General features: G+C 70.9%; 46 protein-coding genes and 1 tRNA gene (1 of these 47 running past the window's edge). 31 read left to right on the forward strand and 16 right to left on the reverse strand.

Going from position 1 to position 57,671, the window contains the following annotated elements:
- A partial coding sequence (locus AC0NH5_RS20670) for an integrase core domain-containing protein (RefSeq protein WP_474406220.1) occupies positions 1–593 on the forward strand: 593 nt, incomplete at its 5' end.
- A 200-nt stretch (positions 594–793) separates the two neighbouring features.
- Here the strand turns inward: AC0NH5_RS20670 and AC0NH5_RS20675 are convergent.
- Positions 794–2,617 (reverse strand): AMP-dependent synthetase/ligase, encoded by a 1,824-nt coding sequence (locus AC0NH5_RS20675; protein WP_474406222.1) that lies wholly within the window; start codon positions 2,615–2,617, stop codon positions 794–796.
- A gap of 179 nt (positions 2,618–2,796) precedes the next feature.
- Between AC0NH5_RS20675 and pdxR the strand changes: the two genes are divergently transcribed.
- Entirely contained in the window at positions 2,797–4,203 is a 1,407-nt protein-coding gene (pdxR, locus tag AC0NH5_RS20680; protein WP_474406224.1) for a MocR-like pyridoxine biosynthesis transcription factor PdxR, read from the forward strand.
- On the opposite strand, the gene AC0NH5_RS20685 is transcribed toward pdxR, so the two are convergent.
- Together AC0NH5_RS20685 and AC0NH5_RS20690 are read right to left on the reverse strand one after the other, a co-directional pair.
- Positions 4,117–5,385 carry an APC family permease gene (locus AC0NH5_RS20685; protein WP_474406226.1) on the reverse strand — a complete coding sequence of 423 codons (1,269 nt, stop codon included), beginning with the start codon at positions 5,383–5,385 and terminating at the stop codon, positions 4,117–4,119. The two genes, pdxR and AC0NH5_RS20685, sit on opposite strands and share 87 nt — an antisense overlap.
- 65 nt (positions 5,386–5,450) lie before the next feature.
- Positions 5,451–6,077, reverse strand: coding sequence for a TIGR03085 family metal-binding protein (locus AC0NH5_RS20690; RefSeq protein ID WP_474406229.1), 627 nt, complete (start codon positions 6,075–6,077; stop codon positions 5,451–5,453).
- A gap of 181 nt (positions 6,078–6,258) precedes the next feature.
- Between AC0NH5_RS20690 and AC0NH5_RS20695 the strand changes: the two genes are divergently transcribed.
- Together AC0NH5_RS20695 and AC0NH5_RS20700 are read left to right on the forward strand one after the other, a co-directional pair.
- Complete coding sequence (locus AC0NH5_RS20695) at positions 6,259–8,043, forward strand: ABC transporter ATP-binding protein (protein ID WP_474406620.1); 1,785 nt, start codon at positions 6,259–6,261, stop codon at positions 8,041–8,043.
- Entirely contained in the window at positions 8,040–9,797 is a 1,758-nt protein-coding gene (locus AC0NH5_RS20700) for an ABC transporter ATP-binding protein (protein WP_474406232.1), read from the forward strand. The genes AC0NH5_RS20695 and AC0NH5_RS20700 overlap by 4 nt, the downstream gene beginning before the upstream one ends.
- A 110-nt stretch (positions 9,798–9,907) precedes the next feature.
- Here the strand turns inward: AC0NH5_RS20700 and rpsD are convergent, their stop codons facing one another.
- Positions 9,908–10,516 (reverse strand): 30S ribosomal protein S4, encoded by a 609-nt coding sequence (gene rpsD, locus AC0NH5_RS20705; protein ID WP_474406235.1) that lies wholly within the window; start codon positions 10,514–10,516, stop codon positions 9,908–9,910.
- A gap of 70 nt (positions 10,517–10,586) precedes the next feature.
- On the opposite strand from rpsD, the gene AC0NH5_RS20710 reads away from it, so the two are divergent.
- Entirely contained in the window at positions 10,587–11,330 is a 744-nt protein-coding gene (locus tag AC0NH5_RS20710) for a DUF2470 domain-containing protein (RefSeq protein ID WP_474406237.1), read from the forward strand.
- Between the two features lie 148 nt (positions 11,331–11,478).
- On the opposite strand, the gene AC0NH5_RS20715 is transcribed toward AC0NH5_RS20710, so the two are convergent.
- Positions 11,479–13,011, reverse strand: coding sequence for a hypothetical protein (locus AC0NH5_RS20715; protein ID WP_474406239.1), 1,533 nt, complete (start codon positions 13,009–13,011; stop codon positions 11,479–11,481).
- Between the two features lie 188 nt (positions 13,012–13,199).
- Between AC0NH5_RS20715 and hisI the strand changes: the two genes are divergently transcribed.
- The 3 genes from hisI to AC0NH5_RS20730 are packed head-to-tail and all read left to right on the forward strand — an operon-like array spanning position 13,200 to position 15,786.
- Positions 13,200–13,574, forward strand: a complete 375-nt coding sequence (gene hisI / locus AC0NH5_RS20720) for a phosphoribosyl-AMP cyclohydrolase (protein ID WP_474406241.1) — start codon at positions 13,200–13,202, stop codon at positions 13,572–13,574.
- Positions 13,571–15,079, forward strand: a complete 1,509-nt coding sequence (locus tag AC0NH5_RS20725) for an anthranilate synthase component I (protein ID WP_474406244.1) — start codon at positions 13,571–13,573, stop codon at positions 15,077–15,079. The genes hisI and AC0NH5_RS20725 overlap by 4 nt, the downstream gene beginning before the upstream one ends.
- Positions 15,076–15,786, forward strand: a complete 711-nt coding sequence (locus tag AC0NH5_RS20730) for a Trp biosynthesis-associated membrane protein (protein ID WP_474406247.1) — start codon at positions 15,076–15,078, stop codon at positions 15,784–15,786. Before AC0NH5_RS20725 ends, AC0NH5_RS20730 begins: the two co-directional genes overlap by 4 nt.
- Before the next feature lie 173 nt (positions 15,787–15,959).
- Here the strand turns inward: AC0NH5_RS20730 and AC0NH5_RS20735 are convergent, their stop codons facing one another.
- The gene (locus AC0NH5_RS20735) at positions 15,960–16,238 is read right to left on the reverse strand and encodes a hypothetical protein (RefSeq protein ID WP_474406250.1); all 279 of its coding nucleotides are present in this window, start codon (positions 16,236–16,238) and stop codon (positions 15,960–15,962) included.
- A gap of 320 nt (positions 16,239–16,558) precedes the next feature.
- On the opposite strand from AC0NH5_RS20735, the gene trpC reads away from it, so the two are divergent.
- The 5 genes from trpC (at position 16,559) to AC0NH5_RS20760 (ending at position 21,913) form a co-directional block, all read left to right on the forward strand.
- On the forward strand, positions 16,559–17,416 hold the full coding sequence (gene trpC, locus AC0NH5_RS20740; RefSeq protein WP_474406252.1) for an indole-3-glycerol phosphate synthase TrpC: 858 nt from the start codon (positions 16,559–16,561) through the stop codon (positions 17,414–17,416).
- A complete protein-coding gene (gene trpB / locus AC0NH5_RS20745; protein ID WP_474406254.1) occupies positions 17,413–18,654 on the forward strand; it encodes a tryptophan synthase subunit beta in 1,242 nt (413 codons plus the stop codon). The genes trpC and trpB overlap by 4 nt, the downstream gene beginning before the upstream one ends.
- The gene (gene trpA / locus AC0NH5_RS20750) at positions 18,651–19,490 is read left to right on the forward strand and encodes a tryptophan synthase subunit alpha (RefSeq protein WP_474406256.1); all 840 of its coding nucleotides are present in this window, start codon (positions 18,651–18,653) and stop codon (positions 19,488–19,490) included. The genes trpB and trpA overlap by 4 nt, the downstream gene beginning before the upstream one ends.
- Positions 19,491–19,609: 119 nt before the next feature.
- On the forward strand, positions 19,610–20,707 hold the full coding sequence (gene lgt, locus AC0NH5_RS20755; RefSeq protein ID WP_474406258.1) for a prolipoprotein diacylglyceryl transferase: 1,098 nt from the start codon (positions 19,610–19,612) through the stop codon (positions 20,705–20,707).
- A 15-nt stretch (positions 20,708–20,722) separates the two neighbouring features.
- On the forward strand, positions 20,723–21,913 hold the full coding sequence (locus AC0NH5_RS20760) for an FAD-dependent oxidoreductase (protein WP_474406261.1): 1,191 nt from the start codon (positions 20,723–20,725) through the stop codon (positions 21,911–21,913).
- 412 nt (positions 21,914–22,325) lie between these two features.
- Here the strand turns inward: AC0NH5_RS20760 and AC0NH5_RS20765 are convergent, their stop codons facing one another.
- Complete coding sequence (locus AC0NH5_RS20765) at positions 22,326–23,210, reverse strand: GNAT family N-acetyltransferase (RefSeq protein ID WP_474406263.1); 885 nt, start codon at positions 23,208–23,210, stop codon at positions 22,326–22,328.
- 178 nt (positions 23,211–23,388) lie between these two features.
- On the opposite strand from AC0NH5_RS20765, the gene gltB reads away from it, so the two are divergent.
- The 4 genes from gltB to AC0NH5_RS20785 all read left to right on the forward strand — a co-directional run bounded on the left by gltB (position 23,389) and on the right by AC0NH5_RS20785 (position 31,996).
- Positions 23,389–27,954, forward strand: coding sequence for a glutamate synthase large subunit (gltB, locus tag AC0NH5_RS20770; protein WP_474406266.1), 4,566 nt, complete (start codon positions 23,389–23,391; stop codon positions 27,952–27,954).
- Complete coding sequence (locus AC0NH5_RS20775) at positions 27,947–29,416, forward strand: glutamate synthase subunit beta (protein WP_474406268.1); 1,470 nt, start codon at positions 27,947–27,949, stop codon at positions 29,414–29,416. Before gltB ends, AC0NH5_RS20775 begins: the two co-directional genes overlap by 8 nt.
- A gap of 268 nt (positions 29,417–29,684) precedes the next feature.
- Positions 29,685–31,121 carry a pyruvate kinase gene (gene pyk / locus AC0NH5_RS20780; protein ID WP_474406269.1) on the forward strand — a complete coding sequence of 479 codons (1,437 nt, stop codon included), beginning with the start codon at positions 29,685–29,687 and terminating at the stop codon, positions 31,119–31,121.
- Complete coding sequence (locus AC0NH5_RS20785) at positions 31,118–31,996, forward strand: acyl-CoA thioesterase (RefSeq protein WP_474406271.1); 879 nt, start codon at positions 31,118–31,120, stop codon at positions 31,994–31,996. Before pyk ends, AC0NH5_RS20785 begins: the two co-directional genes overlap by 4 nt.
- 121 nt (positions 31,997–32,117) lie before the next feature.
- On the opposite strand, the gene AC0NH5_RS20790 is transcribed toward AC0NH5_RS20785, so the two are convergent.
- Both AC0NH5_RS20790 and AC0NH5_RS20795 read right to left on the reverse strand, forming a co-directional pair.
- The gene (locus AC0NH5_RS20790) at positions 32,118–33,119 is read right to left on the reverse strand and encodes a hypothetical protein (protein WP_474406273.1); all 1,002 of its coding nucleotides are present in this window, start codon (positions 33,117–33,119) and stop codon (positions 32,118–32,120) included.
- A gap of 306 nt (positions 33,120–33,425) precedes the next feature.
- Positions 33,426–33,499: transfer RNA gene (locus AC0NH5_RS20795), tRNA-Leu, on the reverse strand.
- Positions 33,500–33,658: 159 nt separating this feature from the next.
- Between AC0NH5_RS20795 and AC0NH5_RS20800 the strand changes: the two genes are divergently transcribed.
- The 8 genes from AC0NH5_RS20800 (at position 33,659) to polA (ending at position 43,440) form a co-directional block, all read left to right on the forward strand.
- A complete protein-coding gene (locus AC0NH5_RS20800; protein WP_474406274.1) occupies positions 33,659–34,273 on the forward strand; it encodes an ANTAR domain-containing response regulator in 615 nt (204 codons plus the stop codon).
- Positions 34,270–35,445: a hypothetical protein gene (locus AC0NH5_RS20805; RefSeq protein ID WP_474406277.1), complete on the forward strand. Its 1,176-nt coding sequence runs from the start codon at positions 34,270–34,272 to the stop codon at positions 35,443–35,445. The genes AC0NH5_RS20800 and AC0NH5_RS20805 overlap by 4 nt, the downstream gene beginning before the upstream one ends.
- Before the next feature lie 242 nt (positions 35,446–35,687).
- The gene (locus AC0NH5_RS20810) at positions 35,688–36,842 is read left to right on the forward strand and encodes a branched-chain amino acid ABC transporter substrate-binding protein (protein WP_474406279.1); all 1,155 of its coding nucleotides are present in this window, start codon (positions 35,688–35,690) and stop codon (positions 36,840–36,842) included.
- Positions 36,843–36,905: 63 nt separating this feature from the next.
- Complete coding sequence (locus AC0NH5_RS20815; RefSeq protein WP_474406281.1) at positions 36,906–37,889, forward strand: branched-chain amino acid ABC transporter permease; 984 nt, start codon at positions 36,906–36,908, stop codon at positions 37,887–37,889.
- Positions 37,886–39,025 (forward strand): branched-chain amino acid ABC transporter permease, encoded by a 1,140-nt coding sequence (locus AC0NH5_RS20820; RefSeq protein WP_474406283.1) that lies wholly within the window; start codon positions 37,886–37,888, stop codon positions 39,023–39,025. The genes AC0NH5_RS20815 and AC0NH5_RS20820 overlap by 4 nt, the downstream gene beginning before the upstream one ends.
- Positions 39,018–39,956, forward strand: coding sequence for an ABC transporter ATP-binding protein (locus AC0NH5_RS20825; protein ID WP_474406285.1), 939 nt, complete (start codon positions 39,018–39,020; stop codon positions 39,954–39,956). The genes AC0NH5_RS20820 and AC0NH5_RS20825 overlap by 8 nt, the downstream gene beginning before the upstream one ends.
- Entirely contained in the window at positions 39,946–40,656 is a 711-nt protein-coding gene (locus tag AC0NH5_RS20830; protein WP_474406287.1) for an ABC transporter ATP-binding protein, read from the forward strand. Before AC0NH5_RS20825 ends, AC0NH5_RS20830 begins: the two co-directional genes overlap by 11 nt.
- 93 nt (positions 40,657–40,749) lie before the next feature.
- A complete protein-coding gene (gene polA / locus AC0NH5_RS20835) occupies positions 40,750–43,440 on the forward strand; it encodes a DNA polymerase I (protein WP_474406289.1) in 2,691 nt (896 codons plus the stop codon).
- Positions 43,441–43,548: 108 nt separating this feature from the next.
- Here the strand turns inward: polA and AC0NH5_RS20840 are convergent, their stop codons facing one another.
- The 3 genes from AC0NH5_RS20840 to AC0NH5_RS20850 are packed head-to-tail and all read right to left on the reverse strand — an operon-like array spanning position 43,549 to position 44,963.
- Positions 43,549–43,878, reverse strand: coding sequence for a DUF3140 domain-containing protein (locus AC0NH5_RS20840; protein WP_474406290.1), 330 nt, complete (start codon positions 43,876–43,878; stop codon positions 43,549–43,551).
- Positions 43,871–44,077 carry a hypervirulence associated TUDOR domain-containing protein gene (locus AC0NH5_RS20845; RefSeq protein WP_474406292.1) on the reverse strand — a complete coding sequence of 69 codons (207 nt, stop codon included), beginning with the start codon at positions 44,075–44,077 and terminating at the stop codon, positions 43,871–43,873. The genes AC0NH5_RS20840 and AC0NH5_RS20845 overlap by 8 nt, the downstream gene beginning before the upstream one ends.
- A gap of 34 nt (positions 44,078–44,111) precedes the next feature.
- On the reverse strand, positions 44,112–44,963 hold the full coding sequence (locus tag AC0NH5_RS20850; protein WP_474406295.1) for a class I SAM-dependent methyltransferase: 852 nt from the start codon (positions 44,961–44,963) through the stop codon (positions 44,112–44,114).
- 231 nt (positions 44,964–45,194) lie between these two features.
- On the opposite strand from AC0NH5_RS20850, the gene rpsA reads away from it, so the two are divergent.
- The 3 genes from rpsA (at position 45,195) to uvrB (ending at position 50,502) form a co-directional block, all read left to right on the forward strand.
- Positions 45,195–46,802, forward strand: coding sequence for a 30S ribosomal protein S1 (rpsA, locus tag AC0NH5_RS20855; protein WP_474406298.1), 1,608 nt, complete (start codon positions 45,195–45,197; stop codon positions 46,800–46,802).
- A gap of 130 nt (positions 46,803–46,932) precedes the next feature.
- Complete coding sequence (gene coaE / locus AC0NH5_RS20860; RefSeq protein ID WP_474406299.1) at positions 46,933–48,123, forward strand: dephospho-CoA kinase; 1,191 nt, start codon at positions 46,933–46,935, stop codon at positions 48,121–48,123.
- A gap of 261 nt (positions 48,124–48,384) precedes the next feature.
- Complete coding sequence (uvrB, locus tag AC0NH5_RS20865) at positions 48,385–50,502, forward strand: excinuclease ABC subunit UvrB (RefSeq protein ID WP_474406301.1); 2,118 nt, start codon at positions 48,385–48,387, stop codon at positions 50,500–50,502.
- Between the two features lie 164 nt (positions 50,503–50,666).
- Here uvrB and AC0NH5_RS20870 read toward each other — a convergent pair whose 3' ends face one another.
- On the reverse strand, positions 50,667–50,987 hold the full coding sequence (locus AC0NH5_RS20870) for an antibiotic biosynthesis monooxygenase family protein (protein WP_474406302.1): 321 nt from the start codon (positions 50,985–50,987) through the stop codon (positions 50,667–50,669).
- A gap of 527 nt (positions 50,988–51,514) precedes the next feature.
- On the opposite strand from AC0NH5_RS20870, the gene AC0NH5_RS20875 reads away from it, so the two are divergent.
- Positions 51,515–52,510, forward strand: coding sequence for a TerC family protein (locus AC0NH5_RS20875; RefSeq protein ID WP_474406304.1), 996 nt, complete (start codon positions 51,515–51,517; stop codon positions 52,508–52,510).
- Positions 52,511–52,998: 488 nt separating this feature from the next.
- On the opposite strand, the gene typA is transcribed toward AC0NH5_RS20875, so the two are convergent.
- Positions 52,999–54,864, reverse strand: coding sequence for a translational GTPase TypA (gene typA, locus AC0NH5_RS20880; protein ID WP_474406306.1), 1,866 nt, complete (start codon positions 54,862–54,864; stop codon positions 52,999–53,001).
- Between the two features lie 122 nt (positions 54,865–54,986).
- Here typA and AC0NH5_RS20885 point away from each other — a divergent pair, with 122 nt between their 5' ends.
- Together AC0NH5_RS20885 and AC0NH5_RS20890 are read left to right on the forward strand one after the other, a co-directional pair.
- Complete coding sequence (locus AC0NH5_RS20885) at positions 54,987–55,778, forward strand: transglycosylase SLT domain-containing protein (protein ID WP_474406307.1); 792 nt, start codon at positions 54,987–54,989, stop codon at positions 55,776–55,778.
- A 213-nt stretch (positions 55,779–55,991) separates the two neighbouring features.
- Entirely contained in the window at positions 55,992–56,414 is a 423-nt protein-coding gene (locus tag AC0NH5_RS20890; protein ID WP_474406309.1) for an uL11 family ribosomal protein, read from the forward strand.
- 29 nt (positions 56,415–56,443) lie between these two features.
- Here AC0NH5_RS20890 and AC0NH5_RS20895 read toward each other — a convergent pair whose 3' ends face one another.
- Both AC0NH5_RS20895 and rsgA read right to left on the reverse strand, forming a co-directional pair.
- The gene (locus tag AC0NH5_RS20895) at positions 56,444–57,079 is read right to left on the reverse strand and encodes a ClpP family protease (protein ID WP_474406312.1); all 636 of its coding nucleotides are present in this window, start codon (positions 57,077–57,079) and stop codon (positions 56,444–56,446) included.
- 84 nt (positions 57,080–57,163) lie between these two features.
- Positions 57,164–57,671, reverse strand: the 3' portion of a protein-coding gene (gene rsgA, locus AC0NH5_RS20900) for a ribosome small subunit-dependent GTPase A (protein WP_474406315.1). 518 nt of this gene lie beyond the right edge of the window; the window shows 508 of its 1,026 coding nt (coding positions 519–1,026); its start codon lies off the right edge, out of view — the gene reads right to left on this strand; the stop codon is at positions 57,164–57,166.

Genomic DNA, 57,671 nt, shown 5'->3' on the forward strand with positions numbered 1-57,671 from the left:
AGCGCGCGTTCGACGAGTACGGCGTCCCGGCGATCGTGTTGTCCGACAACGGCACCGCGTTCACCAGCCGGCTGACCCGGTCCGGCTCCATCTCCACCTTCACCCGCTGCCTGATCGAGCACGGAGTCAGACCGATCAACTCCAGCCCGTATCACCCGCAAACCTGCGGCAAGGTCGAACGCCACCACCAAACCCTGAAGAAATGGCTGTCCACCCGGCCCGTCCCCCACACCATCACCGAACTGCAAACCCTGCTGGACACCTACCGCGACCACTACCACCACCGGCGCCACAGCGCCCTGCCCGGCCGCGGCACCCCCGAACAGGCCTGGGCGGCCGCCACCAGCCTCGGCGGGCCCGGCAGCTTGCCCCGGCAAACCGACGCCACCCTGCACCGCTGCACCGTGGCCGCTAACGGCACCATCGCCGTCGCCGGACACACCACCAGCATCGGCACGACCTACCGCGGCACCACCGTCACCGCCATCCGCGACGGCAACCACGTCACCGTCTACAACCCCGACGGCCACCCGATCGGCCACCTGCACCTGGAACCCGCAAACAGATACATCACCCTCACCCGAACACCATGACCAACAACTGGTGACACATCTACCGGGACTTCCCCTTGACACATGTCTCGGGACAGGACAGCGCGTATCGAGCCCGAACTTCACACACGGTCTTGAGATTGCGTGTGAAGTTGGGGTGCGTATCGAGCCCGAACTTCACACACTGCGTTGGAAAGCCGGTGCCTCCCGCAGCGGGAAGGCACCGGCTTGGCCGATATGGATCAGAGCTGGGCGAGCGAACCCGCGTACATCCTGTCGATCTGCTCGGCGAAGTTGGTCTCCACGCTGCGCCGCTTGATCTTCATGGAGGGAGTGACCTCGCCGTTCTCGATGCTGAGGTCACGGGGCAGGATGGCGAACTTCTTGACCGTCTCCCACCGGTTCAGCTTGGCGTTGAGCTCGGCGATGTAGCCCTCCACCAGAGCGTGCGTCTCCTTCGCGGCGACGATCTCGTCGTAGCTCTTGCCGGCGAGCGGGCCGGCGGCGGCCCACGTCTTGATGGCGTCCTCGTCGAGGGCGATCAGCATGGTGACGAAGTTGCGGTTCTGGCCGATGACGATCGCCTGCGACGTGTACGGGCAGACGGCCTTGAACGCGCCCTCGATCGCCGACGGGGCGATGAACTTGCCGCCGGACGTCTTGACCAGGTCCTTCTTCCGGTCGGTGATCTTGAGGTAGCCGTCGGCGTCGAGCTCGCCGATGTCGCCGGTGCGCAGCCAGCCGTCCTCGGTGAGCGCCTCGGCGGTGGCGTCGGGGAGGTTGTGGTAGCCCCGCATGATCGGCGCGCCGCGCAGCAGCACCTCGCCGTCGGTGTCGATGCGGACCTCGAGGTCGCCGACGGCCTGGCCGACCGTGCCGATCTTGAGCTTGCCGCGCCGGTTCACGAAGTTCGCCGCGCAGGCCTCGGTCATGCCGTAACCCTCGAGGATCGGCAGGTTCGCCGCCGCGAAGAACTCGGAGATGTCCCGGCTGAGCGCGGCCGAGCCGCTGACCAGCACCCGCAGATTGCCGCCGAGGCGGGCCTGCAGCTTCGAGAAGACCAGCTTCTCGGCGATCGAGTACTGCACCTTCAGGCCGGCGGGGAGCGGCTTGCCGGCCTGCTCCAGCGCCACCTTCTTCTTGCCGGTGGCGACCGCCCAGTTGAAGATCTTCGGCTTCAGGCCGGTGCCGGAGATGCCGTTGGTGACGGCCTTGTTGTAGACCTTCTCGAAGATCCGCGGCGGGGCGCACATCAGCGTCGGCCTGATCGCCGAGAGCAGGTCGATCAGCTTGTCCACCCGGCCGTCGACGTAGGTCGGCACGCCCACGTGCAGGATGCCGCAGAGCAGCGTCTTGCCGAACGCGTGCGACATCGGCAGCCAGAGGTAGTGCAGGTCGTCGGGGGAGAACAGGCCGAGGTGCTCCTGAGCGACACCCTCCCAGGTCCAGCCCCGGTGGAGCAGCACCACGCCCTTCGGACGGCCGGTGGTGCCGGAGGTGTAGATCAGGGTGGCGACGTGGTCGGGGGTGAGCTGGGCGATCACGTCGTCGATCAGGCCGGGGTCGCGGCCGAGCGCCTCGGCGCCGAGCTGCTCCAGGTCGGCCAGGGTGATCTGCGGCGGGGTGGCGCCGGCGTCGGCCGGGCCGTCGATCAGCACCACCTTGGTCAGCGAGGTCTCCGCACCGACGATCTTCAGTGCCTGCTGCGCGTTCTCCGCGATCAGCACCTTGGAGCCGGAGTCGGACACGATGAACGCGGTGTCCTCGGGCTCGGTGGTGGGATAGACCGTGGTGGCCGCGCCGCCGGCGACGTTGATGCCGAGGTCGGCGAGGATCCACTCGAGCCGCGTGTTGGACAGGATCGCGACCCGGTCCTCGATGCCGACACCCAGCTCGCGCAGGCCGGCGCCGATCGCCTTGGCGCGGTCGCCCACCTGTCGCCAGGTCAGCCACGCGGGGCCGGTGTCGGTGGAGTTCGGCGCGGCGAGCGCCCGGGCGTCCGGGGTTTTCGCCACGCGCTGGAAGAGCATGTCCGGGATTGACCGGTAGGGAACCTCGAGAGCCATATCGGGTGCCGCCTTCGACCGAAACGGTGTGTTAGTAACGTGAGTGTTACCGGAGGGTAATGCGCGTCCGGCGTCAGGGCTAGAGTGCTGATCTATAGAACCGGGCACCCCAATCCTAGTCAGCGGCGATCTGCGGGCGAGACAGCCGCCCGGCTGAGAACAGACTGAGAATCAGCCACGTGGATCTGGTCATCGAGATCGAGCCGGGATCCGGCGGGACGACCGCCGCGGTCTACCGGGCGCTGCGCGCGGCCATCGTGGACGGCCGCGTCCCGGCCGGGCACCGGCTGCCGGCGAGCCGGGTGCTCGCCGCCGACCTGGGTGTCTCGCGGGGCAGCGTCGCCGGGGCGTACGAGCGGCTGGTGGCGGAGGGCCATCTGACCGCCCGGGTCGGCGCCGGGACGTTCGTGACGGCGGCGCGGGCACGTCGCCGGGCGCCGCTGCCGGAGCCCGACGCGCTGCGCCCGCGCGCCGGCTGGACGCTCACCCCGCTGCCGACCAGCGGCGAGGAGCCGGTCCCGCGGTACGACTTCCGCACCGGCATCCCGGACGCCGGCCTGTTCCCGTTCGACACCTGGCGACGGCTGGTCGGGGCGGAGCTGCGGCTGCGGGCGAACGGCCCCGGGACGTACGCGGAACCCTCCGGCCATCCCGCCCTGCGTGCCGCGATCGCCCGCTACCTCGGGTACTCCCGGTCGGTGCGCACCACCGCCGCGGACGTCGTCGTCACCAACGGCACCCAGCACGCGCTCGACCTGATCGCCCGGGTGCTGCTGCGCCCGGGTGACGTGGTCGCGGTGGAGGAGCCGGGTTATCCGCCGGCCCGCCGGCTCTTCACCTCGCTCGGCGTCCGCGTGGTGGGCGTGCCGGTGGACGAGCAGGGGCTGGTCGTAGCGGCGCTGCCGGCGCAGTCCCGGCTGGTGTACGTCACGCCGTCGCACCAGTTCCCGCTGGGCCGGGTGATGAGTCTGGCCCGGCGCCAGGAACTGCTCGACTGGGCCCGCAGCCGGCGGGCGGCGATCGTCGAGGACGACTACGACAGCGAGTTCCGCTTCTCGGCGCGGCCGCTCGAACCGCTCTGCACGCTGGACCGGTGCGGGCGGGTGCTCTATGTCGGGACGTTCTCGAAGAGCATGCTCCCGGCCGTGCGCACCGGTTTCGTGCTGGTACCGCCCGGCCTGCGCGCCGCGGTGGTGGCGGCGCGGCAGGTGAGCGACGGATACGGGCAGACGGCGGTGCAGGCGGCGCTCGCCCGGTTCATCGACGAGGGGCAGCTGGCCCGTCATGTGCGCCGGGCCGGGCGCTCCTATGCCGACCGCCACGCCCGGATAGCGCGATGTCTCGGGCAGGTGCCCGCGTGTGAGGTCCTGCCTTCGGCGGCGGGCCTGCACGTCACCGCCCTGCTGCGGTCCGGCGACCCGGCCCGGGTGGTCGCGGCGGCGCGCCGGAGAGGGCTGGCCGTGGAGAACCTGGCCGATTACGCCGCCGAGGGCCCACCGTCACGGGCAGGGCTGGTGTTCGGGTTCGGCGCTGTCGACCCCGGCCTGATCGAGGAGGGGCTGGCGCTGCTGCCACCCCTGATATAGGACCGCACCGGCGGCGACGACCAGGCTGAACAGCGCGGGCGCCCCGTTCAACCAGAGCAGCGCCACCACCGGCACGAACGCCACCGCGGCGACCACCCGGGCGCCGGTTCCGGGCAGCAGGCGCAGCGCCGCCGCCGTGCCCAGCACGTAGACCAGGGTGAAGCAGCCGGTCACCAGCAGTGTGGCGGTGTGCAGGTCGAGCGGCAGCAGCGCCGCACCGATGCCGGCCACGAAGATGAAGGTCAGTGACCTGCGCTGGGTGCCGAACACCCGGGCCGGCAGCGCGCGCTCGGCGGCCAGCGCGGCGCCCAGCCGGCTCGACCCGGCGAAGTACGCGTTCACCGCGCCCAGCGTGAGGATCACCGCGACGACCGCAGTGAACAGGCGCACCGGGCCGCCGACGCCGATCGCCAGCAGATCGGAGAGCGGGGCCCGGCTGGCGGCCAGGGCGGGGCCGAGCGCCAGCACGCTCACCGCGGCGACGGCCAGGTAGAGGACACCGACCACGGCCACCGCGAGCATGGTGGCGCGGGGGACGTCGCGGCGCGGGTCGCGGTATTCGGCCGACAGCGAGGAGAGCGCCTCCCAGCCGGCGAATCCCCAGACCAGGATGGCCGCGGCGGCGCCGATCCCGTCCCAGCCGTGCGGCGCGAACGGGGTGAGGTTGTCCCAGCGGGCGTGCGGCAGGGCGGCGACCACGGTGGCCACCAGCAGCACGGCCAGCGTGGCGGTGAGAACCAGCTGCACCCGTCCGGAGACGCGCAGGCCGAACCAGTTCATCACGTACGCCGTGCCGACGATGGCCAGGAAGGTGCCGAACTCGGTGGCCCGCCCGCCACCGACGACATCGGCCACGTAGCCGCCGGTGAACCCGGCGGCGACCGGCGCGCCGAGCGGCACCGCGAAGTAGAAGCACCAGCCGACGACGGCCGCCACCCGGGGGCCGAACGCCATCCGGGCGTAGCTGGAGACGCCGCCGGCGCCCGGGTAACGCGCGCCGAGGGCCGCGAAGGTCCAGGCCAGCGGGGCGGACAGGACGATCAGGGCCAGCCAGGCGACCAGGGCGGCGGGCCCGGCGGCCTCGGCGGCGAGCGCGGGCAGGGAGATCAGTCCGGTGCCCAGGACGGCGCCGACGGAGAGGGCGGCGCCCTGGGCGACGGAGAGGCCGGTGCGAGCGTTCATGGTGCGAACGTAATCGCGGATCGGCACCGGATTCGATCCAATTCCGGGCCGTTCGGTTGGGCCAATCAGACCCCGAGGCGGGCCTTGCGAAGGCGCTCCGCGACCGCCGGGTCACCCTCGATCTCGACCCGGGCCGCGCGCTGCCGCCCGAAGAAGAACATCGCCAGCTCGCCCGGGTCGCCGGCGAGCCGCACCTGCGGGGTGTCGCCGGACCGCACCGGCTCGAAGCCGGTCGCGGCCAGCTCGGCGGAGATCTTGAGACGGCGCAGCGAGGCCCGGGAGAGCAGCTTGACGGTACGCCAGAGGGCTGCCTGCTCGCCCTGCTCCAGGGTGCGGGGCTGCCAGTCCGGCGCGGCCCGGCGCACGTCCTCGTGGTGGATGAAGAACTCCATGGTGTTCGCCAGCGGATCCACCAGGGGGTTGCTGACCGGGCTCCAGACCGGGGGCCGGCGGAGCTGGCCGACGAGCTCGGGGAACGGCAGAGCGGCCCGGGACAGGCGGATCTTCTCGCCGTACCCAGCCAGCGGGGGAATCATCATCCCGGCGGCCGAGTCCGGGCGGCGCTCGCGGACCACGATGTGCGCGGCCAGATCCCGCGTCGTCCACCCGGCGCAGAGCGTGGGAGCGTCCGGACCGGTGCTGAGCAGCAGGTCGGCGAGGAGCTCACGCTCGACGCGGGCGTAGTTGGTCATCTGTCGATGGTAGGCGATACGGTCGCCCGCAGCCTGTCGGCGACGGCGCGCGCACCGCTGCTGTAATCGTGGCCACAATGTAAACAGCCGCCCGGTTGGGCAGGATGGGAAGGTAAGGCCGAACACGTCGGCCAACACTTACCAGTCGGGTAGGACATTGAGCGGCAAGGCCGGCAACGACGTGCTGGGACGGGGACTGCGGGTACTCGGCCACGCGATCCGGACGGAGCCACGGCTCTTCGTCATCAGCGCGATCGGCAGCAGCTTCTTCGGATTACTGATCATCGCCAACTCGTACGTCGTGGGATACGTGATCGGCGACATCGTGGTGCCGGCGTTCGCGGCGGGCCGGGCGAACACCGGCAGCCTCGCGCTGGCCGTCGCCGCGCTGATGGGGATCAGCGGCCTGCGGGTGGGCAGCATCTTCGCCCGGCGCCTCGGCGCCGGCTACATGCAGTTCCACCTGCAGGCGCGGTACCGCCGGGCGGTCACCCGGCGCTATCTCGCGCTGCCGCCGGCCTGGCACCAGCGGCACGCCACCGGCACCCTGCTCTCCAACGCCAGCTCCGACGTCGAGGCCGCGTTCGCGCCGATCGCGCCGATGCCGTTCGCGGTGGGCACGATCGTGATGATCCTCGGGGCGGTGGTCTCGCTCTTCCTCACCGACTGGGTGCTGGCGCTGGTCGGGGTCGCGCTCTTCCCGGCCCTGTTCGCGCTGAACCTCGCCTACTCCCGCCGGATGTCGCCCCGGCAGATCCACGCCCAGCGGATGCGTGCCAAGGTCAGCGCGGTGGCGCACGAGAGCTTCGACGGCGCCCTGGTGGTCAAGACGATGGGCCGGGAGGCGGACGAGGCGCGCCGGTTCGGTGTGTTCGTGACCGAACTGCGCGACGCGCTGGTCGCGGTGGGCCGGCTGCGCGGCGTCTTCGACCCGCTGATGGACAGCCTGCCCAGCGTCGGCACCCTGGCCGTGCTGCTGCTCGGCACCTGGCGGCTCGAGCAGGGCGCGATCAGCGTGACCGAGCTGGTCAGCGTCGCGTTCCTGTTCACCGTGCTCGCGTTCCCGGTGCGCGCGATCGGGTGGGTGATCGGCGAGCTGCCGCGCAGCGTGGCCGGATGGGAGCGGGTTCAGGCGGTGCTTACCGCGGAGGGCGATCTGCCGTACGGCCGGAGCGCTCTGCCCGGCGACGGTCCCGCCGAGCTGCGCTTCGAGCAGGTGAACTACCGCTACGCCGAAGGCCCGTCCAACCACCCCGCCACCGCCCAAGAAAGGACTGAAGGCCGGCCTCCGGTCCTCCACGACGTGACCTTCACCGTCCCGGCCGGCAAGACCGTCGCCCTGGTCGGCGCCACCGGCTCCGGCAAGTCGACGATCGCCGCCCTGGCCGTGCGCCTGGTCGACCCGGAGTCCGGCAGCGTCGCGCTGGACGGTGTGAAGCTGCCCGACCTGGCCGGCGCCGCCCTGGCGAACGCCACCGCCCTGGTGCCGCAGGTCCCGTTCGTCTTCGACGACACCGTCCGCGGCAACATCGCCCTGGACCGCCCGGAGATCGTCGACGACCGGGTGTGGGACGCGTTGCGGCTGGCCCAGGCCGACCGCTTCGTCGACGGGCTGCCGGCGAAACTGGACACCGAGGTCGGCGAGCGGGGCACCTCCCTCTCCGGCGGCCAGCGGCAGCGGCTCACGCTGGCCCGCGCGATGGCCGGCCGGCCCCGCCTGCTGGTGCTCGACGACGCCACCAGCGCCGTGGATCCCCGGGTCGAGGCGGCGATCCTGGGCGCCCTGCGCGAGGCGGGCACCTCGATCCTGGTGGTGGCCTATCGGCGGGCCACCATCGCGCTCGCCGACGTGGTGGTCTATCTGCACCAGGGGCGGGTGGTGGCGACCGGCACGCACGCGTCGCTGCTGGCGACGCAGCCGGGCTATCTGGACCTGGTGACGGCCTATGAGAAGGACGAACGATGAGCGAGGGAACCGTCGCCACCGTCCGGCGGGGGCTCGCCCTCTCCCCGGAGCTGCGCACCGGGCTGGCCGGCACGATCGCGCTGGCCGTGCTGCAGATGGCCGGCCGGGTCTCCGTGCCGATCGCCATCCAGCAGGGCATCGACCGCGGCATCCGTGGCCCGGGCGGCCCGGACCCGGGGATCGTACTGGTGATCGTGTCGCTCACCCTGGTGGCGCTCGCCGTCTCCACGCTGTGCGGCTATCTGATGACCCGGCGGCTGTTCACGGTCAGCGAGACCGCGCTCGGCGGGCTGCGCGCGCGGACCTTCCGGCACATCCACGATCTGTCGATGCTGCACCAGCAGTCCGAGCGCCGCGGCTCGATGGTGTCCCGGGTCACCGGGGACGTCGACCAGATCTCCCAGTTCCTGCAGACCGGTGGCGTGCAGCTGCTGCTCGCCAGCGGGCAGCTGGTCGTCTCGACCGTGGTCATGTTCGTCTACTCGTGGCAGCTCACGCTCGTGGTGCTGCTCGCTTTCGGCCCGGCGGTGGCGGTGATCCGGCTGTTCCAGAAGCGGCTGGCCGCCGTCTACGGTGCGGTCCGCGAGCGTACCGGCGTGATGCTCGGTGCGATCGCGGAGAGCGTGGTCGGCGCCACCGTGATCCGCTCGTACGGTGTGGCGTCGCGCACCGAGGCCCGGCTGGACACCGCGGTCCACGATCTGCGGTCCGCGCAGAAGCGGGCCATGCGCACGAGCGTGACCAGCTTCTCCAGCGGTGAGATCGGGGCCGGCCTGGCGCTGGCCGGCGTGGTGGTGCTCGGCACCGTGCTCGGGGTGGACGGCGAGATCACGGTGGGCCGGCTGACCGCGTTCCTGTTCCTGGTGACGCTCTTCATCCAGCCGGTGCAGATCGCCACCGACATGCTCAACGAGGCGCAGAACGCGGTGGCCGGCTGGCGGCGCATCCTGGACGTGCTGGACGTGGAGCCGGACGTGGCCGACCCCGGCGACCGGGGCGTGGAGCTGCCGGCCGGCCCGCTGGCGGTGCGCTTCGCCGACGTGTCGTTCCGCTATCCGGGCGGCCCCGTCGTCCTCGCCGACGTGGACCTGGAGATTCCGGCCCGGACCAAGGTGGCCGTGGTGGGGGAGACCGGCAGCGGCAAGACCACCTTCGCCAAGCTGCTGACCCGGCTGATGGACCCGGTGGCGGGCGCGGTGCTGCTGGGCGGCGTGCCGCTGACCGGCGTGCGCTTCTCGTCGCTGCGGTCGCGGGTGGTGATGGTGCCCCAGGACGGGTTCCTGTTCGACGCCACGGTGGCCGAGAACATCAGGTTCGCGGCGCCGGACATCACCGACGCGGCCCTGACCGTGGCGTTCACGGAGCTGGGGCTGGCGGACTGGCTGGCCGGGCTGCCGCAGGGGCTGCAGACGCCGGTGGGGGAGCGCGGTGAGTCGCTCAGCGTGGGGGAGCGGCAGCTCGTCGCGCTGGTCAGGGCCTATGTGGCCGATCCGGATCTGCTGGTGCTGGACGAGGCCACCAGCGCGGTCGACCCGGCCACCGAGGTGCGGTTGCAGCATGCGCTGGACCTGGTGACCCGGGGCCGGACGACGGTGGCGATCGCGCACCGGCTGTCGACGGCCGAGGCCTCCGACGAGGTGATCGTGGTGGACGCGGGCCGCGTCGTGCAACGCGGCCCGCATGCCCGCCTCCTCGCCGAGGAGGGCTCCATCTACGCCAAGCTCTACGCCAGCTGGTTGGAACAGACACGCTGACCGGTCCGCCGGGGACCGGTGAGATGAGCGCGTCGCCCGCAGCGGCCGCGGGTCGCCGACCGCGGCCGCTGCGAGGAACCCGCCATCTCAGCGATTCGTGAGCTCGTTCATCACCGCGCGTAGTACTCGACGACCAGCTGCTCGTCGCAGAGCACCGGGACCTCGGAGCGCTGCGGCGCCCGGATCACGGTGGTCCGCAGGTCTTCCAGCACAGTCGACAGGTACGGCGCGGTCGGGCCGTCGAGGTGCGCGCCGGTCGCCGCGATCTGGAAGGGCGGCTTCTGGCGGCTGGTCTCCCGGACCTCGATGACCTGACCCGGCTTCAGCTTGTAGCCCGGGCGGTCCACCTTCTTGCCGTCCACCGTGAAGTGACCGTGCACGACCAGCTGGCGGGCCTGGTAGATGGTCCGGGTGAAGCCGGCCCGGAACACCGTCGCGTCGAGGCGGCTCTCCAGCAGCGTGACCATGGTCTCGCCGGTCTTGCCCTCGGCCTTGTGCGCGGCGTCGTACGCGGCCCGCATCTGGACCTCGCTGATGTTGTACTGGTGGCGCAGCCGCTGCTTCTCCAGCAGCCGGACCTGGTAGTCCGAGCTCTTGCGCCGTCCCCGGCCGTGCACACCCGGCGGGAACGGGCGCCGCTCGAAGTACTTCACGCACTTACGCGTCAGCGGAATGCCGAGGGCCCGCGAGAGCTTCGCCTTGGGTCGAGAGTTGTTCAACTGGGATCTCCTGTTACGGTAAGCCTTGCCTAACTTAGGTAAGCCTAACCGGTGCCCGGAGGTGCTCGTCATGCAACCCAGTCCCGCCGAGATCGCGCGCACGCTCGCCGCTGGTCACCTGCCCGCCGTCGCCCACATCGCCTGCCGTCCCGGACCGGTTCCGATCAGGCATGTGACGGACGCGCAGGGTCGCGTGCTGCTTCTCGTGCCGGCCGAGGGACCGCTCGCCGCCGCGCTCCGCCCGCAGGAGGGCAACGACGACACCGCGCTCGTCCTCGACATCCGCGACGTGCCGCCGACGTCCTCGTCGCCGTCGCTGGGCCGGGTCTGGGTCTCCGGCTGGGCGGCCCGGCTGAGCGGCGACGACGCGCGTGCCGCGGCGCTGGATTACGCGGAGAGCGACGCCTGCGGCGACCTGCTCGACGTCGGCGTCGGCCAGGCGCTCTACCGGATGGACGTCGCCGAGGTGCGGCACGAGCGCAAAGAGCACCTGGTCGAGATCGATCCGGACGACTTCGCCGAGGCCGCCCCGGACCCGCTGCGGGCCGTCGAGTTCGACCTCATCGCCGACCTGGCCGACCATCACGCGGCGGAGATGGGCGCCTATGTGCGGCGGCAGCTGGGGCCGGCCGCGCGTCCCGGCGACGAGCCGGCGGTGGTCCGGATCGACCGGTACGGCTTCCTGGTCCGGATGGGCGGCCGCAGCGCGCGTCTGGCCTTCCCGCGGCCGGTCGCCGACCGGCACGACCTGGCGCACCTGCTGCACCCGATCCTCTGCCACCGCTGCACGGCACCCGAGGAGACCGCGGCCTAGGTCTTCTGGACGGGCGGGATCCCGGCGACCGACATTCTGCCGCCGTCCGGCCGCGGGATCCCGTCCTTGTGCTCTGCCGGCCGGTGCCGCGGCCGGCAGAGCACAACCACACCACAGGTGGGCCCGGGACGCATCCCGGGCCCGTCGCTCACAGGGACAGGATCCGGTCCAGGAACTCCCGGTATCCCCGCATCGCCATCCGCATGCTCTCGGTGTCCGGCGTGTCCGTGCCGCGCAGCGGGTCCAGCTCGTCCCGCTCCGCCAGCAGCACCTCGGTCAGCTCGTTCACCGCGTCGGTGAGCAGATCGTGCGCCCGGGTCAGCGCGGTGACCGGGTCGTCGACGAACTCCGCCTTCACCTCGTGCCACGCCGCCCGGAAATGCCGGGCCGCATCCTCGTCCCAGACGGTCCGGGTGCCCGGCGTCTCCTCGGCGCCGCCCAGCGGGTCAGCACCGGCCGGGGCCTGCTGCTCCTCCTCGCGGGCGGCGGCGCGTCGGCCGGCACGCCGGACCGGCTCCACGTCCTCCAGGCTGGCCGAGCGGCGCGGCGCCGGCTTCGGCTCCTCGCTCTCCTCCCGGGCCCGGCGACCGGCGCCACCGACGGCGAGCCCGGTCACCCCGGCCTCCACCGGCGCGGGCGGGAAGAGCTGGAAGTCGGGCGGCGGCGGGGTGACCGACGCGGACGGCGAGGTGGGTGACACCGAGGCGACGCCGAACGCCTCCCCGGAGCGGCCCAGGCTGTAACCGGTCGGCGGGAACCCGGCGAACCCGCCGTTGTCCGGCGCCTCGACATTCAGGTCCGGGGGCGTCCGGGTGGCCGGGATCTGCACGCTCGGCGGCGGCGCGGGCGCCTCCGGACCGGCGGCGGCCGGCGCCGGCGGCCCGGACGCCGGGGCGACCGTCCCAGCCGGGTGGTCGGGGGTGAAGTCCGCGGTCCCGTACGCGTTCGGGGAGAACCCCGGCGACACCGGAGCACCGGAGACCGGGCCGTTCGTGGTCGGCACCATCGTGGTGGGCGCCTGCGCCCAGCCGGTGGCCGGTCGTGGCTGCTCCGGCGGGGCCGGGACCGGCGCCTCGTCGCCCCCGTCGCGGCCGGGCGGGGCCGGGACGGACATGCCGTCCGGACCCGGCGCCTCGCCGGCCTGCGCGTAACCGGGCGAGCCTGCCCGTCCGTTCATGTCCTCACGTCCGTTCTCGTCGCTGGGGCCCGCCGTCGCGGCGGCGTCCTGGTCGTCGGCCGCCGGTGGAGTCTCCTCCGCCGGATCCTCCGCCGGTGTCGCACCGGCCGGCTGCTCGCCGGCCGGGTCGTCGGCGACGTCCGCCGCCTCGGTCCCGGTCACCTCGGCCCCCGGCGGCTCGGTCGCGCCCCCGGTGTCCTCGGACCCGTTGGTGGAACGACCGCCGAACAGGAAGCGTCCGGTGCCGCCCAGCCGCGAGCCGAGCCCGAAGCCGCCGAACGGCTCCTGGGACTTTACGTCCTGATCGGGACCCGTCTCCTCGTCCGGAGGGACCGAGTGATCAGTATCGCCGTGCCGTGTTTCGACAGAGGTGCGGCTCAGGCCGAACGGATCGGAGGACGGGGCCGGGACCAGATCGGGGCCGTCTTCCTCCGGGCGCACCTGCCAGAACCGGGCGAGCCCGGGGGCGGGCCGGTTGTTGTCGGGGCTGGACGTCGGCTCCATCTCGGCTTTCACTCCCGTCGCGAGTCGCGCCCGCCGGGGCTTCGCGCACCTGCGCGGGCGCACCGAGCAGCGGGCGATGAGCGTGCAGCGGGCGATAGGCACTCCGCTACTAACCGCGCTCCGGCGACCGTACCGCTCCGCGGTGTCCCGCACATCCCCGGTTACCGGATCGTGGGGCTTCGGAGCGGATGGGGGAGAATCTCAGCGTGCCCGAAACAGAGACCACCCTGGACCCGGCGATCGCCGCTCGTCTCAAGCGCACCGCCGACGGCCTCGTCGCCGCGATCGTGCAGGAGCACGGCACCGGCGACGTCCTGATGCTCGCCTGGATGGACGACGAGGCGCTGCGCCGCACGCTGACCACCGGCCTGGCCACCTACTGGTCGCGCAGCCGCGGGGAGTACTGGGTGAAGGGCGCCACGTCCGGGCACTACCAGCACGTGAAGAAGGTGTCGCTGGACTGTGACGGCGACGCCCTGCTGGTCACCGTGGAGCAGACCGGCGCGGCGTGCCACACCGGGACGCACACGTGCTTCACCGACGACCTTGTGGAGGCTCAGTGACCAGCGGTGCGACGTTCCCCGACGAGGCCGGCTTCGTCGCCACCCGGAAGCGCGTCGTCCCGGTCACGCGCAAGCTCCTCGCCGACGGCGAGACCCCGGTCGGTGTCTACACCAAGCTGGCCGGCGGCCCCGGCACCTTTCTGCTCGAGTCCGCCGAGCAGGGCCTCGCCTGGTCGCGGTACTCGTTCATCGGCGTCCGCAGCGCCGCCACGCTGGTCGAGCGGGACGGCCAGGCGGCCTGGCTCGGCACACCCCCGGACGGCGTGCCGGTCGACGGCGATCCGGTCGTCGCACTGCGCGAGACGGTGGCCGCGCTGACCGGCGGCGCCGCGCCGGATGACGGCCTGCCGCCGCTGACCGGCGGCATGGTCGGCTACCTCAGCTACGACCTGGTCCGCCGCTTCGAGCGGCTGCCCGCGACCGCGGCCGACGACGTGCCGCTGCCCGAGTTGGGCATGATGCTGGCCACCGACCTGGTGGTGCTGGACCACCATGAGGGTTCGGCGCTGCTGGTGGCCAACGCGGTGCTCGCCGAGGACGCCGACGACACGGCCCGCCGCGCGGCGTACCACCAGGCGATCGGCCGGCTGGACGCGATGACCACCGCGCTGTCCCGGCCCACCCCGCCGATGGTCTCGACGGTGGACCGCCGGCCGGCCGGCGAGCCGGTCAGCCGGACCGCCCCCGGCGAGTACCAGAAGGCCGTCGAGACCGCCAAGGAGGCGATCCGGGCCGGCGAGTGCTTCCAGATCGTGGTGGCCCAGCGCTTCGAGCGGCCGACCGACGCCAACGCGCTGGACGTCTATCGGGTGCTGCGCGCCACCAACCCCTCGCCGTACATGTACCTGCTCCGCTTCGACGACTTCGACATCGTCGGCTCCTCGCCGGAGGCGCATCTCAAGGTGAGCGCCGGCCGCACCGCGATGCTGCACCCGATCGCCGGCACCCGCTGGCGGGGCGCCACCCCGGACCAGGACAACGCTCTCGCCGCCGAGCTGCTCGCCGACCCGAAGGAGCGCTCCGAGCACGTCATGCTCGTCGACCTGGGCCGCAACGACCTGGGCCGGGTCTGCGAGCCGGGCTCGGTGGAGGTGCCGGAGTTCGCCCGGATCGAGCGGTACAGCCACGTCATGCACATCGTGTCGACGGTGGTCGGCCGCCTGCGCGAGGACCGCACCGCGTTCGACGCCCTGGCCGCCACCTTCCCGGCCGGCACCCTGTCCGGGGCCCCCAAGGTGCGGGCCATGGAGATCATCGAAGAGCTGGAGCCGACCCGCCGCGGCCTCTACGGCGGCACGGTGGGCTATTTCGGCTTCGCCGGTGACATGGACATGGCGATCGCCATCCGCACCGCGCTGATCAAGGAGGGGGTCGCCTACGTCGGCGCGGGCGCCGGCATCGTGGCCGACTCCGACCCGGTCGCCGAGGAGCAGGAGACCCGCAACAAGGCCGCGGCCGTCCTGGGCGCGATAGCCGCCGCCGAAACCCTGCGCGCCGCCCGATGAATCGGCGCGGTCAGCTTCCCGCAGTCGCCGGGTGCCTGGCCGGCGCCGCCCTCACCCTGTTCGCGGTCACCCGCGTCTGGGCGGTCGAGGCGGAACAGCGGGTGGGTCTGCCGGAGCTGCGCACCGAGCAGACCGGCGCCGCCGCGCAGCCCTGGCTGATCGGCGTCGCGCTGGTCGCCCTGGCCGGGGCCGGCGCGCTCCTGGCGACCCGCGGGGTGGCGCGGCGCGCACTGGGCGTCCTGCTCGCGGTCGCCGGCGCGGGCATCGTCGTGGGCGCGGTGGTGGCGCGGACCGGCACCGACGCCGGTGGGGCGGGCGCCGGGGCGTTCGTCTGGCCCGCGGCCTGCGTGCTGGGCGGCGCGGCGGTCACGCTGGGCGGCCTGCTTGCCGCGCGGCACGGTCATCAGTGGGCGGCCATGTCGTCGCGGTACGACCGGAGCACAGGCCCACGCTCGGCGAACCCGGTGGCTGCCGGGTCCGGGCCGTCGCGGGGCGCCGGGCCGTCACCGGCCACTGAGCCGTCGTCGAGCGCTGATCCTCCGCCGGCCGCTGAGCCACCGGGCACCGGGCCGTCGTCGCCTCCTGAGCCGGCACCGCGCGCCGGGTTCCCGCCGGCCGCCGGGCCGGAGCGCGCCGACGAGGAGCGGCCGGCCGACACCCGGGCGTTCTGGGACGCGCTGGACCGCGGCGAGGACCCCACACGCTGACCGGCCGTCATCCGTTCAGGGTCGGCCGACCAGTCGACCGCCGGTTTGGTGCCCTTTTCCGGGCTGATCCGGCTTCGCGCTGTTTCGCATCCCTCGCCGAACGAACCGGCAGTCGACCGGGCTCAGCGTCGAATGCGGCCCAGCGTCGAATGCGGCTCAGCGTCGAATGCGGCTCAGCGGTGCGTCACGAGCGGCTTGGAGCGGCGCCGCGCCGGCGCCGACCGGGTCGCGACCAGCGCCGCCACCGCCCGGCTGGTCTCCGCGCGCGCCTGCGCCCGGGCCCGGTCCGCCTGGATCGCGTCCCACGCGTTGTCCCGGGCGGTCCGCACATTGGCCGGCCCCACCACCGCCCGCTGCACCTCGATCGCGACGTCGGCCGCGAGCGAGACGAGGGTCCGGGACAGGGCGACGAAACTCATCGGCTGGTTACGGGCGGGGGAGACAGTGGCCATCGTTCGACTCCGCAATCATCGTCCGGCTGGCGGCGTCACGGGACGCCGGGACAAGTCTGCCCGAGTCACATCATGAGCGAGTCCTATTTCCGCACGGTGACGGCGGCGTCAACGCGCCGTGGTATCCACCGAACGGACGAGGGGCCCCTGCTTGAGCCGCTGTGAGAGAGCCCGCGCTGTGACAGAAGCGACACCGGCGTGGGACGGCCTGGCATTATGCCCCAGCCCATTCCGTGAGGCACGCCATACCCCCGGGACGTCGTCACCCCCTGTGACCTCTTAGCATCGGGCCGAAGACACCCGGAGAGGGGAGTCATTACGTGACATCCGATCAGGCGGAAGCGGGCAGTGGCGGACCCGCGGCTCCGCAGAACGTTCTCGAAGAGATCCTCGCCGGGGTACGTGAGGACGTAGCAGCTCGTCAGGCGGCCACGCCGCTGGAGAAGGTGCGCGAACTCGCGGCGGCGGCCCCGCCCGCGATCGACGCGTACGCGGCGCTGCGCAAACCCGGTGTGGCGGTGATCGCCGAGGTGAAGCGGGCGTCCCCGTCGAAGGGCGCGCTGGCCGACATACCCGACCCGGCCGAGCTCGCCGGTGAGTACGCGGCCGGCGGCGCCCGCTGCATCAGCGTGCTCACCGAGGGCCGCTGGTTCGGCGGCTCGCTGGACGACCTCACCGCGGTCCGCAACTCCGTGACCATCCCGGTGCTGCGCAAGGACTTCGTCGTCTCCAGTTATCAGGTGCACGAGGCGCGCGCGCACGGCGCCGACCTGGTCCTGCTCATCGTGGCCGCGCTCGAGCAGAACGCGCTGGTGGGCCTCCTGGAGCGGATCGAGTCGCTGGGCATGACCGCCCTCGTCGAGGTGCACAACGAGGAGGAGGCGGACCGGGCACTGGAGGCGAACGCGAAGGTCATCGGGGTCAACGCCCGCGACCTGCGCACCCTCGAGGTGGACCGGTCGGTCTTCGAGCGCATCGCGCCCGGCCTGCCGAACAACGTCGTGAAGATCGCCGAGTCCGGCGTGCGCGGCCCGCACGACCTGATCCGGTACGCGTCGGCCGGCGCCGACGCGGTGCTGGTCGGTGAGGGCCTGGTGACCCAGAAGTCGCCGCGCGACGCGGTCGCCGAGCTGGTCAACGCCGGCAATCATCCGGCTACCCCGAGGCCGGTCCGGTGACCGCCGCGTCGCTGCCCGACCTGGCCGGTCACTTCGGCCGGTACGGCGGCCGGTTCGTCCCGGAAGCGCTGATCAAGGCGCTGGACGAGCTGGACGCGGCGTACCGGTCGGCGAAGCAGGACCCGGAGTTCCAGGCCCGCTTCCAGGATCTGCTGCTGAACTACGCGGGCGTACCGTCGATGCTCTACCGCGCGAGCCGGCTGTCCGAGGCGCTCGGCGCGGAGATCTGGCTCAAGCGGGAGGACCTGAACCACACCGGCGCCCACAAGGTGCGCAACGTGCTGGGCCAGGCGCTGCTCGCCAAACGGATGGGCAAGCCCCGGGTGATCGCGGAGACCGGCGCCGGCCAGCACGGCGTCGCGAGCGCCACCGCGGCGGCGCTGCTCGATCTGGAGTGCACCGTCTACATGGGTGCGACGGACACCGAGCGGCAGGCGCTCAACGTGGCCCGGATGCGGATGCTCGGCGCCACCGTCGTGCCGGTCACCAACGGCTCGCAGACCCTCAAGGACGCCCTGAACGAGGCGTTGCGCGACTGGGTCACCACCGTCGACACCACCCACTACCTGCTGGGCACGGCGGCCGGTCCGCACCCGTTCCCGGAACTGGTCCGGGACTTCGTCGGCGGCATCGGCGTCGAGGCCCGGGCGCAGTGCCTGGAGAAGCTCGGCCGGCTGCCGGACGCGGTCGCCGCCTGTGTCGGTGGCGGTTCGAACGCGATCGGCATCTTCCACGCCTTCGTCCCCGACGAGGGTGTCCGCCTCTACGGCTTCGAGGCGGGTGGCGACGGGGTGGAGACCGGCCGGCACGCGGCCTCGATCACCGGTGGCTCGGTGGGCGTGCTGCACGGCAACCGCACCTATCTGCTGCAGAACGAGGACGGCCAGACCATCGAGTCGCACTCGATCTCGGCGGGGCTGGACTACCCGGGCGTCGGCCCGGAGCACGCCTGGCTGCACGACACCGGCCGGGCGACGTACGAGCCGGTGACCGACGCCGAGGCGATGGCGGCGTTCCAGCTGCTCTGCCGTACCGAGGGGATCATCCCGGCGATCGAGAGCTCGCACGCCCTGGCCGGCGTGGCTAAGATCGCGCCCCGGCTGCGCGCGGAGCTCGGTCGCACGCCGACCATCGTGGTGAACCTGTCCGGGCGCGGTGACAAGGACGTGCACACGGCCGGCGCCTACTTCGGGATCCTCGACCAGGTCGAGACCGTAGTCCCCGGGGAGAACACGTGACCGGCCCGAGCCTTCCCACCACGGCGGAAACCACGACCAGCCGGATCGGTACGACCTTCGCGGCCGCGAAGTCGGAGAACCGCTCGGTGCTGGTCGGCTGCATGCCGGCCGGTTTCCCGACGGTCGACGACAGCATCGAGCAGATGATCGAGATGCACCGGTCCGGGTGTGACGTCATCGAGGTCGAGCTGCCGTACTCCGACCCGGTCATGGACGGCCCGGTGATCCAGCGGGCGAGTGACATCGCGCTCGCCAACGGGGTGCGCACCCGCGACACCCTGAAGATCATCGACGCGGTCTCGTCGGCGGGCGCCACGGTCGTGCTGATGACCTACTGGAACCCGATCGAGAAGTACGGCGTCGACGCGTTCGCCCGGGACCTGGCCGCGGCCGGGGCCACCGGCCTGATCACGCCCGACCTGATCCCGGACGAGGCGCAGGAGTGGATCGCCGCCGCGGACGCCCACAAGATCGACCGGACGTTCCTGGTGGCGCCCTCGTCGACCGACGAGCGGATGGCGATGACGCTGGCGAACTGCCGGGGCTTCGTCTACGCGACCGCGCTGATGGGCGTCACCGGCGCCCGCACCTCGGTCTCCTCGCAGGCGCCCGAGCTGGTCGAGCGGATCCGCGCGGTCGACCCGCGGATCCCGATCGGCGTGGGCCTGGGCGTCGGCAACGGCAAACAGGCCGCCGAGGTCGCCGCGTTCGCCGACGGCGTGATCGTCGGCAGCGCGCTGATCCGCTGCGTGCTGGACGCCCCGGACCGGGCCACCGGCCTGGACCGGCTGCGCGCCCTGAGCGCCGAACTGGCCGAGGGCGTCCGCTTTCGGTAGCGAATCAGCACCGGGCGGGCGGCGTCCGCTCCCGGTACCAGATCCGGACCGGCCGGGCGGCGAAATTGAGACCCGCCCGGCCAGCACGGAGCGGCTTCGCGACGGTAGCGTGTGCACCCGTGAACATCGCCGCCATCCCCAGTCCCACCACGTCGGTGTGGCACCTCGGCCCGCTGCCGATCCGGGCGTACGCACTCTGCATCATCCTCGGCATGGTCGCCGCCGCGCTCATCATGGAGCACCGGCTGCGGCGGCGCGGGGTGGCGCCGTGGGCCTCGCTGGACATCGTGGTGTGGGCGGTGCCGTTCGGCATCATCGGCGCGCGGATCTACCACCTGATCACCTCGCCGCAGGACTACTTCGGCGCCGACGGTGATCCGATCCGCGCGCTGTACATCTGGGAGGGCGGCCTCGGCATCTGGGGCGCGGTCGGCGGCGGCGCGGTCGGCGCCTGGATCGCGGCCCGGCAGATCGGCCTGCCGCTGAGCGTGGTCGCCGACGCGCTGGCCCCGGGCCTGCCGGTGGCGCAGGCCATCGGCCGCTTCGGCAACTGGTTCAACAACGAGCTGTACGGAAAGGTCACCACGCTGCCGTGGGGCCTCGAGGTGCACGAGATGGACTCGGCCAACCCCGGCCACGCGACCGTGATCGACGGCGAGCCGGTGACCAAGCCGGAGCTCTACCACCCCACCTTCGCCTACGAGGCGATCTGGAACCTCGGCGTCGCCGGCCTGGTCTGGGCGCTGGACCGCAAGTTCAAGTTCGGCCGGGGCCGCGCCTTCGCGCTGTACGTGATGGCCTACACGGCGGGTCGTGCCTGGATCGAGATGCTCCGCGTCGACGAGGCCAACACCTTCTTCGGCGTCCGGATCAACGTCTTCGTCTCGTTCGTCATCTTCGCCCTCGCCACCGCCTACTTCCTCCTGGTCCGCGGCCCCCGGGAGTACGTCGTGCCGATCGACGCCCCGGACACCGCCCCCGAGCCGGCCGCCGAGAAGAGCGACGTGTCCTCGGTCGACGTCGACGGCGCGAAGGACAGCGCAGCCAAGATCCCTTCGGCCTATCAGGTGGTCGACGAGGCGCGCTTCCGGGAATACCAGCGGACCGGCGTCCTGCCACCCGTCTCCACCGGACCGGACGCGGTGCCGGCCTCCGTGGGTGGCGGCGACGACAGCGACGAGGCGGGGAAGACCACCCGTCCCGCCGATGACAACTGATCCGCGGGCCCCGTCATGCGTACGGCGGTGGTGGTGGGCGCGGGGATGGCCGGGCTGGCTGCCGCCGGCGCCCTGTCGCGGACCGGATGGCGCGTCACCCTGCTGGAACGCGCTGAGCGGATCGCGGCGCCGCCCACCGCCGTGGTCCTCTGGCCGAACGGCCTGCGCGCGCTCACCGCGCTCGACCCCGACGGCGGCTGGTCCGGGATCGCGGCGCCGCTGCCGGACGGGGGCGTCCGCCGCCCCGACGGCCAGTGGCTGGTCACACCCCGGTCCCGGGCCGGGACCGGACCGGCTCCGGCCGCCGCTCACCTCGAGGACGTCTACGACGCGCTGGTCGCCGGTCTCGGCGACCAGGTCGAGATCCGCACCGGGTTCGAGGTCGTCGCGGTCCGCTCCGGGCGCCGGCTGCGCCCCGCGGTCAGCGACGGCCGCACCAGCATCGAGGCCGACCTGGTCGTCGCCGCCGACGGCATCGACAGCCGGGTCCGCGCCGCGGTCGCCCCGGAGTCCGTCGCCGTCGGCTCCGGCTTCGCCGCCTGGCAGGCCGTGATCCCGGCCTTCCGCGTCCCGCGGCTCGACGACGACCGCTGCCCCGGCGGCGAGATCCTCGGCGCCGGCTACCGCTTCGTCGCCATCCCGCTCGGCGAGCGCGCCGCCGGCCGCGGCGGCGTCTACTGGGTGGCCACCGCCGCCGGCGCCGCCCGCCCGGAACCCCCGGCCACCCAGCTCGCCCTGCTGCGCCGCTGGTTCGCCGGGTGGCCGCAGCCGGTCGGCGAGTTGCTCGGCGCCACCCGCCCCGAGGACCTCGTCCCGCAGGGCGTCCGCGAGCTGCGCCCGCTGCCCCGCGCCTACGGCTTCGGCTCCGGCCCGGGCGGTGTGGTCCTGCTCGGGGACGCCGCCCACGCGATGCCACACCACCTCGGTCAGGGAGCCTGCCTCGCCTTCGAGGACGCCGCCACACTGCGCTCGCTGATGGCCGACGCCGCGCCGGGGCCGGCCCTGTGCGAGGCGGTCGAGGCTTACAGCCGCCTGCGCCGGCCGCGCACCACCACCGTCGTCCGGCAGAACCGGCGGATGTCCGCGGTGGTCCAGGCCCGGGGCCGGCTCGCCCTGCGGGCCCGCGACGCGGCCCTCAACCACATGCGTCCCCGTCTGCTGGGCCGCACCCTCGACCCGGTAGCCGACTGGACCCCACCCGACTGACCCACCCGCCCCGGCCCGCTCCGAGCCCGACCAGGCCCGCCCGACCCGGCCCCGCCGGCGGCGCGCCTTTGCCCGGCCCGGCTGACGGCGCGGCCTTGTCCGGCCCGGCCGTTGTCTGGCCCGGCTGCCGACCCGACCGGCCCGCCTCGAGGGCTCCCACCCCGCCTCCGGCCGGCTCTCAGTACTGCCGTGTGCAGCTTCAGGCAGCTCTCCGGGCCGGCAGACGACCGTCGGGCGGGCAAGATCGAATTGTGGGACGGGTTCGGTGCCGGCCGCACGGGAGAATCACCCGTTCGGCAAGGGAGCTTCAGCCTGTAGAGGGCCCGGGGCTTTCAGAGCGGTAAGTGACGTGATTGAGAACGCTGCTTACCGCGTACCAAATCTTGGGAACTGTGACCGAAACCCGCCGCACTCAGATCGACGCCGCGGCGGGCTCCGCGACGCACGCCGTGCCCGCCCGCCGGAAGCCGACCTTGGTGTAGAGCCGCGCCACGTCGTCGTCGCCCGCGGACAGGAAGATCAGGTTGGTGCCGGTCGCCAGCAGCCGGCCGGCCAGAGTGGCGGTGAGCTGGGACGCGTAGCCGCGGCCGCGCGCCGACGGCAGCGTGGCGACCCCGACGATCTCGGCCACGTCGCCGACCCGCTGGCTGGTCGCCGTGGCCAGGATGCCCTCGGTGGTCGACTCCACGACCGCGGTCAGGTAGTCACCGCTGTCGAACATGTCGCCCGCCTGCCGCACGGCGTCCTCGGTCGGTGCCGGCGCGGCGTCCCGCTCGACCGGCCCGGCCACGTCGATGACCAGCGTCTTGTCGGTGGAGTCGAGGGCCGTCTCCAGCGCTGACCGGTAGGCCGGCGCCCCGAATCCGAGCCGGGCCACGGCCCGGGACGAGCCCAGGTCGGCGGCGAAGGACGGTGCCGCCGGGTCCAGGTAGCGGATGTTGGCGCCGCGGACCGGAAGATCGGGCACGAGAGCCGCGGGATCCAGGGTCAGCAGCGGTGCGAGCAGCACGTCCAGCCCGGCCGACCGGGCGACCGCGAGCAGGTCGGGTGTGGTCTCGTGCACCCACTCGAAGGTCTCCGGGAGACCCAGCTCGCGTTGCCGCGAGCGAACCTCGGTGATGTCCGCCGCGGAAGGGGTGTGCGAACCCGGTGTCGGGCGGGCATAGTAGGGCCAGCCCTCTCCCTCGCGGATGAAGAGAGTCAACGAGCCGATCTCTTCGACCCGCGACCAGGGCCGAGGCAAAGCGTCGTAGAACCGTTCGAGTCGGTCGAAGAGGCCGGAATCCACTGGCGCCATCGCGCGAGACTACCGGTCCGCACACCGGCTGTGCTATTCAGTTCCTCCGCAGACCGGTGCGAGGTGTGATCAATCCGCATCTGGCGGAGATCAGTGTCTCTTAACGTAGACTCAAGAGACTTTGCAGGGCCGACGTCGTCCCGACCTCGAAACGAAACAAGTGACGACAGGAGGCCCGGTGGCATATCCGCACCCCCAGGGGCTTTACGACCCGACACAAGAGCGTGATGCCTGTGGCGTGGCCTTCGTTGCCGACATTCACGGCCGTCGCTCTCACGACGTGGTCGCCAAGGGCCTGTCGGCGCTGATCCGCCTGGACCACCGGGGCGCCCGGGGCGCCGAGCAGAACACCGGCGACGGCGCCGGGATCATGATTCAGGTTCCGGACGAGTTCTTCCGTGCCGTGGCCGGTTTCGATCTGCCGCCCGCCGGGAGCTACGCGGCCGGTCTGGTGTTCCTGCCGACGGACCCCGACGACGCGGCCCGGGCCATCAAGATCTTCGAGAAGTACGTGCTCGTCGAGGGCGGCGAGGTGCTCGGCTGGCGCGACGTCCCGGTGCGGCCGGGTGACGAGGGCGCCGACCTGGGCGCGACGGCCGACGAGGCCCGCCCGGCGATCCGGCAGGTCTTCCTGTCCGCGCGCCGGCTGGTGGGCTCGCCCGCCGGCCGTGCCGACGAGCAGCTCTCCGGCATCGAGCTGGACCGGGTGGCGTTCTGCATCCGCAAGCAGGCCGAGCGGGAGACCTCGCAGCGCGGCATCCCGGCGTACTTCCCGTCGCTGTCCTCGCGCACCATCACCTACAAGGGCATGCTCACGCCGGAGCAGCTGCCGGCGTTCTTCCCGGACCTGACCGACGAGCGGGTCTCCAGTGCGATCGCCCTGGTGCACTCGCGGTTCTCGACGAACACCTTCCCGTCGTGGCCGCTCGCCCACCCGTACCGGTTGATCGCCCACAACGGTGAGATCAACACGATCCGCGGTAACAAGAACTGGATGGCGGCCCGCGAGGCGCTGCTCTCCTCGCCGAACATCCCGGGCAACATCAAGCGGCTGTTCCCGATCAACTCGCCGGAGGCGTCCGACTCGGCGAGCTTCGACGAGGTCCTCGAGCTCCTGCACCTGGCCGGCCGCAGCCTGCCGCACGCGGTGCTCATGATGATCCCGGAGGCCTGGGAGAACGACCCGGAGATGGAGCCCAAGCGGCGCGCCTTCTACCGGTTCCACGCGAGCCTGATGGAGCCGTGGGACGGCCCGGCCGCGGTGGCGTTCACCGACGGCACGGTCATCGGGGCGGTGCTGGACCGCAACGGCCTGCGCCCCGGCCGCTGGTGGCACACCGCCGACGGCCTGGTCGTGCTCGGCTCCGAGGCCGGCGTCGTCGACGTCGACACGGACCGCGTGGTGGCCAAGGGCCGTCTGCAGCCCGGCAAGATGTTCCTGGTCGACACGGCGGCCGGCCGGATCGTCCACGACGCCGAGATCAAGGCGCAGCTCGCCGACGCCGAGCCGTACGCGGACTGGCTGCACGCCGGCCTGATCGAGCTCGGCGACCTGCCCCCGCGCGAGCACGTGATCTACACGCACGACTCGGTGACCCGGCGCCAGCAGGTGTTCGGCTACAGCGAGGAGGAGCTGAAGATCCTGGTCGCGCCGATGGCGCGGACCGGGGCCGAGCCGCTCGGCTCGATGGGCACCGACACCCCGATCTCGCCGCTCTCGTCGCGCCCGCGCCTGCTGTTCGACTACTTCCACCAGCTGTTCGCGCAGGTGACCAACCCGCCGCTGGACGCGATCCGGGAGGAGCTGGTCACCAGCCTGGCGTCGACCATCGGGCCGGAGGGCAACCTCCTGAAGCCGGGACCGGCGAGCTGCCGGCAGATCGCCCTGCCGCATCCGATCATCGACAACGACGAGCTGGCCAAGATCCTCTCGATCGACGAGGACGGCGACCTGCCCGGTTTCAAGGCGGTCCGGGTCAGCGGCCTCTACCCGCTGCGGGACGGCGCGGCCGGGATCAAGGCACGGCTCACCCAGATCTGCCGGCACGTCTCCGAGGCGATCGAGGACGGCGTCCGGATCCTGGTGCTCTCCGACCGCGACTCCAACGCGGACCTGGCGCCGATCCCGTCGCTGCTGCTCACCGCGGCCGTGCACCAGCACCTGGTCCGCGAGCAGACCCGCACCCAGGTGGCGCTGGTCGTCGAGTCCGGTGACTGCCGCGAGGTGCACCACGCCGCCACGCTGATCGGTTTCGGCGCGGCCGCGGTGAACCCGTACCTGGCCTTCGAGAGCGTCGAGGACCTCATCGCCACCGGCACGCTGCCCGGGCTGGACCCGCGCAAGGCGGTCCGCAACTACGTGAAGGCGCTCGGCAAGGGCGTCCTGAAGATCATGTCCAAGATGGGCATCTCGACCGTCTCGTCGTACTGCGGGGCGCAGGTGTTCGAGGCCGTCGGCCTGGAGCACAAGCTGCTCCAGCGCTACTTCGCGGGCACCTCCGGCCGGATCGGCGGGGTGGGACTGGACGGCATCCACGCCGAGGTCAAGGCGCGGCACGAGAAGGCGTACCCGGCCAACCGGGCGGAGCGCACGCACCGCCGGCTGGAGGTCGGCGGCGAGTACCAGTGGCGCCGCGAGGGTGAGATCCACCTGTTCAACCCGGAGACCGTCTTCCTGCTCCAGCACGCCACCCGCTCCAAGCAGTACGACGTCTTCAAGCGGTACACCAGCAAGGTGGACCAGCTGGCGGCCGACGCCGGTCACCTGCGCGGTCTGTTCCGCTTCGCGGCGGACCGCCCGTCGATCGACGTCAACGAGGTCGAGCCGGCCAGCGAGATCGTCAAGCGGTTCTCCACCGGCGCGATGAGCTACGGCTCGATCTCGGCGGAGTCGCACGAGACGCTGGCGATCGCGATGAACCGGCTCGGCGCCAAGTCGAACACCGGTGAGGGCGGCGAGGACGTCGAGCGGCTGTACGACCCGCAGCGCCGCTCGGCGATCAAGCAGATCGCCTCCGGCCGGTTCGGCGTGACGAGCGAATACCTGGTCAACGCGGACGACCTGCAGATCAAGATGGCGCAGGGCGCGAAGCCCGGCGAGGGCGGCCAGCTGCCCGGCAACAAGGTGTGGCCGTGGATCGCCAAGACGCGGCACGCCACCCCGGGCGTCGGCCTCATCTCGCCGCCGCCGCACCACGACATCTACTCCATCGAGGACCTCGCGCAGCTGGTCCACGACCTGAAGATGGTCAACCCGGCCTCGCGGGTGCACGTCAAGCTGGTCTCCGAGATCGGCGTCGGCACAGTCGCGGCCGGCGTGGCCAAGCTCAAGGCCGACGTGATCCTGATCTCCGGCCACGACGGCGGCACCGGCGCGTCCCCGCTGAACTCGCTGAAGCACGCCGGCACCCCGTGGGAGCTGGGCCTGGCCGAGGCGCAGCAGACGCTGCTGCTGAACAAGCTGCGGGACCGGGTCACCGTGCAGGTCGACGGCCAGCTCAAGACCGGCCGGGACGTGGTGATCGCGGCCCTGCTCGGCGCCGAGGAGTTCGGTTTCGCGACCGCGCCGCTGATCGTCTCCGGCTGCATCATGATGCGGGTCTGCCACCTGGACACCTGTCCGGTCGGCATCGCCACGCAGAACCCGGTGCTGCGCGAACGCTTCACCGGCAAGCCGGAGTTCGTGGAGAACTTCTTCATGTTCCTCGCCGAGGAGGTCCGTGAGCTGCTCGCCGAGCTCGGGTTCCGCAGCATCGACGAGGCCATCGGCCACGCCGAGGTGCTGAACGTGGCCACGGCGATCGACCACTGGAAGGCCAAGGGCCTGGACCTCACGCCGGTGCTCTACGTGCCGGAGCTGCCCGAGGGCGCGGCCCGTCGCGGTGTCGTCGCCCAGGACCACGGCCTCGAGCTGGCCCTGGACAACGAGCTGATCGCGCTGGCCGGGCCGGCCCTGGCCGAGGGCACCCCGGTGCAGGCCGAGGTGGAGATCCGCAACGACCACCGCAGCGTGGGCGCCATGCTGGGCGGTGAGGTGAGCCGCCGGTACGGCGGCAACGGCCTGCCCGACGACACCATCGCGTTCACCCTGCGCGGCACCGGCGGGCAGTCGTTCGGCGCGTTCCTGCCGCGTGGCGTGACGCTGCGGCTGATCGGCGACACCAACGACTACGTGGCCAAGGGCCTGTCCGGCGGCCGGGTCATCGTGCGGCCGGCCGAGGACGCGTCGTTCGTCGCCGAGGAGAACACCATCGCCGGCAACACCATCCTGTACGGCGCCACCGGCGGCGAGCTGTTCCTGCGGGGACGGGTCGGCGAGCGGTTCGCGGTGCGTAACTCCGGCGGCGCCGCTGTCGTCGAGGGCGTCGGTGACCACGGCTGCGAGTACATGACCGGTGGCGTCGTGGTGGTGCTCGGCCCGACCGGGCGCAACTTCGCGGCCGGCATGAGCGGTGGCAAGGCGTTCGTGCTGAACCTCGACCACTCGCTGGTCAACCCGGAGCTGGTCGACCTGGCGCCGCTCACCGACGACGAGCGCGACGTGCTGCGCACGCTCGTCGAGAAGCACCACGCGGAGACCGACTCGGCGGTCGCCCGCCGGCTGCTCAAGGACTGGACGAACACGGTGGAGCAGTTCACCGCCGTGGTGCCGCGCGACTACAAGCGTGTGATGGAGCTGATCAGGACCGCCGAAGCCGCCGGTCGCAACGTTGACGAGGCGGTCATGGGGGTCACCAGTGCCTGATCCGAACGGTTTCCTCCGGTACGAGCGGCAGCTCCCCGCGCGCCGCCCGGTCCCGGTCCGCATCATGGACTGGAAAGAGGTCTACCCGCCCGCGGGCGAGGAGCTGATCCGCGACCAGGCGACCCGCTGCATGGACTGCGGCATCCCGTTCTGTCACGACGGCTGCCCGCTCGGCAACCGCATCCCGGACTGGAACGACCTGGTGCGTACCGGGGCGTGGGAGCCGGCGATCGAGTCGCTGCACGCCACCAACAACTTTCCGGAGTTCACCGGGCGGCTGTGCCCGGCGCCGTGCGAGGCCGCTTGCGTCCTGGGCATCTCCGACGACCCGGTGACCATCAAGCAGGTCGAGGTGGAGATCGCCAACCACGCGTTCGGGCTCGGCCTGACGCCGCAGCCGGCCCCGGTGGCGACCGGGAAGTCGGTCGCGGTGGTCGGTTCCGGTCCGGCCGGCCTGGCGGCCGCCCAGCAGTTGGCGCGGGCCGGGCACGCGGTCACGGTCTTCGAGCGCGACGACCGCATCGGGGGTCTGCTCCGGTACGGCATTCCCGACTTCAAGATCGAGAAGGACGTCATCGACACCCGCCTCGCGCAGATGTCGGCCGAGGGCGTGGTGTTCCAGACCGGCGTCGAGGTCGGCGTCGACGTCACCGCCGACGACCTGCGCGAGCGTTTCGACGCGGTGCTGCTGGCCGCCGGCGCGCTGGCCGGCCGGGACGCCACCGACACGCCGGGCCGGCACCTGAACGGCGTGCACCTGGCCATGGAGCACCTGGTTCCGGCGAACCGGATGGTCGCCGGACTGCAGGACACCACGCCGATCGACGCCCGGGGCAAGCACGTCGTGATCATCGGCGGCGGTGACACCGGCGCCGACTGCCTCGGCGTCGCCCACCGCCAGGGCGCCGCCTCGGTGACCCAGCTCGACCAGTACCCGCTGCCTCCCGAGGTGCGCACCGGCGTCAAGGACCCGTGGCCGACGTGGCCGGTCATCCTGCGCAACTACGCGGCGCACGAGGAGGGCGGCGAGCGCGTCTTCGGCGTGGCCGTCCAGGAGTTCGTCGACGACGGCGCCGGCAACGTCACCGGGATCCGGATCGCCGACGTGCAGGTCCAGCGGATCGACGGGGTGCGCACGGTCACCGTCACGCCGGGGTCCGAGCGGGAACTCCGGGCCGACCTGGTGCTGCTCGCCATCGGTTTCGAAGGCACCGAGGACCAGCCGCTGCTGTCCCAGTTCGGCATCGCCCGCAACCGTCGGGGGGTGCTGGACGCCGACCAGAACTGGCAGACCGGCGCCGACGGCGTCTTCGTCGCGGGCGACATGCACAAGGGCGCCTCGCTGATCGTCTGGGCGATCGCCGAGGGACGCGCCGCGGCGGCGGCCATCCATCACTACCTCGGTTCGGCCGGGGAGTTGCCCGCCCCGGTGCGGTCCGACCAGCAGCCGCTGAGCGTCTGAGACCGGCACGCTGAACAGGCCCGCCGCTCGTTGGAGCGGCGGGCCTTTTGGCTGGTCACGGTGCACTTAGGGCGTACCGGCAAAGGGGTTGCGGCATGTGCCGACGCTCGCCGGAAGGCGACCGATAAGCTGGACCCGCGGTCGCCGACGCCCGCGGACGACGCAGCGAACCCCGTGGCGACGCGGGTTGACCTCGCCGTCGACACCCGCAGTTCATGCTGATGACGGGGGTCGGCCGCCGGGCCGACCCAGGAGAAGGACTAGCCTGATGGCCGTGACACGCCGCGTAAAGATCGTCTGCACGATGGGGCCCGCCACCAAGTCGCCGGAGCGGATGCTCGGCCTGGTGGAGGCCGGCATGAACGTGGCCCGGATGAATTTCAGCCACGACACCCGGGAGAACCACCGGGAGATGTACGAGCTGGTCCGCGCCGCCGCCGAGCAGGCCGATCGTCCGGTCGCCATCCTCGCCGACCTGCAGGGTCCGAAGATCCGCCTCGGCAAGTTCGCCGACGGGCCGCACCGCTGGGAGACCGGCGACCGCGTCGTCATCACCAGCGAGGACATCCTCGGCACCAAGGAGCGCGTCTCCTGCACCTACACGAAGCTGCCGCACGAGGTCAAGGTCGGTGACCGCCTCCTGATCGACGACGGCAAGGTGGCGATCGAGGTCACCAATGTCGAGGACGAGGACATCCACTGCCTGGTCACCGAGGGTGGCCCGGTCAGCAACAACAAGGGTGTCTCGCTGCCGAACGTCGCGGTGAGCGTCCCGGCGCTGAGCGACAAGGACGAGGAGGACCTCCGCTTCGCCCTCCGGCTCGGCGTCGACCTGGTCGCGCTCTCCTTCGTCCGCGCCCCCGAGGACATCAACCTGGTCCACAAGATCATGGACGAGGAGGGCCGCCGGGTCCCGGTGATCGCCAAGGTGGAGAAGCCGGAGGCGGTGGAGCACCTCGAGGCCATCGTGCTCGCTTTCGACGGCGTCATGGTCGCCCGCGGCGACCTCGGCGTCGAGCTGCCGCTGGACCAGGTCCCGCTGGTGCAGAAGCGCGCCGTCCAGCTCTGCCGGGAGAACGCGAAGCCGGTCATCGTGGCCACCCAGATGCTCGACTCGATGATCGAGAACTCGCGCCCGACCCGCGCCGAGGCCTCCGACGTCGCGAACGCGGTGCTCGACGGCACCGACGCGGTCATGCTCTCCGGCGAGACCAGCGTCGGCAAGTACCCGGTTCTCACGGTCAGCACGATGGCGAAGATCGTCACCACCACCGAGGCGGGCCGGATGGGCGTGCCGCGGCTGCAGCACGACCCGCGCACCCACGGCGGCGCCCTCACCGTCGCCGCCTCGCAGATCGCCCGCAACATCGGCGCCAAGGCGCTGGTCGCGTTCTCGCAGACCGGCGACACCGTGCGCCGCCTCGCCCGGCTGCACTGCGACCTGCCGCTCTATGCGTTCACCCCGGTCTCCGAGGTGCGCAACACGCTGGCGCTGAGCTGGGGCGTGGAGACCTTCCTGACCGACTTCGTCGAGCACACCGACGACATGTTCCGGCAGGTCGACGCGAAGATGCTGGGTCTGGGCCTGGCCAAGCCCGGCGACTACGTGGTCGTCGTGGCCGGCAGCCCGCCGAACGCGCCCGGTTCCACCAACACCCTGCGCGTCCACCAGCTCGGTTCGCTGGTCGACCCGGCCACGGTGTGACGTTGCCCGTGCGGGGACAGGCCGCCGTCGACCAGCTGCTGGAGATCCTCGATCTGAAGCAGGTCGACGCGGCCACCTTCCAGGGTGACAGTCCGCGGATCGGGCCGCAGCGGGTGTTCGGTGGCCAGGTCGCCGGTCAGGCGCTGGTGGCGGCCGGGCGGACGGTGGATCCGAGCCGGCTCGTTCATTCACTGCACGGCTATTTCGTACGGCCTGGCGACCCGACCGTCCCGATCACCTTCCACGTGGAGCACATCCGGGACGGCCGGTCGTTCTCGGTTCGCCGGTCGACGGCTACCCAGCACGGCAAGACGATCTTCTTCATGTCGGCGTCGTTCCAGGTGCCGGAGGAGGGTCTGGACCACCACAGCCCGGCGCCGGTCGACGTGCCGGCGCCCGAGGACGTGCCCACCATGCTGGACTGGGCCGAGCGGTACCCGGACCGGATGGGGTTGTTGAAGGCCTCGCCGCAGGCGGTCGACGTGCGCTACGTGGGCGTGCCGGGCTGGGTGCCGCCGGGCGACCGCGAGGTCGAGCCGCTGCAGCGGGTCTGGATGCGCATCGACGGCAAGCTGCCGGACGATCCGCTGATCCACGCGTGTGCCCTGGCGTACGCGTCGGATCTGTCCCTGCTGGACTCGGTGCTCTCCACCCACGGCGAGGTGTGGGGACCGGGCGGCGTGATCGGCGCCAGCCTGGACCACGCGCTGTGGCTGCACCGGCCGTTCCGTGCCGACGAGTGGTTCCTGTACGACAGCAGCAGCCCGTCGGCGAGCGGGGCGCGCGGGCTGGCGAACGGGCGGATGTTCACCCGGGACGGGCGGCACATCGCGAGCGCGGTGCAGGAAGGGCTGCTGCGCCGGGTCGGCGGATAACGGGTCCTTCCGGGCGGGCAACGGCTCCTCCCGGCACGCCGGCGGGAACCCCGCCGGCGTGGATCCCGGTCCGGCGACTGACCGTGCGCGGATCCACTGCCGGCGGGGCCGGGGACAAGCTCTACCGGCCACCCCCGGGCCTGTCCAGCGCGCGCCCGGCGGGCTGCCCGGTCACGCTCTCCGGGGTGTCCGGCACGCTGGGCATGTCCTTGGGCGTGAGGTCCGTGCCGGGTTGCCGGCTGCCGGCGAGACCGGCCTGGGCCAGCATCGCGTCTAGGTCCGCGGTGGTGCGGACGACCTCCTCGTGGAACGTTGCGCCGGTCGCTGCCCGGCCTGCGCCGGTGGCGTGTTCGTGCCCGGCCGTGGGCATGGCCCTCGCCGTCCTACCGGGCGCCGCGCTTGCCGTCTCACCGGGCGCCGCGTTTGCCGTCCTACCGGGCGCCGCCCTTGCCGTCTCACCGGGCGCCGTCACCGTGGAGGCGGACGAGGAGGCCGGGCGGGCCCGGTGGCGGGCCGGGGTGCGGCTCTCGAAGTCGGTCAGGCCGGCCGAGTACCCGGCCACGCCCGCGGCGCGCTCCGGCGGGAGTTCCAGCACGTCCTTGCGGGTCGCTGCCACCTCACGCAGGCGGAACGCGGTCACCAGGTCGGCCACCGCGCGCAGCACGGCCAGTCCGCCCAGCGTGATGATCGTCATCGTCGAGGTCCGCGACAGCGGGCCGGCCGAGAAGAATCCGAGGGCCGTCTCCAGCACGCCGACGGTGACCACCAGGCTCCACACCCGGTCCGACCCGCGGGTCATGATGCCCACCGCCACGTCCACCGCGCCGCGCACCATGAGGTACCAGCCGATCAGCGCCGCCGGCGTGGTGAACGTCGAGTCGGTGACGGTCAGCATGACCGCGCCGGTGGCCGCGAACAGCAGGGTGAGCCCGGCGTTCAGCCACCAGGTGCGGGTGCCCGCCAGCGCCCGCAGCAGCTCGCAGACAGCGCCGAAGAGGATCACCGGGCCGGCCACCGCGGCGATGTCGGTGGGCTCCAGCCGCAGCACCGCCCAGGCGATCGCCAGCCACGCCGCACCGGCGAACATCAGGAAACCCCACATGCTCCCGCGCGCGACGGTCAAGGGCGAAGAACCGGACCACAACATGAGGCCTCCCGCAGCAGCTGTCCCTGCCATGACAGCATCCGGCACGGGTCCGGACCCGGGGTTCGCGCAGATTGCCCTCGCGCCGCCGGGGTCGCCGAGACTGCGGCGCGGGCATTTTCCGCGCTTTTCACGAACTCGCCACAACGGCGAAACAATGCTCGCAGAACTGCGTCGCGCCATTTATTGGCGTCGAATGCCCGCGTCATGCTGCCGGGTTCGCTCGGCGCCGGTTCCGCGCTCGGCGCGGTAACGCGTCGCGCCTGCGGAAATCTGAGATTATTGTGCCCCCGGTGGGATTCGAACCCACACTGTATGGTGTTTGAGACCATCTTCTCTGCCGGTTGGAATACAGGGGCCGGCCAACTCATCTTCGCACGACCGCATGAGACATATCCCAGCGGGCATGTGTTGGTCACGCCAAGATGAGCCTCGGACAGAGTACCCACTAGGCTTAGGGCGGCGGTACCCACATACCGGGGTGTCGCGACATCGACGTTCTGGGGGTAGGGGTTTCCGTGGCCGACACGCAGGCTGGTGCCGAGCGCAAGCGGGTGCTCATCGCCGAGGACGAGGCCTTGATCCGGCTGGACCTCGCCGAGATGCTCGTCGAGGAGGGCTACGACGTCGTCGGCGAGGCCGGCGACGGTGAGACTGCAGTGCGCCTCGCCGAGGACCTGAAGCCGGACCTGGTGATCCTGGACATCAAGATGCCCATCATGGACGGGCTCGCCGCCGCCGAGCGCATCGCGGGCGGCCGGATCGCGCCGGTGGTCATTCTGACCGCGTTCAGCCAGCGCGACCTGGTGGAGCGGGCCCGGGCGGCCGGTGCGATGGCCTATCTGGTGAAGCCGTTCCAGAAGTCCGACCTGGTGCCGGCGGTCGAGATCGCCCTGTCGAGGTACTCGGAGATCGCCGTCCTGGAGGCCGAGGTGGCCGGGCTCACCGACCGCCTGGAGACCCGCAAGTCGGTGGAGCGCGCCAAGGGCGAGCTCATGACGAAATACCAGATGACCGAGCCGCAGGCGTTCAAGTGGATCCAGCGGACCGCGATGGACCATCGGATGACCATGCGTGAGGTGGCCGACCGGATCCTCGCCGAGGGGCAGGCCGAGGCGGAGCCTCCGAAGTGAGACGGGCGGGTACGGCGGTCGTCGCGGCGCTGACGTTGTCGATCTCCGCCTGCTCGCCGGCGTCCGGACCCGGGCCCGCAGCCGAGCCGTCTCCCGTGTCGTTCGACTGGCGGGAGGCGGCTCTGCCGCTTCCCGAGGGCCGTTCCGGGGCGCCGGTGGTGCGCGACGCGGTGGCGTGCGGTGACGACTGGTTCGTCGTCGGCGCGGTGCGTGACGGTCAGGGCGGCACTTTCCCCGCGGCATGGCAGTCCAGCGGTGACGCGGCGTCATGGGCTCCGCTCCGGGTCGATGCGCAGAGTTACTACGGCAAGCAGAACGTGCTGTTCACCGTCGCGTGCCGGGACGGCCGGGTGGCGGCGGTCGGCGCCAAGCCGGGCGGGGCGCACGGCAACCCCCGGGTCAGCTCCTGGCTGCTGGCCGGCGACGGCGTGGTGCGCGAGGTGGCGGCCGCCTCCTTCGAGCTGTACGGCGGGCCCCGGGCGGTGAACGTGTCCCGCCTGACGGCCGGCCCGTCCGGCTTCCTGATCACCGGCAACCGGGCGAGCGGCGCGGCGGTGTGGTCGTCGCCGGACGCGGCGCAGTTCGAGCTCGCCGAGGGTGCGCCGGGCCTGGCCACCGACGCGGCCGGGATCACCTGGGCCGCCGACGCGATCGCGGTGGACAACGAGTGGCTCGTGGTGGGCGGCGTGCTGCCGGCCGGCCGGCCGGACCGCGACGCGGCCGGCTGGTCACCGGCCGGCGCCGGCGCCTGGCGCCGGATCGCCGCGGTCGACGCCACCGGAGAGTACGAGGAGCTGCAGCGGGTCGCGCTGGTCGGCGACGTGCCGACGGCGCTCGGGGTGCGCGGCCCGGTGTTCGGGGTGTGGCGGCTCGAGTCCGGCCGGTGGCGCCCGTCCGCTTCCTTCGGCGCGGTGCGCCCGTCCGCCTGGTCGGGGGTGAAGGCGGTGGCGACGTCCGGCTCCCGGATGCTCGCGGTCGCCGGCGACGGCTCGGCGTACGGGCTGTGGGTGTCCGACGACGGCGGCGCGCGGTGGAGTCCCGGCACGCTGCCCAGGGCGGTCGCCGGGGTGTCCGGCAGTTCGCTGTCGGTTGCCGCTGGTCCGGGCCTTCTCGTGCTCCCCGCGGACGACGGCGTAACGGGCCGTATTTACACCAGTGTTACGCCCCGATGAAATAGCCCAGCTGAGACATGGTCCGCCAAGCCCTTTCATGATCGGCTGTTCGAGTGGCTCTCGGTAACGGTTTGGCAAGGGTGTGGCCAAGTTCTTACCCGTCGATGCGGAGCCCAGTACGCTGCGCCAACACGAGCAGTGCGCAGGTTTCGCGGCACGGGTCCGGCGGGGGGATGAGGATCTCGTCATCTCCGCAGGCCCCGATGCACCGCACCCTGCACCAGGATGAAAGGTCAGAAGCCTTGAGGCGTAAGTATGTACGGGCCCTTGGTGCGGTCGGGCTGGCCGCCGCGATGTTCGCTGCGGCTGGTTGTCAGGACGCGGGCGGCGGTGGCGACGACACCGCTGGTGGCGACAGCTGCGGCGGCAAGATTGCGATCTTCGGCGCGTTCAGCGGTGACAACGCCGGTCTGGTCATCCCGTCGCTGAACGGCGCGAAGCTGGCTATCAAGCAGCACAACGCGGCGAACGCCGACTGCCAGATCACGATGCAGGAGTTCGACACGCAGGGCGACCCCGCCCAGGCCACCCCGATCGCCAACCAGGTCGCGGGTGACACCTCCTTCCTCGGCGTGATCGGCGGTCACTTCTCGGGCGAGTCCGACGCGACGATGCCCGTTTACGAGGCGGCGGGTCTGGCCATGGTCAGCCCGTCCGCGACCCGGACCGACCTGACCCAGAAGGGCAACAAGTCCTTCTTCCGGGTGGTCGGCAACGACGGCACCCAGGCCGGCGCGGTCACGACGTACCTGAAGTCGCAGAACGCCGCGAAGGTGTTCATGATCGATGACGGCTCCGCCTACGGCGCCGGCATCACCGCCGAGCTGGAGAAGAACCTCGGTACCGCGCTGGCGGGCAAGGACAAGATCCAGGAGAAGCAGTCGCAGTTCGACGCGACCATCTCCAAGATCAAGGCGGCGCAGGCCGACTTCGTGTTCTACGGCGGTTACACCCGTGAGGCCGCTCCGCTGGTCCGGCAGATGCGTGCCGCGGGCGTCCAGGCCAAGTTCGTCGGCCCGGACGGTCTCTACGACCCGGCGTTCCCGCAGGGTGCGTCCGGTGGCGCCGAGTCCGCCATCATCACCTGCCCCTGCCTCCCGGCTGACAAGGCCGGTGGCACCTTCTCCGCCGACTACGAGAAGGAGTACGGCCTGGCGCCGGGTTCCTACGGTGCTGAGGGCTTCGACGGCGCGATGATCTACATCGACGCCTTCAAGGCCGGCAAGAAGACGCGCGCCGACATCCTGGCCTTCGTGAAGGCGTACGACAAGCAGGGCGTCTCGAAGTACATCAAGTTCGCTGAGAACGGTGACGTCGACCCGTCCAAGGTCGTCATCTGGGCCTACCAGGTCAAGGGCACCGCGTTCGAGCCGCTGCAGGAGCTCAAGCTCAGCTGACACCAGCACTGAGATGCGGCCGGGGGGTCATTCCCCCGGCCGCATTCAATGCAAGGAGAACTGGTGAATTTCGACGACCTTTTCGGCCACATCGGCCAGCACACCGTTGACGGTCTCTCAAAAGGGGCCATCTACGCGCTGATCGCCCTGGGCTACACCCTCGTCTACGGCGTCCTGCGGCTGATCAACTTCGCCCACTCCGAAGTGTTCATGGTGGGCACCTTCGCGGTGCTCGGCGTCTGGACCGCCTTCGGGATCGAGAACAACCCCCCGATGGGCACCGCCATCGCGATGCTGGTGCTCGGTTTCATCGTCGCGGCGCTGGCCTCCGGCGGCACAGCACTGGCCATCGAGCGCATCGCCTATCGTCCACTGCGGCGCAAGAACGCGCCGCCTCTCATCTTCCTCATCACTGCCATCGGTGTGTCGCTGATCCTGGTCGAGATCTTCGGCCTGGTGCTGCCGGACCTGCTGGGCAGGGCGGTTCCGGAGATGTTCTCCCGGCCGCGCCAGATCATCGGTATGCCGACGATCCTCGAGCAGCAGACGCTGTTCACGATCGGGAACACGGCCATCACCAACCTTCAGGTGATCGTGTTCGTCTCGGCCGTGGCGATGATGGCCCTGCTGGACTGGTTCATCAACAAGACGCGGTACGGCCGGGGCGTGCGCGCCGTGGCGCAGAACCCGGAGACGGCCGCGCTGATGGGCGTCAACCAGGAACGCGTCATCATGCTGATCTTCGTGCTCGGCGGCATCATGGCCGGCGCCGCCGCGCTGCTGTGGAGCATGCGGTTCGGCATCACGCAGAACAGCATCGGGTTCGTGCTCGGCCTCAAGGCGTTCACCGCCGCCGTGCTCGGCGGCATCGGCAACCTGCGCGGCGCCCTGCTGGGCGGGCTGTTCCTCGGTCTCATCGAGATCTACGGTGCGACCCTGTTCAGCTCGCAGTGGGAGGACGTCATCGCGTTCGTCGTCCTGGTCGTGGTGCTGATGTTCCGCCCGACCGGTCTGCTGGGCGAGTCGTTGGGGAGGGCCCGCGCATGAGCGAGAACGTTGGCACGAAGAGCCGGGTCGGCATCGGCGACCGCTGGCGTGCCCTGCCGAAGTGGCAGCGGTCGCTCGGCGTGATCGCCATGATCGCCTTCCTGTACTACCTGCCGCTGCTCGGCGTTCCCGGCCTGACCTGGCTGCGCACCGACTCGATCGAGGGCGGCAGCAACTGGGCCGGTGTGCTGTTCACCTGCGCCATCTACGTGATGGTGGCGATCGGCCTGAACGTGGTGATCGGCCTGGCCGGTCTGCTCGACCTCGGCTACATCGGGTTCTTCGCGATCGGCGCGTACTCCGTGGCCCTGTTCGGCTCGGTCAACTCGCCGGTGGTCAAGCTGCTCCAGGAGCGGTTCGACCTGCCGCCGACCTGGGCGGTCACCTGGGCGGTCTGCGCGCTGCTCGCGCTGGTGCTCACGATGATCTCGGGTGTGCTGATCGGCTGGCCGACGCTGCGGCTGCGCGGCGACTACCTGGCGATCGTCACGCTCGGCTTCGGTGAGATCATCCGGATCGTCGCCCGCAACCTGACCGGCGTCACCAACGGTCCGCAGGGCATCTCGGCGATCCCCGGTCCGGAGGGCCCGCCGTCGGCGGACAACCAGTACTTCGGTCTGGTCGACGTCAAGCCGTGGTACTGGCTGGCGATCACGTTCGTGCTGATCATGGTCTTCGCGGTGCGGCGGCTCGAGCACAGCCGGGTCGGCCGGGCCTGGCTGGCGGTCCGTGAGGACGAGGACGCGGCGGCCGTGATGGGCGTCTACCCGTTCAAGTACAAGCTCTGGGCCTTCGCCATCGGCGCTGCCCTGGGCGGGTTCTCGGGTCTGCTCTTCAGCAGCCGGTACGCGTTCATCGACCCGACCCAGTTCAACGTCAACCTCTCGATTCTGTTCGTCGCGATGGTCGTCGTCGGTGGTTCGGGCAACATGATCGGTGTGTCGGTGGGCGCGGTGCTGCTGGCTTACCTTCCGGAGCGGTTCCGGGAGATCGCCGACTACCGGTGGCTCGCGTTCGGTCTGGCCATGGTGCTGGTGATGATCCTGCGTCCGCAGGGCCTGATCCCGAGCCGGCGGCGGACCCGCGAGTTGAAGGACCGCGCGGCGGAGGCAGAGGAGGCGCCCGCTCATGTCTGACGAGATCACCACGGTGGCCGCTCCGAACGCCACGCGGCAGTCGGAGGGCCGGAAGAAGCTGCTCGAGGTCGACAACGTCACGCTGCGGTTCGGCGGCGTGGTCGCGCTCGACGGGATCAGCTTCGACATCCACGAGGGCGAGATCCTCGGTCTGATCGGGCCGAACGGCGCCGGCAAGACTACCTCGTTCAACGTGATGACCGGTGTCTACAAGCCCACCTCCGGTGCGGTCCGTTTCCGCGGCGACCGGGTGACCGGGCGCAAGCCGCACCAGATCAGCCAGCTCGGCATCTCCCGGACGTTCCAGAACATCCGTCTCTTCCCGGAGATGAGTGCGCTGGAGAACGTCATGGTCGGCACCGACTCCCGGCACAAGACCAGCGTGCCTGGTGCGCTGTTCCGGCTGTACCGGGTCCGCCCGAAGGAGCACGAGCTGCCGCAGGTGACCGCCTCCGGCGGCGTCGTGCGGACGTGGCAGCAGGTACGCCGCGCCTTCGCGAAGACCTTCGGGCTGTCCCGGCACATCCTCGAGGAGCGTGCGGCCGAGGACAAGGCGCTGGATCTGCTGCACTTCGTCGGCATCGCCGACCGGGCGAACGACGCGGCGCGCAACCTGCCGTACGGCTACCAGCGCCGTCTGGAGATCGCCCGGGCGCTCGGCACCGAGCCGAAGCTGCTCTGCCTGGACGAGCCGGCGGCCGGCTTCAACCCGGCCGAGAAGGAAGAGCTGCTCGAGCTGATCCGGAAGATCCGGGACCAGGGCGTCACCGTGCTGCTGATCGAGCACGACATGCGCCTGGTCATGAACGTCACGGACCGGATCGTCGTGCTGGAGTTCGGCCGCAAGATCGCTGAAGGGTCACCGGCCGAGGTCGGCAGCAACCCACGGGTGATCGCGGCGTACCTGGGGGAGCCCACCGATGCTGCTTGAGCTGGAAAACGTCACGGTGTCGTACGGGCGGATCGAGGCCCTGCACGGCATCAGCCTGTCCGTGGCCGAGGGCGAGGTGGTGGCGCTCATCGGCGCGAACGGCGCCGGCAAGACCACCACCATGCGGGCCATCTCGGGGACCCGGGGCCTGTCCTCGGGCAAGATCACCTTCAACGGTGAGGACATCAGCAAGCTCCGGGCCGACCTTCGGGTGGTCCGGGGCCTGTGCCAGTCGCCCGAGGGCCGGCAGATCTTCCCGGGTATGACCGTGCTGGAGAACCTGGACATGGGTGCCTACACCCGAAAGGACTCCGCGGAGGTCGCCAAGGATCTCGAGCGGGTGCTGGAGATGTTCCCGCGCCTGCGGGAGCGGCGTAAGCAGGCCGGTGGCACCCTCTCCGGTGGTGAGCAGCAGATGCTCGCCGTCGGCCGGGCGCTGATGAGCCGGCCGAAGCTGCTGCTGCTGGACGAGCCGTCGATGGGTCTCGCCCCGATGGTGATCCAGCAGATCTTCGACATCATCACGGAGATCAACCAGCAGGGCACCACGATCCTGCTGGTGGAGCAGAACGCTCAGCAGTCGCTGTCCCGGGCACACCGGGGCTACGTGCTGGAGACCGGGCGGATCGTCAAGGAGGGCACCGGACAGGAGCTCCTCCACGACCCGTCGGTCAAGGAGGCGTACCTCGGCGTCGCCTGACGTCACACGCCGGCGGGGCGGTCACCGGGCAACCGGGGCCGCCCCGTGGTGTGTGCGCGAACTTGTCGGACCCGGCGACTAGAGTTCACCGACGTGAGCGACGACGCCCAGACTCCCCGACTGCTGCTCCTCGACGGCCACTCGCTGGCCTACCGGGCCTATTTCGCGCTGCCGGTGGAGAACTTCAGCACCCAGACCGGCCAGGCGACCAACGCGGTGTTCGGCTTCACGTCGATGCTCATCAACATGCTGCGCGACGAGAAGCCCACCCACATCGTGGTGGCCTTCGACGTCTCCCGGGTCTCCTTCCGCACCGAGAAATACGCGGAATACAAGGCCGGTCGCTCGGAGACCCCGGCGCCGTTCCAGGGTCAGGTCAGCCTGATCAAGGAGGTGCTGGAGGCGCTGCGCATCCCGGTGGTGGAGAAACCTGGTTACGAGGCCGACGACGTGATCGCCACCCTCGCGACCCAGGCCCGCGAGGCCGGCATGGAGGTGGTCATCTCCACCGGTGACCGGGACGCCTTCCAGCTCTCCAGCGACCACGTCACGATCCTCTACCCGGTTCGTGGTGTCTCCGAGGTCTGGCGGATGACGCCGGAGGCCATCGAGGCGAAATACTTCGTGCCGCCGAACCGATACCGGGACAAGGCCGCGCTGGTCGGCGAGACGAGCGACAACCTCACCGGTGTGCCGGGCGTCGGTGACAAGACCGCCGCCAAGTGGATCAAGGAATACGGCGGTCTCGACGGCATCATCGCGAACGTCGACAAGATCAAGGGAAAGGCCGGCGAGAACGTCCGGGCCCACCTCGCCGACGTGATGCGCAACTACGACCTGAACGCGCTGATCTGCGACCTCGAGCTGCCGCTGCGGCCCGAGGACGTGCGCTGGCAGGGCTGGGACCGCGAGGCGGTGCACCAGGTCTTCGACGCGCTGGAGTTCCGGGTGCTGCGTGAGCGCCTCTACTCCTACCTGGACGCCGTCGAGCCCGAGGCCGAGGCCGGTTTCGACATCGAGGGCCGGGTCCTGCGCTCCGGCGACGTGGCCGGCTGGCTGCGCGAGCACGCCGGGCTCGCCCCGGTCGGCGTGGCGGTCACCGGCACGTTCGGCCGTGGCGCCGGGACGCTGACCGGCGTGGCGGTGGCGACCGGTGACGGCCCGGCCGCCTGGTTCGACCCGGCCGCTCTGGACGAGAACGACGAGCGGGCCGTGGCGGCCTGGCTCGCCGAGCCCAGCCGCCCCAAGGTGATCCACGACGCGAAACCGGCGATGCTCGCCTTCCAGGCGCACGGCTGGCGGCTCGCCGGCATCACCGTCGACACCGCCCTGGCGGCCTACCTCGCCAAGCCCGACCAGAGGGCGTACGACTTGACCGACCTCGCCCTGCGCTACCTCAAGCGCGAGCTGCGGGTCGAGGAGCCGGCGAGCGGCCAGCTCACCCTGGACGGCCTCGGCGACGAGGGCGCCGTCGAGGAAGGCGTGATGCTGCGTGCCCGCGCCACCCTCGACCTGGCCGACGTGCTCACCGCCGAGCTGTCCCGCGACGGCGGCGACTCGCAGCGGCTGCTGACAGAGGTGGAGCAGCCGCTGGCCGTGGTGCTCGCCGCGATGGAGCGGCAGGGCATCGCCGCCGACACGGAATATCTGTCGGAGCTCGAGGCCCACTTCGCCGCCGAGGTGAAGGCGGCGCAGCAGGCGGCGCACGAGGTGGTCGGCCGGGAGTTCAACCTCGGCTCGCCGAAACAGCTCCAGGAGATCCTTTTCGTCGAGCGCGGCCTGCCCAAGACCAAGAAGATCAAATCCGGGTACACCACCGACGCCGACGCCCTGCAGAACCTGTTCGCCCAGACCGCCGACCCGGTCCTGGAGCACCTGCTGCGGCACCGCGACGTGGCCAAGCTGAAATCCACTGTCGACGGCCTGCTCAAGTCGGTCTCCGACGACGGGCGCATCCACACCACGTTCAACCAGACCGTCGCGGCCACCGGCCGGCTGTCGTCCACCGACCCGAACCTGCAGAACATCCCGATCCGCACCGAGGAGGGCCGGCGGATCCGCCGGGCGTTCGTGGTGGGCGCCGGGTTCGAGCAGTTGATGACGGCCGACTACAGCCAGATCGAGATGCGCATCATGGCGCACCTGTCCGGCGACGACGCGCTGATCGCCGCGTTCAACTCGGGCGCCGACTTCCACGCCGCCACCGCGTCGTCGGTCTTCCACGTCGGGCTCGGTGAGGTCACCGCCGACCAGCGGCGCAAGATCAAGGCGATGAACTACGGCCTGGCGTACGGGTTGAGTGCGTTCGGCCTCTCCAACCAGCTCAGCATCTCCACCGACGAGGCGCGCGGCCTCATGACGGAGTATTTCGAGCGGTTCGGCGGGGTCCGCGACTACCTGCAGTCCGTGGTGCGCAAGGCCGGGCAGGACGGCTACACGGCGACCATCCTCGGGCGCCGCCGCTACCTGCCCGACCTCAGCAGCGACAACCGGCAGCGGCGCGACATGGCCGAGCGGATGGCCCTGAACGCGCCGATCCAGGGTTCGGCGGCCGACATCATCAAGATCGCGATGCTGCGGGTGGACGAGGCGCTGACCGATTCCGGGCTGTCCTCGCGCATGCTGCTGCAGGTGCACGACGAGCTGGTCCTCGAGGTGGCGCCCGGCGAGCGGGAGTCGCTGGAGGAGCTGGTGCGGCGCGAGATGGGCGGGGCCTATCCGCTGTCGGTGCCGCTGGAGGTGTCGGTCGGCACCGGCCGCGACTGGAACGGCGCCGACCACTGACTGACCCGGGGTGGCCGGTTCAGGTCACCCCGGTCCGGCACCCCGGCACGGCGCCCCGGCCTGGCGCGCTCGCCCGGCTCGCCGGTCTCCTCGACGGCGATCGCCGGGTCACTTCTTGAGCGGGTCGTGACCCCAGTTCATCAGGGAGTACCGCCAGGGTGTCGCGGACACGTCCCCCTTCGGGCGCTGCGCCGTGTGGCGGTGGACGTAACCGACCACCTTCCGCATGTGCTCCTCGTCGGCCTCGGTGAGGTCGGCCTTCTTCTTGTCCAGGATCTTGATGATCTTCCGGCCGGAGTCGTGGCCGACCGACTCGGCGCCCGCGGACGCCTTCTGGCCGACCTCCTTCGACTCGTCCGAGTCGAGCCACGTGCGCAGCTCGGCCGGGGTCATGTTGACGGCGTCCTTGAACTCGGCGTACACATCGGTCTCAGTCACGGTGCAGCGACTCCGGCTTGTGCACGGCCTCGCGGCCGGTCTTGTCGCTCTTCACCTTGTACTGCGGCTCGTCCTTCGAGGCGGCCACGGTGCGGCCGGCCTCCTCGGTCCGCTCGGTGATCTTCTTCTGCACCGTGCCGTGGACGTCCTGGCCGTGGCTCTTCCAGGTGACGTCGTCGCCCTTCTTGAACTCGCTCATAGAGGTGGCGATACCCGCCGCGAGCAGCGAAAAACTACTCCGGCAGGTCGCAGACGAAGATCGCGGTGCCGGGGAAGAGACGGCCCCGCAGCGGGCTCCACTGGCCCCACACCTGCTCGTGGCCGGCCGGCCACTCCGGTTCGATCAGGTCGCGCAGCACCAGGCCGGCCGCGACGATCTCGCGTACCCGGTCGCCGATCGTGCGGTGCTGCTCCAGGTAGGTGACCCGGCCGTTCTCGTCGCGTTCGACGTACGGCGAGCGGTCGAAGTACGAGTTGCGGGCCAGCAGGCCGCTCTCGTCCGGCTCGTCCCAGAAGACCCAGCGCATCGGGTGGGTGACCGAGAAGACCCAGCTGCCGCCGGGACGCAGCACCCGGGCCACCTCACGCATCGCCGCGCCCGAGTCCGCCACGAACGGGATGGCCCCGAACGCGGTGCACACGATGTCGAACGAGCCGTCCCGGAACGGCAGCGCCAGGGCGTCCGCCTGGACGAGCGGCACCCGCACCCCGCTGCGCCCGGCGGCCTCCCGCGCGTGCCGCAGCATGCCGGCGGAGAGGTCCAGGGCGACCGGGTGGGCACCCTCGCGGCGCAGCCACCGGCTGGCTGCGGCGGCGCCGGCCCCCAGTTCCAGAACCTTCTTGCCGTGTACGGCCCCGAGCAGGCGGGCGTCGGCTTCGCGCAGCCGCTCGGGACACCACACGAAGTCCACGTCACCCAGGAAGGCGCCGTGCTCGTCCTGATAGTCGTCGGCGTCCTGATCCCACCAGGTCCGGTTGCCGCGGCGCGCCTCGTCCTCGGTGACCGCCCGGTGGTTCCGGGAGGCGGGCTGCCCGTCTGTTGTGCCGGGGGCCGGGGAGGACTCGACGGTAGGGATCTCGGTCACCCGGATACGGTACGGCAGGCGTGTCGACCGCCCCGATTCGGCTCAAACCGGACATGCTGACGGGTTGCGGCCGAACAATGTGCCTCGGTCCTCAGGAGGGCTTGCAACCTGTGGTAATGCGCACGGTAAGCTAGTCGATGCGCTCGCGGATCGTGTACCTCGGCAGGGAGCAGGTTCCGTGGTCGTCGGTCTCGGCATGATCGACTGCGTTGATCAGACTGCTCTCTCGGGTTGTCGTCTCGTTTCGCTCGTGCCGCTGTCCGGTGGCAGTTCCGTCGAGCGCGTGAGACACCACGACACCATCCGTTCGGAGCAACAGTCCACATGACGAGCAGCATCGAGGCCACCTCGAGCGCCAACAAGGTCACCGTCGACGACCTCGGCTCTGAGGAAGCTTTCCTCGCAGCCATCGACGAGACCATCAAGTACTTCAACGACGGCGACATTGTCGAAGGCACCGTCGTCAAGGTCGATCGGGACGAGGTCCTGCTCGACATCGGCTACAAGACCGAGGGCGTCATCCCCTCGCGCGAGTTGTCGATCAAGCATGACGTGGACCCCGCGGAAGTGGTGTCGGTCGGTGACCACATCGAAGCCCTCGTCCTCACGAAGGAGGACAAGGAAGGCCGTCTGATCCTCTCGAAGAAGCGCGCTCAGTACGAGCGCGCCTGGGGCACCATCGAGAAGATCAAGGAGGACGACGGCGTCGTCCGCGGTTCGGTCATCGAGGTCGTCAAGGGTGGTCTCATCCTCGACATCGGCCTCCGTGGCTTCCTGCCGGCCTCCCTGGTCGAGATGCGTCGTGTCCGCGACCTCCAGCCGTACGTCGGCCGCGAGCTCGAGGCGAAGATCATCGAGCTGGACAAGAACCGCAACAACGTGGTTCTTTCCCGCCGCGCCTGGCTCGAGCAGACGCAGTCCGAGGTTCGCACCGAGTTCCTCAACAAGCTCCAGAAGGGCCAGGTCCGCAAGGGCGTCGTGTCCTCGATCGTCAACTTCGGCGCCTTCGTCGACCTTGGCGGCGTGGACGGCCTGGTGCACGTCTCGGAGCTCTCCTGGAAGCACATCGACCACCCGTCCGAGGTTGTCGAGGTCGGCCAGGAGGTCGAGGTCGAGGTGCTCGACGTCGACCTGGACCGCGAGCGCGTCTCGCTGTCGCTCAAGGCGACCCAGGAAGACCCGTGGCGTCAGTTCGCCCGGACCCACGCGATCAACCAGATCGTGCCGGGTAAGGTCACCAAGCTCGTCCCGTTCGGCGCGTTCGTCCGCGTCGACGACGGCATCGAGGGCCTGGTGCACATCTCCGAGCTGGCCGAGCGTCACGTCGAGCTGCCCGAGCAGGTCGTCCAGGTGGGCTCGGACGTTCTGGTCAAGGTCATCGACATCGACCTGGAGCGCCGCCGGATCTCGCTGTCGCTCAAGCAGGCCAACGAGGGCTTCGTCGAGGGCGAGGAGCACTTCGACCCGACCCTCTACGGCATGGCGGCGACCTACGACGCCGAGGGCAACTACATCTACCCGGAGGGCTTCGACCCCGAGACGGGCGAGTGGCTCGAGGGCTTCGAGAAGCAGCGCGAGACGTGGGAGAAGCAGTACGCGGACGCCCGCGAGCGCTGGGAGGCCCACACCAAGCAGGTGCAGGCGTCCCGCGACGCCGACGCCGAGGCCGCGCTCAACCCGGCTCCGGCCGGCGGCGTGACCACCTCGTCGTCGACGTCCTCGTCCTCCTCCACGAGCTCGTCGGCCCCGGCGCGCTCCGCCGAGGAGCCCGCGGGCACCCTCGCCACCGACGAGGCTCTCGCCGCTCTGCGCGAGAAGCTGGCCGGCGGCAAGGGCTGACCTGACGACAGTCAGCGCGTAATACCCAGGAAGGCCGTCCCGACTCCGGTCGGGGCGGCCTTTCGCCCTTTCCGCAGACCGCTGCTGCGCGGGGACGCGGCCGGGGCGCCGTACCCGGATACTTGATCCCATGTTGATGGTCGGGCTCACGGGCGGTATCGGCGCGGGCAAGAGCGCGGTGGCCAAGCGGCTGGCGGAGCGCGGCGCGGTGATCATCGACGCGGACGTGCTGGCCCGCGAGGTGGTCCGCCCCGGCACCGACGGGCTCGCCGAGATCGTGGCGCTGTTCGGGTCGGGAGTGCTGACACCGGACGGCGAGCTCGACCGGCCCGCGCTCGGGGCCAAGGTCTTCGGCGACGAGGCCGCCCGCCACAGCCTGGAACGGATCATCCATCCGCGGGTCCGGGCGCGGACAGCGGAGCTGACCCATCAGGCGCCGCCACACGCGATCGTGGTCAACGACGTGCCGCTCCTGGTCGAGGCGGGGCTCGCTCCGTCGTACCACCTGGTGATCGTGGTCGACGCCGACCGCGAGGTGCGCCTCGATCGTCTCACCCGCCTGCGTGGCATGACGGCTGCCGAAGCCGCCGCCCGCATCGATGCGCAGGCCGACGACCGGACCCGGCGCGCGGCCGGCGACGTGATCCTGGCGAACGACGCCGGCCTGGACCACCTGCACGCGCGCGTGGACGAGCTGTGGCGCGGCCGGCTGGTCGAGTTCGAACGCAACCTGCGCCTGCGGCTCCCGGCGCCGAAAGGCCCGGAGCTGCGCATCATGCCGTCCGACCCGGCGTGGCCGGTCGCGGCCGCCCGGCTGAGCGCCCGGATCCGGCACGGCCTCGGCACCGGCGTCCGGGTGCACCACATCGGCTCGACCGCGGTGCCCGGCCTGCCCGCCAAGGACATCATCGACCTCATGCTGAGCGTGCGCACCCTCGGCGAGGCCGACGCGTTCGCCGACCGGCTCGCCGATCTCGGCTTCCCACGGCGTGCCGGGGAGTGGTCGGACAACGCACACGGCCGGCCCGGTGGGACCTGGCCGAAACGGATGCACGGGTGCGCCGACCCCGGTTACCGGGTGAACCTGCACGTGCGGGTGGCCGGATCGCCGGGGTGGCGGTTCGCCCTGCTGATGCGTGACCACCTGCGGACGGTCCCGGCGGCCCGGGCGGCTTACGCGGCGGCCAAGGAGGAGCTGGCGCTGCGGCACGCGGACCGGGCGGGGTACGCGGAGGCCAAGGAGCCGTGGTTCCTGGAGGAGGCGCGGGCGGCCGACGAGTGGGCGGTGTCGACGGGATGGCAGCCGGACGACGAAGAATAAGGGCCCTCGCGGCGGCCGGTCAGCGCTGGGCGCGACCCACCACGGGTGCGCTCGCCGGGGCGTCCGGGGCGCATCGACCAGGGTGCGGCACCACGGATCGACTGGCGATCCGGACGGTGCCTGGCGGCCGCCGCGAGCGGCCTACCCGCCCAGGGTAGGCGGCCGTGCAAAGCCCGGACAATGCCGGGCGACGGTGCCGAATGTGCACCCTCCGCACGCCGCTTCGAGAACTTGTCGTACCCCCGACGTACGGTGGTTGGCATGGCGCTCGACATCCCACGACTCGACGGCCGGTTCGAGGTCGTCAGCGACTATCAACCCGCCGGTGACCAGCCCGCCGCCATCGACGAGCTGGAGCGGCGGGTGCGCCGCGGCGACCGCAACACGGTCCTGCTCGGCGCCACCGGCACCGGCAAGAGCGCCACCACAGCCTGGCTCATCGAGCGGCTGCAGCGGCCGGCGCTCGTGCTGGCCCCCAACAAGACGCTCTGCGCCCAGCTGGCCAAGGAGTTCCGCGAGCTGCTTCCGCACAACGCGGTGGAATATTTCGTCAGCTACTACGACTACTACCAGCCCGAGGCCTACATCGCGCAGACCGACACCTACATCGAGAAGGACTCGTCGGTCAACGAGGAGGTGGAGCGGCTCCGGCACTCGGCCACCATGTCGCTGCTCACCCGGCGCGACACCATCGTCGTCGCCACGGTCAGCGCCATCTACGGCCTGGGCACCCCGCAGGAATACGTGGAGCGGGCCGTCCGGGTCAAGGTGGGCGGCGAGATCGACCGGGACAAGCTGCTGCGCCGGCTGGTCGACATTCAGTACGCGCGGAACGACATGGCCTTCCAGCGGGGCACCTTCCGGGTGCGCGGCGACACGCTCGAGATCATCCCGGCGTACGAGGAGTTGGCCGTCCGGGTCGAGCTGTTCGGTGACGAGGTGGAGAAGCTCTACTACCTGCACCCGCTGACCGGCGAGGTGGTCCGCGAGGTCGACGAGCTGATCATCTTCCCGGCCTCGCACTACGTGGCCGGCCCGCAGCGGATGGAGCGGGCGATCCGCGACATCGAGGCCGAGCTGGCCGAGCGGCTGGCCGAGCTGGAGCGCCAAGGCAAGCTGCTGGAGGCGCAGCGACTGCGGATGCGGACGACCTACGACATCGAGATGATGCGGCAGGTCGGCTTCTGCAACGGCATCGAGAACTACTCGATGCACATGGACGGCCGCAGCTTCGGTGAGCCGTCCTTCACCCTGCTCGACTACTTCCCCGACGACTTCGTCACGGTCATCGACGAGTCGCACGTGACGATCCCGCAGATCGGCGGGATGTATGAGGGGGACGCGTCCCGTAAGCGCATCCTGATCGAGCACGGTTTCCGGCTGCCCAGCGCCGCCGACAACCGGCCGCTGCGCTTCGACGAGTTCCTGGAGCGGGTCGGCCAGATGGTCTTCCTCTCCGCCACGCCCGGCCCGTGGGAGCTCCAGCAGGCCCAGGGCGAATACGTGGAGCAGGTCATCCGCCCGACCGGCCTGGTCGACCCGCAGGTGGTGGTGAAACCCACCAAGGGCCAGATCGACGACCTGATGCACGAGATCAAGCTGCGCACCGAGCGGGACGAGCGGGTCCTGGTCACCACCCTCACCAAGAAGATGGCCGAGGACCTCACCGACTACCTCCTGGAGAACGGCATCCGCGTCCGCTACCTGCACTCCGAGGTGGACACGCTGCGCCGGGTCGAGCTGCTCAAGGAGCTGCGCAAGGGCGACTACGACGTGCTGGTCGGCATCAACCTGCTCCGGGAGGGTCTCGACCTGCCCGAGGTGTCGCTGGTCGCCATCCTCGACGCCGACAAGGAGGGCTTCCTGCGCAGCGGCCGGTCCCTCATCCAGACCATCGGCCGGGCCGCGCGAAACGTCTCCGGCGAGGTCCACATGTACGCGGACAAGATCACCCCGTCGATGCGGGCCGCGATCGACGAGACGGACCGGCGCCGGGCCAAGCAGATCGCGCACAACGAGGCCCACGGCATCAAGCCGCAGGCCCTCCGGAAGAAGATCCACGACATCCTGGACGACATCTACCGGGAGGCCGAGGACACCGACGCCGCCGTCTCCGGTCCGATGGTCGGCGGTGGCGGCCGGCAGATGTCGCGCGGCAAGGCCCCGGTCCCGGAGACCCGGTCGAAGGCCAAGGCGGGCAGCGGCACGGCCCGCGCCGGCATGGCCCGGTCCGAGCTGGCCCAGCTCATCCAGGACCTCAACGACCAGATGCTGGGCGCGGCGCGCGAGCTGCAGTTCGAGCTGGCCGCGCGGATCCGCGACGAGATCAAGGAGCTGAAGAAGGAACTACGGGGGATGGACATGGCGGGGGTGAAATAAGCAGGCGGCCGCCCCCGGTGGGTTGGTCGCGGCGCGCGCGGTGTCTGGTCGCGCCGGACGCGCGTGGGGTGTCTGGTCGCGGTGGGCGCGCGTGGGGTGTCTGGTCGCGGTGGGCGCGCGTGGGGTGTCTGGTCGCGGTGGGCGCGCGCCGGGTGGCTGCTCGGCTAGCGGGTGTAGGACTCTTGGTTCGCCGGGGCGGGTGTCTCGCTGAAGAACTCGGCCAGCGGGGGCTGGGCGAGGGAGCCACCGATCAGGGCGCGCCACTGGGCGAAGCGCTCGGTGCGGCGAAATGTGTGCTCGTGGGCTTCCACGCTGTCCCACTCGGTCAGCAGGACGAAGCGGTTCGTCGAGGCCGCGCTCTGCTTCAGCTGGACGGATCGGCAGCCCGCCGCGCCGGCGACCATGGGGCGGGCCCTCTGGTAAGCGGCGAGAAAGTCGTCCGCCCGGCCGGGGAGGACGTCGATCAGCGTGACTTCGAGAACCATGCCGGCAAGCGTCCCATACGGACCAGATGGCTAGCTTACTAGGACGCTTCAGGGTGGGCGGCCATGATGTCCGACTGTTCTGCGGGTGCCGACAGGGATGGGGCAACGGCGGTCGCCTACGGCCGCGACGGGGTTAAGCTTCAGGTGCGACGTCTTCTAGCGGAGGCAGCAACAGCTGAAGATCTACCGCGGGTGAATACGCGGCTTCCGGCCACTTACCTTGCGATAACGACCGGGCTGGGTGGTTTGGCCGCGAGCCGTGCCACTCAGGGGGCTCCCGATGTGCCGTTCGGGGCCGGGATGCGCAACAATGACTCCCGTGGGAGGGGAGTATTCCCCCGCTCCGGTCTCGTCAACACGGAACGCCTGAGAGGCGAACCCGGGGCCGGTGGTCGCGGATCGAGTCGATAGTCATCGGGTCGGGGCCGCGGCGGAAGAGACCTCCGACAGTCGCACGCCGCTGTTCTCGCTCCACGATGTGAGTGGGCACAGTGTCGACCCGTGTCTGCCGGAGGTCCTCGTTGAACGTGTCCGCCTGGGTCTGGGGCGTTACCCTGGTCGCCCTCATCGCAGTGCTCGCCGTTGATCTTCTGATCATCGGCCGCAGGCCCCACGAACCCAGCATGAAAGAAGCGGGCGGATGGGTCGGCTTCTACGTCGGCCTGGCCCTGCTCTTCGGTATCGGCGTCTGGGTCACCGCCGGTGGGACGGCGGCCGGTGAGTTCTACACCGGCTGGCTCACCGAGTACTCGTTGAGTGTCGACAACCTCTTCGTCTTCGTGATCATCATGGCCCGGTTCGCCGTGCCACGCCATCTCCAGCAGAAGGTGCTGCTGATCGGCATCGTGCTCGCGCTGCTCATGCGCGGTGCGTTCATCGCCGCCGGTGCCGCGCTGATCTCGCAGTTCTCCTGGGTGTTCTACATCTTCGGCGCGTTCCTGGTCTACACGGCGATCACGCTGGTGAAGAACGGCGAGAACGACGAGGACGACTTCAAGGAGAACATCCTCATCCGCTGGGCGAAGCGGGCGCTGCCGCTGTCGCCGTCGTTCGGTGACGGCCGGTTCAGCGTGGTCACCGAGACGGGCAAGCGGCTCTTCACCCCGATGCTGATCGTCATGATCGCCATCGGCACCACCGACCTGATCTTCGCGCTCGACTCGATCCCGGCGATCTTCGGTATCACCAAGGAGCCATACCTCGTCTTCACCGCGAACGTGTTCGCGCTGATGGGTTTGCGCCAGCTCTTCTTCCTGCTCGGTGGCCTGCTGCAGCGGCTGGTCTACCTCAACATCGGCCTCGCCGTGGTGCTCGCCTTCATCGGCGTGAAGCTCTTCCTCGAGGCCCTGCACACGAACAGCGTGTCGTTCATCAACAACGGCCACGGGTTCCACTGGGCCCCGGAGATCCCGATCTGGCTCTCGCTGCTGATCATTCTCGGCACGTTGGCCATCGCCACGGTGGCCAGCCTGGTCAAGTCGTCGCGGGACAAAAAGAGCGAGCTGATCACGCTCGACAAGTAGGCGTTCGGCAAGGCAGACAGCGAGCCCGGGCGGGGAACCGCCCGGGCTTCGTCGTGTCCGCTGTTCGCGTGGTGGCCGACCACGGGATCGGTGCGGGGTCGCCCGGAGCCGGGGCCTGGCCCACTCGGGTGCGTGCTGCGGCGTGCAAGCGGGTCGGCGGCGCGCAGGCGGGCTGCGGCGTGCAAGCGGGTCGGCGGCGCGCAGGCGGGCTGCGGCGTGCAGGCGGGTCGGCGGCGCGCAGGCGGGCTGCGTGCGTGCAGGCGGGTCGTGTGCGAGCGGCAGTGTGTGCGGGCGGGGCCGGGGGCGGGGCGGCGGGACGGCGGGACGGCGGGGGTGGGAGGCCGGGACGGCAGGTCAGCCCGGCGGCCGCGGCAGAGGCCGGCATTGCGGTTGGCCCCGGTGTAGCGCGGGACTCGGCCGGCGCGTACCAGAAAAGGATCGTGAAAAGAACGAGGCCCGCCCAGAGCGGGCGGGCCTCGTCAGAAGGATTACTGCTGGTGCTTGCGGCGCGCCGCGGCGCGGCCCCGGACGGTCTGGTCCAGCTCCACCTTGCGGATGCGGACGGCGTTGGGGGTGACCTCGACGCACTCGTCCTCGCGGCAGAACTCGAGGGCCTGCTCCAGGGAGAGCTTGCGCGGCGGGATCAGGCGCTCGGTGTTGTCGGCGCTCGCGGCCCGCATGTTGGTGAGCTTCTTCTCCTTGGTGATGTTGACGTCCATGTCGTCCTCGCGGGAGTTCTCGCCGACGATCATGCCTTCGTAGACCTCGGTGGTCGGGTCGACGAAGAGCTGGCCGCGCTCCTGGAGGTTGATCATCGCGAACCCGGTGACCACGCCGGCCCGGTCGGCAACGAGCGAGCCGTTCTGGCGGGTGCGCAGCTCGCCGAACCACGGCTCGTAGGCCTCGAACAGGTGGTGCATGATGCCGGTGCCGCGGGTCTCGGTGAGGAACTCGGTCCGGAAGCCGATCAGGCCGCGGGCCGGGACCAGCCACTCCATGCGCAGCCAGCCGGTGCCGTGGTTGATCAGCTCTTCCATGCGGCCCTTGCGGGTGGAGAGGAGCTGGGTGATCGCGCCCATGTATTCGTCGGGGGCGTCGATGGTGAGGCGCTCGACCGGCTCGTGCACCTTGCCGTCGATCTCCCGGGTGACCACCTGGGGCTTGCCGACGGTCAGCTCGTAGTTCTCCCGGCGCATCTGCTCGACCAGGATGGCCAGCGCGAGCTCGCCACGGCCCTGGACCTCCCAGGCGTCCGGCCGCTCGGTGGGCAGCACCCGCAGCGAGACGTTGCCGACCAGCTCCTTGTCGAGCCGGTCCTTCACCATCCGGGCGGTGACCTTGGCGCCCTTGACCTTGCCGACCAGCGGTGACGTGTTGGTGCCGATGACCATGGAGATGGCCGGCTCGTCGACCTGGATCAGCGGGAGCGGGATCGGGTTCTCGGCGTCCGCGAGGGTCTCACCGATCATGATCTCCGGGATGCCGGCGACCGCCATGATGTCGCCGGGGCCGGCGCTCTCGGCGGGCTTGCGCTCCAGGCCCTCGGTGATCAGCAGTTCCGAGATGCGGACGTTGCTGATGGTGCCGTCGGTCTTGCACCAGGCGACGGTCTGGCCCTTGCGGATGGTGCCCTCGTGCACGCGGCAGAGCGCGAGACGGCCGAGGAACGGGGAGGCGTCCAGGTTGACGACGTGTGCCTGGAGCGGGGCGCCCTCGGTGAACTTCGGCGCCGGGATGGTCTCCAGGATCGTGCTGAACAGCACTTCGAGGTCGGTGGAGTCCTCCGGGACGGTGCCGTCCTTCGGCTGGGTCAGCGAGGCGATGCCGTCCCGGGCACACGCGTAGACGATCGGGAACTCGATCTGGTGCTCGTCGGCGTCGAGGTCGAGGAAGAGCTCGTACGTCTCGTCGACGACCTCCTTGATGCGCGCGTCCGGCCGGTCGACCTTGTTGATGATCAGGATGATCGGCAGCTTGGCGTGCAGCGCCTTGCGGAGCACGAAGCGGGTCTGCGGGAGCGGGCCCTCGGAGGCGTCGACGAGCAGCGCCACCCCGTCGACCATGGTGAGGCCGCGCTCGACCTCACCGCCGAAGTCGGCGTGACCCGGGGTGTCGATGATGTTGATGGTGACGGGCTCGCCGTCGGCGGGGCGGTAGCTGATCGCCGTGTTCTTGGCGAGAATGGTGATGCCCTTTTCCCGCTCCAGATCCATGGAGTCCATCACGCGGTCGGCCATCTCGCCTCGCGCGTGGGACTGGCTGCCCTGGCGGAGCATGGCGTCGACCAGGGTGGTTTTGCCATGGTCGACGTGAGCGATGATGGCGACGTTGCGGAGGTCGGTGCGGGTCTGCATGACTTCATTGTTCCCGGCTCAGGTTGCCGACGGTGACACGGGGCCGGTTTTCGCCTCTGCCGCGGATGGGCTGCCTGCTGTTACCGTGCTTCATCGATGTCTCACGGGGGAGGCTTGCATCGATGAAGTTGCGTGTGGTCGTGGTGGTTGCCGCGCTGGTCATGGCCGGTGGATGCGGTCTGGGCGGGGCTGATCAGGAGCAGGCTGCGGCGCCGGCGACAGTCTCCGCGGAGCCGGTGGCGACGCAGGAAACGTCACCTGAGCCGTCGGTCACAGAAGAGCCGATCAGCGAGGAGCCGTCGCCGGCGCCCTCCAGGAAGCCCAAGACCAAGAAGGCGAGCCCGACGCCGACCGAGGACCCGAACAACTACCAGGAAGCGCCCTGTTCCGAGCGCAAGGGCAGTGAGGCGTCCAAGAAGAAGGTCAAGGCCGCGCTGAAGAGCGCCGCGGGCCGGATCTACTGGACCAGTGAGGCGCCCTCGCTGAAGCTGAACTACCCGCTCGTCAAGGCGATCGCCTGGCACGAGAGCGGCTGGACCAGCAACGTCTACAACTGCGACGGCGGCGCGGGGCTGATGCAGGTCATGCCGGACACCGTCGACATGATCAACAATCGATTCGGCCTGGCGTACGACGCCGCGAAGTACCAGGACAATGCGGCCGTCGGGGCGAACTACCTGGCATGGCTGACCCGGTACATGTCGCAGAAGCAGTACGACGAGAAGACGTACGACCTGAGCCCGTCGAAGTGCAAGAGCCACACCTCGTGGTGTCTGCTGAACCTGGTCATCTCCGGCTATCAGGCCGGCCCGGACGCGGTGCTGGCCAACGCGGACCGCAAGGAGCTGCCGAACCCGGAGTACGTGGACTCGGTGCGCTCGCTGATGAAGTCCTGCTACTGCGACCGGTACTGACCGGGGGCGGTCCCGGCCCGGTCGGCGCCCCGAGCTACACTTGCCGGAGAACCCGAGACCCTGCGTGACATCGTTCTGACGGGCCGCGTTTTGACCGGCCGCGTTTTGACCGGCTGGTCGCGGCGATAGTAAGGTCTCGGGGTTGTCGTGTGTTGTTGAAGCTGGCGAGCTGCGTGTTCGGCCCGTGCAGCTCACCCTAAGGAGCCCTACTCGATGCCGCCCAAGAAAAAGACTCATGAGGTAACCCTCGCGCTTGAGGCGGGTAACGCCGCGATGGTCGACCTCGGTAAGATGCTCGGCCCGACCGGCGCGAACATGCGTGCCGTCAAGGTGGAGTACGACGAGGCGACGGCGAAGAACCGGGGCGAGATCATCCCGGTCATCGTCTCGGTCTACGAGGACCGCAGCCACACGCTCGCCTACAAGACGCCGCCGACGAGCTTCCTCATCCGGAAGAGCCTCGGCATCCAGTCCGGCGCTGCCAACCCGCTCACCACGACTGTCGGCACGCTCAGTGCCACGCAGATCAAGGAGATCGCGGAGCGCAAGCTGCCCGACCTGAACGCGAACGACCTCGACGCCGCGATCAAGATCGTCGCCGGCACCGCCCGTTCCATGGGTGTCAAGGTCGCCTGATCTCCAACAGGGAACGGCCCCGGGTGTGCTCACCCGGGGCCGTTCTTCTTCGGTGCCACCACCTCGTCGATCAGGCCGTACTCCAAGGCCTCGGCCGCGGTCAGCGTCCGCCCGGTCGACAGGTCGTCCTCCACCCGGCTGCGTGGCTTCCCGGTCACCTCGGCCAGCCGGATCACCGCCTCCTCCAGCTCCCGCAGGTGCTGGCCGGCGGCAGCGGCCACCTCGTCGGCGGTGCCGGTCACCCCGGCGGCACGGGGCTCGGCCAGTTTGAACCGGGCATGCCGGTAAGCCGCGCGCCGATCGGCCGCCGCCAGCACCGGCAGCACCGCGCCACCCGCTTCCGACGTGACCACGGCGTGCACCGGAGCGGTCAGCGCGTCGATCACGTCGATGATGGACAGCGCGGCGCTCAGGTCCCCGCCCGGGCTGGCCACGTGCAGATGCACCGGGTCGGAACCGGCCGAGTCGAGGGTGAGCAGCGCGGCCGCTATCCCGGTCGCCGTCTCCCCGGTGAGCTGCCCGCGCAGCATCACGATCCGCTGGTCGAAGAGCCGCTCCTCGAGCCAGCCGGGCAGGCCGGGGCCGGCGCCGGGCAGAGGCGTCTGCCAGTCGGGCTGCTGATGCGGTGGGAAGCCCCACCGGGACGGGTCGTGTCGCTGCTGCACGACAGCCAGCCTAGCCAGGAAGCGCGCCGCCCGCGGTGTGTGAAGTTCGGGTGCGTATGCGGGCCGAACTTCACACACTGGGGGTCAGCGGCCGCGGCGGGCGCGGGTGAGGCGCTCGGTGCGGCGGCCGCTCTCCACCGCGACCTCGCGGCGCAGCTTGCGCCAGCTCGCCAGGCGGCGGGCCGGCAGTGAGCCGTCGGTAAGGGCGGCCTGGACGGCGCAGCCCGGCTCACCCTCGTGGTGGCAGTCGTCGAAGCGGCAGTCGCCGGCCAGGCCGGTGACGTCGGCGAAGGCCCGGTCCAGGCCGGCAGTGGTGTCCAGCAGGCCGACACCACGGATGCCTGGTGTGTCGAGGATCGCACCGCCGCCGGGCACGGTGACCAGGTTGCGGTACGCGGTGGTGTGCCGGCCCTTGCCGTCGGCGCCCCGGATCGCCTGCACCGGCATGACGGTCGCGCCGGCCAGCGCGTTCGCCAGGGTCGACTTGCCGGCGCCGGACCTGCCGAGCAGCGCGCAGGTGCGGCCCGCGCTGACGTACCGGCGCAGCGCACCAACCCCGATGTCGCAGCGCACGCTGACCGGGAGGACCGGC

Source organism: Actinoplanes sp. 13 (assembly GCF_056134165.1).

What these genes read in the sequence shown, in the direction of transcription:
- AC0NH5_RS20675 (WP_474406222.1), bottom strand. Translation starts at nt 2,617, where the DNA reads ATGGCTCTCGAGGTTCCCTACCGGTCAATCCCGGACATGCTCTTCCAG.
- AC0NH5_RS20685 (WP_474406226.1), bottom strand. Translation starts at nt 5,385, where the DNA reads ATGAACGCTCGCACCGGCCTCTCCGTCGCCCAGGGCGCCGCCCTCTCC.
- AC0NH5_RS20690 (WP_474406229.1), bottom strand. Translation starts at nt 6,077, where the DNA reads ATGACCAACTACGCCCGCGTCGAGCGTGAGCTCCTCGCCGACCTGCTG.
- AC0NH5_RS20700 (WP_474406232.1), top strand. Translation starts at nt 8,040, where the DNA reads ATGAGCGAGGGAACCGTCGCCACCGTCCGGCGGGGGCTCGCCCTCTCC.
- AC0NH5_RS20710 (WP_474406237.1), top strand. Translation starts at nt 10,587, where the DNA reads ATGCAACCCAGTCCCGCCGAGATCGCGCGCACGCTCGCCGCTGGTCAC.
- AC0NH5_RS20715 (WP_474406239.1), bottom strand. Translation starts at nt 13,011, where the DNA reads ATGGAGCCGACGTCCAGCCCCGACAACAACCGGCCCGCCCCCGGGCTC.
- hisI (WP_474406241.1), top strand. Translation starts at nt 13,200, where the DNA reads ATGGGGGAGAATCTCAGCGTGCCCGAAACAGAGACCACCCTGGACCCG.
- AC0NH5_RS20730 (WP_474406247.1), top strand. Translation starts at nt 15,076, where the DNA reads ATGAATCGGCGCGGTCAGCTTCCCGCAGTCGCCGGGTGCCTGGCCGGC.
- AC0NH5_RS20735 (WP_474406250.1), bottom strand. Translation starts at nt 16,238, where the DNA reads ATGGCCACTGTCTCCCCCGCCCGTAACCAGCCGATGAGTTTCGTCGCC.
- AC0NH5_RS20760 (WP_474406261.1), top strand. Translation starts at nt 20,723, where the DNA reads ATGCGTACGGCGGTGGTGGTGGGCGCGGGGATGGCCGGGCTGGCTGCC.
- AC0NH5_RS20765 (WP_474406263.1), bottom strand. Translation starts at nt 23,210, where the DNA reads ATGGCGCCAGTGGATTCCGGCCTCTTCGACCGACTCGAACGGTTCTAC.
- pyk (WP_474406269.1), top strand. Translation starts at nt 29,685, where the DNA reads ATGGCCGTGACACGCCGCGTAAAGATCGTCTGCACGATGGGGCCCGCC.
- AC0NH5_RS20820 (WP_474406283.1), top strand. Translation starts at nt 37,886, where the DNA reads ATGAGCGAGAACGTTGGCACGAAGAGCCGGGTCGGCATCGGCGACCGC.
- AC0NH5_RS20825 (WP_474406285.1), top strand. Translation starts at nt 39,018, where the DNA reads ATGTCTGACGAGATCACCACGGTGGCCGCTCCGAACGCCACGCGGCAG.
- AC0NH5_RS20830 (WP_474406287.1), top strand. Translation starts at nt 39,946, where the DNA reads ATGCTGCTTGAGCTGGAAAACGTCACGGTGTCGTACGGGCGGATCGAG.
- AC0NH5_RS20845 (WP_474406292.1), bottom strand. Translation starts at nt 44,077, where the DNA reads ATGAGCGAGTTCAAGAAGGGCGACGACGTCACCTGGAAGAGCCACGGC.
- coaE (WP_474406299.1), top strand. Translation starts at nt 46,933, where the DNA reads ATGTTGATGGTCGGGCTCACGGGCGGTATCGGCGCGGGCAAGAGCGCG.
- uvrB (WP_474406301.1), top strand. Translation starts at nt 48,385, where the DNA reads ATGGCGCTCGACATCCCACGACTCGACGGCCGGTTCGAGGTCGTCAGC.
- AC0NH5_RS20870 (WP_474406302.1), bottom strand. Translation starts at nt 50,987, where the DNA reads ATGGTTCTCGAAGTCACGCTGATCGACGTCCTCCCCGGCCGGGCGGAC.
- typA (WP_474406306.1), bottom strand. Translation starts at nt 54,864, where the DNA reads ATGCAGACCCGCACCGACCTCCGCAACGTCGCCATCATCGCTCACGTC.
- AC0NH5_RS20885 (WP_474406307.1), top strand. Translation starts at nt 54,987, where the DNA reads ATGAAGTTGCGTGTGGTCGTGGTGGTTGCCGCGCTGGTCATGGCCGGT.
- AC0NH5_RS20890 (WP_474406309.1), top strand. Translation starts at nt 55,992, where the DNA reads ATGCCGCCCAAGAAAAAGACTCATGAGGTAACCCTCGCGCTTGAGGCG.